This is a genomic window from Lentzea sp. NPDC054927 (assembly GCF_053610285.1).
Genome location: NZ_JBSGXZ010000025.1, coordinates 1 through 57,671 on the forward strand (window position 1 = coordinate 1; position 57,671 = coordinate 57,671).

The following is a 57,671-nucleotide window of genomic DNA, read 5'->3' on the forward strand; positions in this document are numbered from 1 at the left end:
GGTGTCAACTCGACGAAAAGCGTGTCGAGTTGACACCCCTGCCTGGTTGCAGCAAGTGCTGAGGCACGACTCGTGACGGGACCCCACCCGGAGCGCTGTTACAAGCCAAGGACACCTCGGCTTCGCCTTCGGGTCGCCTCGCCTGCGGCATCGGCGTGGTTAGAGGCGGACTGATTCGCCTGTGGTGGAGGAGTGTTTGGCTGCTTCGATTACTTCTAGGCCCGTTACTGCGTCTTGGGGGGAGACTGGGGCTGTGCCGGTGGCTACCTGGGCGTAGAAGTCCTGGTAGGCGCCTGGTTCTGTGCGGTGTGGGCGGCCGTTTAGGGTGCCCCAGGATTGTTCTGGTTCTTCGCCCCAGCCTGGGGTTGCTGGGGTTTCGCCTGCTTTTAGGCGTTCTTCTTGGGGGTCCATGCCGTATTTGACGTAGGCGGCGTCGTGGCCCAGAACGCGGAAGCGGGGGCCTTGGTCGGCGGCCAGGGCGCTCATCCAGAGGTGGGAGCGGACGCCGTTTTCGTGGGTCAGGGAGAGGAAGATGTCGTCGTCTGCCTTGGCGCCTGGGCGGACTGTGGCTATTTCGGCGTGGACTGAGAGTGGGCGGCCGAAGAGGGCTACGGACTGGTCTACCAGGTGGGTGCCCAGGTCGAAGAGGATGCTGCCCAGGTCGGCTGGGTCGCCGGATTCTTTCCAGGACGACTTGATTTCTGGGCGGTAGCGCTCGAAGCGGGATTCGAAGCGGTGGACTTGGCCCAGGGCGTTGGTGGACAAAAGGTTTTGGACGGTCAGGAAGTCGCCGTCCCAGCGGCGGTTGTGGAACGGGACGAGCATCAGGCCTTTGGAGGAGGCTATTGAGGCCAGGGCTCTGGCTTCGGCGGCTGAGGCGGCGAAAGGCTTGTCGACCACCACGTTGAGGCCGTGTTCCAGGACCTGGCGGGCGTGGGTGGCGTGGAAGCGGTTTGGGGTGGTGATTACCACCAGGTCGAAGTTGTTGGCCCAGACTTCGTCCAGAGTGGACAGGAGGCGGGCGTTGGGGTAGCGCTCGGCCACCTCGGCTTGGCGGGCTGGGTTCGAGGTTACGACTGCCGCCAGGGTTAGGCCTGGGGTTGCCTCGATGAACGGGGCGTGGAAGGCCGCCCCACCTAGTCCGTAGCCGACCAGAGCTGTGCGCATGAGATCAGACTAGGCGGTCTCACCTGATGGACGGGGTGTTGGAGCGGTCGGTGGGGCCCTACCGTTTTGGGTTATGACCATGCCGCTGGTTAGCCGACGCCACGTTGACTACGTGCGCGTCACCAGCATGGCTTGTTGTTGCTCGCGTTGATCTGACTCTCCCCCGAACGGCGAACAGACGGAGCACAGCCATGTCCTGGTCCTTTGAGACGACGCAGATTCACGCGGGCGCTGCGCCCGATCCGGCCACTGGTGCTCGTGCCACGCCGATCTACCAGACGACTTCGTACGTTTTTCGGGACACGCAGCACGGCGCGGATCTTTTTGCGTTGGCTGAGCCTGGGAACATCTACACGCGGATCAACAATCCCACGCAGGACGTGCTGGAGCAGCGGGTGGCCGCGCTCGAGGGTGGTGTGGCGGCGGTTGCGTTCGCTTCTGGGCAGGCGGCTGAGACGGCTGCGATTCTGAACCTGGCGAAGGTCGGGGATCACCTGGTTTCCAGTGCGTCGCTGTATGGCGGTACGTACAACCTGTTCCACTACACGTTGCCCAAGCTGGGCATCGAGGTGTCGTTTGTGGACGATCCCGATGACCTGGAGGCTTGGCGGGCGGCGGTGCGGCCCAACACCAAGTTGTTCTTCGGGGAGTCGCTGGCCAACCCGCGCAGCCATGTGCTGGACATCGAGGGCGTTGCGGCGGTGGCGCACGAGAACGGCGTGCCGCTGATCGTCGACAACACGGTTCCTACGCCGTACCTGCTCAAGCCGCTGGAGCACGGTGCGGACATCGTCATCCACTCGGCGACCAAGTATCTCGGAGGGCACGGGACGGCCATCGCCGGTGTGGTGGTGGACGGTGGGAAGTTCGAGTACGGGGCTGACAAGTTCCCGGACTTCCACGAGCCGGATCCCAGCTACAACGGGCTGCGGTACTGGCCGGTGCTGGGGCATGGAGCGTTCGCTGCCAAGTTGCGGGTGCAGGGGTTGCGGGACACGGGGGCGGCTATCGCGCCGTTGACGAGCTTCCTGGTGATTCAGGGGATTGAGACGTTGTCGCTGCGCATCGAGCGGCACGTGGAGAACGCGCAAGCGCTTGCGGCCTGGTTGGAGGAGCGGGACGAGGTCGAGAAGGTCCACTACGCCGGGCTGGAGTCGTCGCCGTTCCACGCTGCCGCGCGGAAGTACCTGCCGAAGGGGGCGGGTGCGGTGGTGAGCTTCGAGTTGAGGGGCGGGGTCGAGGCCGGGCGGGCGTTCGTCGACGGGACGAGTTTGTTCAGCCAGCTGGTGAACATCGGGGATGTGCGGTCGTTGATCGTGCACCCGGCTTCGACCACGCACAGCCAGTTGACGCCTGAGGAGCAGCTCGTCACGGGTGTTTCGCCTGGGCTCGTGCGGTTGTCGGTGGGGCTGGAAGGGCTGGAGGACCTCAAAGCCGACCTCGAGGCGGGCTTCACCGCGGCGAAGTCCGCGTTGTAGTGGGCGGCTGGCGGTTCGGAGATCCGAACGGGCGGCGGAGGTGGTTCAGTCACGCCGCGCCGTTCGGGGGACTGCCGGGTTTCCAGCTCGCGTATGAGACGTGGGGGACCTTGAACGCGGAGGCCTCCAACGCGGTGCTCGTGCTCCATGCCCTCACCGGGGACAGCCATGTCGCCGGGGGCGTGGAGCCGGGTCACCCCACGCCGGGCTGGTGGGATTCCCTGGTGGGGCATGGGAAGCCGCTCGACGGGTTCTTCGTGGTGGCGCCCAACGTGCTGGGTGGGTGTCAGGGGAGCACCGGGCCCTGGCAGTACCCGGCGTTTCCGGACATCACCATCAGAGATCAGGTGGCGGCCGAGGTTCACCTCGCGAACTTCCTCGGGATCGAGCGGTGGGCCGCCGTGCTGGGCGGGTCGATGGGCGGGATGCGGGCCGTCGAGTGGGCGGTGGGCCAGCCTGATCGGGTCGAGTCGTTGTTGCTGCTGGCAACGACTGCGGCGGCGTCGGCCGAGCAGATCGGGCTGGCGTCGGCTCAGGTGCATGCGATCAAGGCCAGTCCGGCGGAGGGGCTGGGGATCGCGCGGCGGATCGCGCACCTCAGTTATCGCAGTGAGCAGGAGTTGCAGGCCCGGTTCGGGAGGGACCGGCAGGAGGACGGGCGGTTCGAGGTCGAGTCCTATTTGGACCACCATGCAGCGAAGCTCACGCGGAGGTTCGACGCGGCCAGCTATGTCACGTTGACGGAGGCGATGAACTCGCACGACGTCGGGCGTGGGCGGGGTGGGGTCAAGGCGGCGCTGCGGCGGGTGCGGGCGCGGGCGTTGGTGGCCGGGGTGGACTCGGATCGGCTTTATCCGTTGGCGCAGCAGAGAGAACTGGCGGCGGGTATTCCTGGTGCTGATGACCTGCGAGTGATCGCCTCGCCGTACGGGCACGACGCGTTCCTGATCGAGAGCGACCAGGTCGGTGCGCTGGTCAGGGAGTTGGTGCCCGCGCATTCAGGTAGTCGTTGAGGCGTGCGGAGGCGGCCAGCATGGCCAGGCCTTGCCGGGTGAGGCGGCGGCGCCAGTCGGTGAGGGCCGCGCTCAGCGTGTCGGTGCCGCCGGCCGTGCGGATTTGCTGCACTACCAAGGCGATTCGGGCCAACGGGTAGCCGCCACGCCGCAGCAGGTGGGCCAGTTCGGCGTCGCGGACGTCCTCGGCGCGGAACACGCGGTAGCCGGTGGACTCGCGGTCCGGCGTGAGGATTCCGGCTTCCTCCCACGCGCGCAGCGTCGCCGGGGTGACGTCCAGGCGGCGGGCCAGCTCGCCGATCGTGCGGGGTTCCAGGACCGGTTCGAAGTCGGTCAGGTCGTGCACCGCGCGGCTGACCGAATCGAGGGTCTCGCGGTCGCGGAGGAGTTGCTCGTGGCCGCGGTCGATGGTCAGCAGGACGTCGTCGAGCGAGTCGGCGTGAATCGAGTTCATGATCTGGCCGGCGCGAGCGTGCCCGAAGGCCGGGATCAGTGCGAGGAACGCGCGCAGGGCGGCGGCGTGCACCGGGGTGTAGACGCGGTAGTCGGACGGGGTGCGGTCGGCAGGCGGGATGAACCCGGATTGCTCGTAGTTGCGCACGGCCTGGGTCGAGATACCGTGTTCACGAGCGAGGTCGGCTGGTCGCACGGTTGAGACTTTAGAGGCACTCAACGGCTGGAATCGCGCGAAAGGCTCAATAGAGGTTTCAATGTTACGGTTGAACCACATGAGCCAGGACATTCGCGAGTTCATCAGTCCCTTCACCGAGCTCTTGGCGTTCGGCGAGCCGACGCACCTCGAGCACGCTCACACCTGGGTCCGCAACGAGCTGTTCGAGCAGCTGGCCGCGCAGGGCTTCCGTTCGATCGCCCTGGAGACCTGCCGGATCAGGGGACTTCTGGTCGACGACTACGTCCAGGGCGGCCCCGGCGACCTCGACGCGGTCATGAAGGACGGCTTCTCCCACAACTTCGGGCAGTGGCCGGCCAACCGCGAGCTGGTCGCGTGGATGCGCGAGTACAACGCGGGCAAGCCGGCCGAGGAGCGTCTCTCGTTCTACGGCTTCGACTTCCAGACCGAGACGACCAGCGCGCCCAGCCCGCGGCCCTACCTCGAACACGCCCGCGACTACCTGGGCGAGGACGTGGATCTCACGATCGACGACGAGAAGTGGGGCCGGGACGAGGCCGTTCTGGACCTGACCAAGTCACCCGGTCAGTCCGAAGAGGCCGTCAGGCTGCGTGAGATCGGCACGGGGATGCTCAAGCGGCTGCACGCCCGCAAGACCACCGACGAGGCCTGGACGCGTGCGGAAACCCATCTGACGGCCGCACTGAGCCTGCTTCAGTACCACTGGGAGTGTGCCGAGCCGAACCCGTTGGGGGTGCGGCTCAACCGTCTGTGTCAGATGCGGGACGGCGTGATGGCCCGCAACCTGCTGGCGATTCGCCGGATCGAGGCGCGAAAGGGGCCGACGTTCGTGTTCGCGCACAACGCCCACCTGCAGCGCACGAACAGTTCGATGGAGATGGCCGGCGAGCGGATCGAGTGGTTCTCCGCCGGCGCGCTCGTGGCGCCGATCCTCGGTGACCAGTACACGGTCATCGGCGGCACGCTCGGCCGCAACGACTCGATCGGGCTGGGCGAACCGGACAAAGCCACCCTCGAAGGCCAGTTGCAGAGCCGGTTCACGACCTGGGGGATGACGAAGGACAAGCCGGTCGGCCCGTCCCGCACCGACACGGGTGCCGACCCGATGCTCGCGATGGCCTACTTCCCGCTCGACCAGCACCTGCTGGCCGGCGTGGACGCCCTGTTGCACGTCAGGGTTGGTCGTCCAGCGACGCGGTGATCCACGGCGCGACGGGCAGGTCGCGCGTCTCGCACTCGATCGCCAGCTTCAGGGTCCACCGCAGGGCTTGTAAAACGACCGTCGCGAGCTCCTGCGGTGCCCCGTTGGCCAGGGCGATCTCGATCTGCTCCGCCGCCGCGTCCTGATCTCCGTGCACCTCGGCCAGCAACGCCCTGATCGCGGTGCGCACGGGCGGGTCGGCGTCGTCGATCTGGACCTCGCGGCCCTCCTCGTCGAAGACCTGCATCTTCACCGGCGTGGCACCGCCGGAACCGAGCGCGCCGACCATGCTGCTGCACTCGGCGAACAGCAGGAGCACCAGCTCACGGATCTCCTCGTTGCCCTCTGGCGACCCGCTGAGGTAACCGGTCACGAGGTCCACCGCCACAGCGTCCTCACCGGCCCTGGCGGCAGCCAGCGCCTCGCCGGCCACGGCGGTCAGCCGTGCCCAGCGATCTGGATCCTGCGGTGGTTTCACAGGTACTGCCTACCGCGCGGTGTCACGCATTCGCAATGCCCCATCTTGATCAGAGTGCTACCGGGGTATGTCACTCCGCAGGTCAATGTGTGATTCAGCGAATCCACCTAGCATCGGCTGGTGTTCCAAGCGCTGTACCGCACCGTCCTCGGTCCTGATCGCACCCGAGTGCTCACGAAAGTGCTCGGCCGGTTCCGCGTTCCCGCGTTCGCCGCGTTGATCATCTACGGGCTCGTCTGGGCGATCATCGGCAGCGTGGACTACGTGGACCGCGTGCTCCCGCCCGGCGCACCAGACCGCGGTGACGGCTGGTGGGTGCTCATCTTCTTCGTCACGATCATCCCGTACGTGCTGCTGATCCGCTCGCCGCTGTACGCGTGGCGGGTGGCGGCAGCCGGGTTCTACTTCGTCGGGTTCTTCGCGGTGGGGGACGTCGTCCCGGACTTCCAGTACTGGACGACGGTGCCGCTTCTCATCGCGGTCGCCGCCTTCTACTCGCGCGGAATCGTGATCACGGCCACGTTGATCAGCATGGTGCTGGTGGCGCTGTCCGAGCCGCAGCGCGCCGACCTCGCACTCTTCGTGCCCATCATCGCGGCCGCCGTGTACATGTTCGGCTCGCGTGGACGGGCGGAACTGGACCTCGAACAAGAGCGGGCCGCCAAAGCAGCTCTCGAGGAACGTGCTCGCATCGCGCGCGAGATGCACGACGTCGTGGCGCACCACATGTCGATGGTGGTCGTGAGGTGTGAGACCGCGCCCTACCGCCTCAAAGGACTGAACGACGAGGCCGAGAAGGAGTTCGCGGAACTCGGCCAGGCCGCCAGGGAAGCCATCACCGACATGCAACGGCTGCTCGGCGTGCTCAGGACGAACGGCCACGAGCCGGAACGCGAACCGCAGCCGGGCATCAGCCGCATCCCCGAGCTCGCGCGGCCCGGTGACGAGGCCGAGGTCGACGTGGACGACGTCCCGGAGGCGGTCGGGCTCACCGCGTACCGGATCGTCCAGGAGGCGCTCACGAACGCCACCAGGCACGCGCCCGGCTCGAAGGCGTCCGTCCACGTGCACAAGAACGAGGGCCAGCTGGACGTGCTGGTGATCAACACCGCCGGGGGACCGTCCATGGGCGGGGGTAGTGGGCAGGGCCTGGTGGGCATGCGCGAACGCGTCGCTGTGCACGGTGGCACGCTGACCGTGAAGGCGACCGAGAGCGGCGGCTTCCTGGTGCGGGCGAGAATTCCGTTGGGGGACAAGTGATCAGGGTGGTCGTGGTGGACGACCAGGAGATGGTGCGCGAGGGCTTCTCCGCGCTGCTCAACGCGCAGGAGGACATCGAGGTGATCGGCGCCGCGGGCAACGGCGTCGAGGGCGTCGCACTCGCGCGCAACGTCAAACCGGACGTCGTGCTGATGGACGTGCGCATGCCGGAGATGGACGGTCTCACCGCGACCAGGCTGCTGCTGGACGGTTCGGTGGAGACCAAGGTCCTCGTGCTGACCACGTTCGACCTGGACGACTACGTCTACGAGGCGTTGCAGGCCGGTGCGAGCGGGTTCCTGCTCAAGCACGCGCCCGCCCGTGAGCTGCTCAACGCCGTGCGCGTGGTCGCAGCAGGGGAAGCGCTGCTGGCGCCGTCCATCACCAAACGCCTGATCGAGGACTTCGTGAAGTCCCGCCGCACCGAACGCATCCGGCCGGCCAGGTTGAACGTCCTGACCGAACGCGAGACCGAGATCCTCGTGCTGGTCGCGCAGGGCATGTCGAACGTCGAGATCGCCGCGCATCTGGTGCTCGCCGAGCAGACCGTCAAGACGCACGTGAGTCGGGTCCTCACGAAACTCGGGCTCCGCGACCGCGCCCAGGCCGTCATCGCGGCGTACGAGACCGGGCTCGTAGTACCGGGGTAGCAGGGTTAAAACGGCACGTCAGAGGGATGATCGCGAGAGTGTGGTCTTCCTAGTTTCGGTTCATGCGCCGAGCCGTGTTGTTCCTCCTGCTGATCGCCGTTCCGTCGGTCGCGCCGTCGATCGCCGAGTGGCGTGCCGACGTCGCCCGCCGGGTCGCGATCGTCGGTGACCTCGCCACCGCCCGTGACGTCGTGGTCGTCGTGCCGGGCTCCGACGTGGACGTCGACCGATTCGACCGGACCGTCGGGCGGATGGCGACCAACCTGTACGAGCAGGCCCACCGCGACGACCTCGCGGTGATCGCGTGGCTCGGGTACCGCACGCCGCAGGGTCTCGGCGTGGACGCGGCGACCGGTGGTCTGGCGCGCCAAGGAGCCACCGCGTTGGTGGAGTTCGTGCGTGCCTTGCACACCAACGCACGTATCCACGTCTTCGGGCACAGCTACGGCTCCATCGTGGTGTCGCTGGCGGCGCACGAGCTGGACGTGGCCGACATCGTGTTCACCGGAAGTCCTGGCGTGCGGGCGAATTCGGTGTCGGAACTGGGGACCGGCGCCAAAGTCTGGGCGATCCGGGCCGGCGGTGACTGGATGCGGTTCGTGCCCAACGTCCGGCTGTTCGACCTCGGGCACGGCACCGATCCCACGTCGGACGGCTTCGGCGCCACCGTGCTGCGGTTCGAGGGCGGCAAGCACGACACCTATTACGAGCCGGGCAGCGAGACATTGAGCGCGCTCGTCCGGATTGCTTCGGGTTCGGGGGAGACGCTGTGAGGAATCCGTTCATCGACGCCGTTCGTGCGATCGCCGTCGTCGCGGTCGTGCTCGGCCATTGGCTCGTAACCTCGTTGGTGGACACGCCGACCGGCATGTACATCGACAGTCCGCTCAAGCACTTACCTGAGCTGACACCGGTTTCCTGGGTGTTGCAGGCACTCGGCCTGTTCTTCTTCGTGGGTGGTTATGCGGCCGCTCACTCGCAGACTCCGTTCCTCGTCAGGCTGAAGCAGCTCGCCGTGCCGACGTCGCTGATGCTCGCCGCGTGGACCGCTGTCCTCTTCGGACTGTCGATGCGCGGTGTCGACCAGGGCACCGCCTACAACATCGGGTTCCTGGTCACGACGCCGTTGTGGTTCATCGTCGTCTACCTGGTGCTGCTGGCGCTGAAACCGTTGGTGCGCAAACTGGACGAGTACTCGTGGGGTGTGCTCGTCCCGATCGCGCTGGTGCTGGTGGTCCCGTACGCGGTGTGGTGGGCGGCCTGGCAGCTCGGGCACTCGTTGGCGCGCAGGAGAATTCCCGGTCCGCCGCTGCTGGTCCTCGGCGTGCTCGGGTACGCGTTGCTCACGCAGTTCGGCGGCTACCCGACGGCGGCCGTCGGCATCCCGGGCGCGGCCGTCTCGAACCTGAACCCGCCGAACTACGCGACGCTGGCGCTGGCGTTCGCCCAGATCGGCCTGGTGCTCACGATCGCGCCGCTGCTGACCAGGATCGGCACGACGAAACCCGTGCTGTGGCTGAACAAACGAGCACTCGGGATCTTCCTGACGCACCAGAGCGCGCTGATCACCGTGACGCTGGCGCTCAGCGCGTGGGGACCGTTACCGGGGCTCCAGCAGCCACCAGATCACCCTGGCTGGGTGTGGCAACGACTGCTGTGGCTGCCGGTGTGCGTGGCCGTGACCTGGGGATGGCTCCGAGCACTGCAAGGCCGATCGCCGCGAAGTGCAGCACCACCACCGCGGGAGCAGGCTCCAGCGCCAGCATCGGCGGAACGCACGCCAGCGCCGTGAGCAACCACGGCAACCGGGTGTCGCAGCTGCCGGTGCGGGCGGTGTGGATCAGGTACCAGCCGAGCAGGAGGTGGATGAGGTTCTGCAGCGGGTCGACCGGCAGCAGCACCAGCACCCCGTCGCCGAGGAACCCGCTCACCACGAACCCGAGCACGCCGAGCGTCCCGAACACCACGCCCATGCCGGTCGCGAGCCTGGTCCGGTGCGACTCGTGCGCGAGCTTGGGGGACTTGACCAGGCGCCGCTCGAACCGGTGGAACACCAGGACCAGCGGCACCAGCCCGAGCACCAACCAGATCGGCGCCTGCGTCAGCCCGAGCAACCCGACCAGCGCACCCACACCGGCCAGATACGCCAGGTACACCGTCATCGGAGCCCGGCGCGCGAAGTTCACGACGTGCCAGGAACGGCCCTCCAGCCACGCGGTGACCCGCCCGCGCGCCAGCAGGGCCAGGCACACCTGCGCCACCCCGAGCACCATCATCGAGCGGGGGTAGTCGCTGAAGAACACCAGCGCGGGCAACGTGATCGCGCCCATCGCGGCCAGCGTCCTGCGGCTCAGGCTCGTCAGCGAGCCGTCCGCGTAGAAGAACCCGATCTGCTGCATCAGCAACGCGCCGACGATCAGGTTCGCGTACCCGCCGGTCTTCCAGTCCGTCGACGTGCGCGCGACCTCGACGCCGAGCGTCACCAGCACCAGCACGAACGGCGTGGTGCGGCGGAAGTGCTCGTGCAGCCACGCGGCGGCGGGCGTGGCCGCCACCGCGAGCAGATAGACCCCGAGGAACCACAACGGATGCGTGATCAGGCGGCTGTACGCGTCGACCTTGACGTCCATCAGGTTCAACGCCGCGAACAACACCACCCACAACAGCACGAACGCCAGCACGGGCCGCAGCAGCCACGACGTCCGGCTCGACACCCAGCAGCCGAAGCCGCCCTCGTGCGCCTGCCAGCTGCGCAGGTTCGCGTGCCCGCCGGCGAAGAAGAACAACGGCACCGCCTGCAACGCCCACAACCACGACGTGCCGAAGCCGCGCAGATGAGCCAGCATCGCCACGGTCTCACCGAGCACGAGGAGGGTGAGGCTGAAGAGTCGCAGGAACGTCGCGTACCGGTCCTGCTTGGCGTGCGCCAGCTCCAGCGGCAGCGAGTTCGCACTGGCCGTACGCGGAATGTCGTCGCGCCGCCGCCCGTGCAGGCGCGCCAGCAGGAGGAACACCACGATCGCACTGCCGAACGCCCACGCCACCACGGGCTCGTGGCCCGGCGGCCCCCACCGCTGCCGCCACGAGTTGAACTTCAGCCCGAACGCGTAGGTCGCGGCGACCACGTGACAGGTCTGCTCGGCGCCCCGCGGGTTCAGCCGGCACTGCGCGTGCAGGTCGGTCGTGAGCCGATCGTCCAACGCCTTGCGCGCGTCCTGCCCGAGCGGGTCGCCCTTGTGTTCCGCATAGCGCAACAGGTCGTAGCCCAGGTCGTGCGCCCGGCACCCGGTGCTGAAGTCCCACTCGGTGTCACCGGCCGGCCCGGAGCAGCCACCGGAGGCGTCGACGACCCGCAACGTCCCGTCCGGCGCCGTCACCGTCTTGGGGTCGCGGCCCATCTCCTTCGCGAAGTCCGAAGGCAGGTTCACGTACGGATCGTGCGTCGCCGACGGCGCCGTGAACGCGTGCACGGCGTTCGCGGCGGCGATCACGTCAGTGCTCGGCGGCACCCCGTTGTCCCCGTTGGCCGGTCTCGAGGCGATCACCCCGAGCACGAACACGGCAACGGCGATCACCGTGAACCGGAACCAGGCCGGAAGCCGGAGGAGGAGTTTGCGCGCGCCCATTGTCGGGCAAGGTTACGGAAGGGTCTCGGCTGATCGCCAGTTGGCCTGGTGGGCGGCCGGTGGATGCCTGCTCGTCGCCGACAGGGGAGGAAGCTGCGGCGGGGAAAGTGCCCGAACATGTGTTCGGTACGGTCATCTGCGTGAAACTGGTGGTGCAGGTGAAGCTGCTGCCGACGCGAGAGCATGCGTCGGCGTTGGCGGCGACCCTGCATGCCTGCAACAGGGCGGCGGACTTCGTCTCGCGGGTGGCGTTCGAGCGGAACGTGAAGTCTCGCAACGAGTTGCAGAAACTCTGCTACCACGAGATCAAGGATCGGTTCGGTCTGTCGGCGCAGCCCGCGGTGCGAGTGGTGAAGAAAGTCGTCGACGCCTACACCGCTCTGGGTGCGAACATCCGCATGGGCAACCTCGGCGGCGAGAGGTCCGTGCGCCGGAGCAAAGCCTGCTCGAAGTCGATCGTGTTCCGTGACCACGCAGCGCAGCCGTTTGACGATCGGTGCTTGTCGTGGCAACTCGACGTGCGGGCCGTGAGCATCTGGACCACGGCGGGCCGGTTGAAGAACATCCCGTTCACGGGCTCGCCCGGCCAGCTCGCGACCTTGCGAGAACATCGTCAGGGCGAGTCGGACCTCGTTTTCCGGGACGGCATGTGGTTCCTGCTCGTCACCTGCGAGATCCCGGAGAAGCCGCAGTTCGAGCCGACCGATTGGATCGGTGTCGATCGCGGTATCACCAACCTGGCCACCACCAGCGATCTGGACAACTTCCAGGGCCGCCGCTTGCAGCGCAATCGCCGCTGGCACGCGCGGAAACGTGCCGAGTTGCAGGCCAAGCGAACGAAGTCCGCGACCAGACGCTTGAAGCAACGGACTCGCCGGGAGGCTCGCCATGCCGCCCACATCAACCACACGATCGCCAAGAAGATTGTGGCTGTTGCCGAACGCACCGGCCGCGGGTATCGCCCTGGAAGAACTGCGGGGCATCCGCGACCGGGTCACGGTTCGACGGCACCAGCGAGCCACCCAGTCTTCGTGGTCGTTTCACCAGCTCGAACGGCACATCACCTACAAAGCCCGCCGTGCCGGTGTGCCTGTGCTGCTGGTTGACGCGCGCTACACCTCGCAGATGTGCTCGAGGTGCAAGCACACGTCCCGTTCGAACCGACCCACCAGGGACTGGTTCTGTTGTCGTCGGTGCGGTCTCGCTGGATCCGCCGACGTCGTCGCCGCCGTGAACATCCGTGATCGGGCACGGCGTGCGTGGGTATTTGTCAACGTGCCCTTACCGACGGCTGCCTGAGTCGTTGGTAGATGCGGCCCGCACACCACAGCCGGTGGTGGACGAGGAACGCGACTTGGCTTGAAGGGGTCGAGCGCGAGCTCTGCCCTTCAGAGCCGAGAGGTTGACGAGGTCACGACGGCCGGAGTGAGCGACGCGAGCGCCATCCGGGACAGCAACGCGGCCATCTGGTCGCGGTCGAGATGTGCGCTGTGCGGGGTCGAGTTGATCAGCCCGAACACCGCGTGCGCCGCCGCCCGCGCGGTCGGCTCGTCGAAGTCCGGCACGGTCCGCCGGATCGTCTCGACCCACACCTCGACGTAGCGGCGCTGCAACGCCCGCACGCGCCGGCGGTCCGGGTCGGTGAGGTTGGCGAGGTTCCGCATCTGCACGGTGATGAGCGCCGGGTCGTCCAGCGCGAAGTCGACGTGCCAGCCGATCAGTTCCCGCAACGCCTCTTCTGGGCTCGTGGCCGCGTCGACGCGGGACTGGCCGCCGTCCAGCAGCCGTTCGGAGATCGACGTCAGCATCTCGCCGAGCATCGCGTCCTTGCTGCGGAAGTGCCGGTACAGGGCTGGGCCGGAGATGCCTACGGCCGCACCGATGTCGTCGATGCCCACGCCGTGGAAGCCGTGCCGCGCGAAGAGTTCCGCCGCGGCGTTGAGGATCTGGTCCCGACGTGAGGGTTTCTCGGCCACGTGTGGAGGTTAGCAGCCGTTCACTTAGTCGTCCGATGGGTGGAATCTGCGCAGGTACAAGCCCTGATTGTTGACTATTGACGAATACTTCACACGGGTCTTACTCGTAAGTAACCATTGGCGTGCAATGCATCACATCCCTGCGGCCCCTTCGGGAGTCTTCGATGCGTCCTGCTCACCTCATCGCCTCGGTGGTCACCGCCGCCGCGGCAGTCATCGCGCTCGCCAACCCCGCGAGCGCCGCCCCCGTCAACTACGTCGCGCTCGGCGATTCCTACGCCTCCGGGCTCGGGACCGGCAGTTATGACGGTTCCACCGGCAGCTGCAAGCGCGGTCCGCTCGCCTATCCGGCCCTGTGGGCGGCGGCGACGGCACCCGCGAGCTTCAAGTCCGTCGCCTGCTCCGGCGCCCGAACGGGTGACGTCATCAGTCAGGCGGCCGCGGTCACGACGAGCACGAACCTGGTCACCGTGCAGGTCGGCGGCAACGACGCCGGCTTCACCGATGTCATCACCACGTGCACCTTCGGCTCGGACCAGGACTGCACCAACCGGGTGAACCAGTCCAAGACCTACATCGCGAACACGCTTCCCGGACTGCTCACCAACGTCTACGGCACGATCAGGTCGAAGTCCCCGTCGGCGCGCGTGGTCGTGCTCGGCTACCCGCGCATCTACAAGGTGCCCGGCTCGTGCAACGTCGGCCTGAGCGACACCAAGCGCGCCGCGATCAACTCGGGTTCCGACGCGCTGCACAACGCCATCAGTGCACGGGCGGGTGCGGCCGGGTTCACCTACGTCGACGTGCGCGGGGCGTTCACCGGGCACGAGATCTGCTCGTCGAGCTGGTGGCTGAACAGCCTGAGCTGGCCGGTCGAGGAGTCGTACCACCCGAACCGGGGTGGTCACCAGAGCGGCTACCTGCCCGCTCTGCGGTCGGTCATCGGCTAGGTTGATTCCGGAACGTGAGAGTGTCTGAAACAGGCCCTGACCTGGCTTCTGGTCACTCTCCACCTGTTCCGGTGGACCGCTAGGTTAGCGGGCGCTAACATGAGGAAGTTAACGCCCGCTAACCTGAGGTCTGGGGAGCATGGACGCACCGGTCCTGCGCAGCGCCGCCGAGCCATCGGACCGCTACGCCAAGGAGCACACCGCGCTCGTCGACGAGCTGCGCGGCAAGCTCGCCACCGCCGCTCTGGGCGGTCCTGAGAAGGCACGTCAGCGGCACGTCGACCGCGGCAAGTTGCTGCCGCGGGAGCGCGTGGACACGCTGGTCGACCCCGGCTCGCCGTTCCTGGAGCTGTCGCCGCTGGCCGCGAACGGCATGTACGGCGACGACGCACCGGCCGCGGGCATCATCACCGGCGTTGGGCGGGTGTCCGGCCGTGAGTGCGTGATCGTCGCGAACGACGCCACGGTCAAGGGCGGCACCTACTACCCGATCACGGTCAAGAAGCACCTGCGCGCGCAGGAAGTGGCGCTGCAGAACAACTTGCCGTGCATCTACCTGGTCGACAGCGGCGGCGCGTTCCTGCCGAAGCAGGACGACGTGTTCCCGGACCGCGAGCACTTCGGCCGGATCTTCTTCAACCAGGCCACGATGTCCGCGAAGGGCATTCCGCAGATCGCTGCCGTCCTCGGGTCGTGCACCGCCGGTGGCGCGTACGTGCCGGCGATGAGCGACGAGGCGATCATCGTCAGGAACCAGGGCACGATCTTCCTCGGTGGTCCGCCGCTGGTGAAGGCCGCGACCGGTGAGGTCGTCAGCGCTGAGGACCTCGGCGGCGGCGACCTGCACTCGCGCACGTCCGGCGTCACCGACCACCTGGCGGAGAACGACGCGCACGCGTTGAGGATGGTCCGCTCGATCATCTCGACGCTCGGCCCGCGCGTGCAACGGCCGTGGGACGTCGCGCCCGTCGAGGCTCCTGCGGAACAGAGCGACCTGTACGGCGTGGTGCCGACGGATTCCCGGACGCCCTACGACGTGCGCGAGGTGATCGCGCGGGTCGTGGACGGCTCGAAGTTCCAGGAGTTCAAGAAGGAGTACGGGCAGACGCTCGTCACGGGTTTCGCGCGCATTCACGGCCACCCGGTCGGGATCGTCGCCAACAACGGCATCCTGTTCGGCGAGTCGGCGGTGAAGGGCGCGCACTTCATCCAGTTGTGCGACAAGCGATCCATCCCGCTGGTGTTCCTGCAGAACATCACCGGGTTCATGGTCGGCCGCGAGTACGAGGCGGGCGGCATCGCCAAGCACGGCGCCAAGATGGTGACCGCGGTGGCGTGTGCCCGCGTCCCGAAGTTCACCGTGATCATCGGTGGCAGCTTCGGCGCCGGCAACTACTCGATGTGCGGCCGGGCGTACTCGCCGCGGTTCCTGTGGATGTGGCCGAACGCGCGGATCTCCGTGATGGGCGGCGAGCAGGCGGCTTCGGTGCTGGCGACGGTTCGCCGCGACCAGCTCGGTGACGAGTGGTCCGCGGAGGACGAGGAGGCGTTCAAGGCGCCGATCCGCCAGCAGTACGAGGACCAGGGCAACCCGTACTACTCGACCGCGCGGCTGTGGGACGACGGCGTGATCGACCCGCGTGACACCCGCACGGTGCTGGGACTTGCCTTGTCCAGCGCGGCGAACGCCCCCATCGACGATGTTTCCTACGGCGTCTTCCGGATGTGATCATGTTCGACAGCGTTCTGGTGGCGAACCGCGGCGAGATCGCGGTCAGGGTGATCCGCGCGTTGCGGTCGCTCGGGATTCGTTCCGTCGCCGTGTACTCCGACGCGGACGCCGATGCGTTGCACGTCCGGATGGCCGACGAGGCCGTGCGGATCGGGCCCGCCGCGGCCAGGGAGAGCTACCTCTCCGTCGAGAAGATCGTGCAAGCCGCTGTTTCCACTGGTGCGCAGGCGATCCACCCCGGCTACGGCTTCCTCGCCGAGAACACGGCGTTCGCGGCTGCCTGCTCCGAGGCAGGGATCGTGTTCGTCGGACCGCCCGCGTCGGCGATCGACGCGATGGGCGACAAGATCCGCGCGAAGCTGACCGTGTCGGCGGCGGGCGTGCCGGTGGTGCCGGGCCGCACGCGCGAGAACATGTCGGACGACGAGATCGTCGACGCGGCCCTGGAGATCGGTTTTCCGGTGCTACTCAAGCCTTCCGCTGGTGGCGGCGGCAAGGGCATGCGGCTGGTGCACGAGGAATCGGCGCTGCGCGAGGCGATCGAGTCGGCACGGCGGGAGGCGCGCGGGTCGTTCGGTGACGACACGCTGCTGATCGAGCGGTTCATCACGAACCCGCGGCACATCGAGATCCAGGTGCTCGGCGACTCCCACGGCAACGTCATCCACCTCGGTGAGCGCGAGTGCAGTCTTCAGCGGCGGCATCAGAAGATCATCGAGGAAGCACCGTCGCCGTTCCTCACGCCGGAAATGCGTGAGGCGATGGGTTCCGCGGCGGTCGACGCGGCGAAGTCCGTCGGTTACGTCGGTGCGGGAACCGTCGAGTTCATCGTGGACGGTACCTCTGGCGACTACTTCTTCATGGAGATGAACACCCGGCTGCAGGTCGAGCACCCGGTGACCGAGATGGTCACGGGCGTCGACCTGGTCGAGTGGCAGCTCCGCGTGGCGTCCGGCGAGGCGCTGGACCTCGACGTCTCACTCCAGGGCCACTCGGTCGAAGCACGCGTCTACGCCGAGGACCCGGCGCGCGGCTTCCTGCCGACCGGTGGCCGGGTGCTGGCGCTCAGCGAGCCCACGTCGGTCCGCGTCGATTCCGGGCTGTACGAAGGACTTGTCGTCGGATCGGACTACGACCCGATGCTCGCCAAGGTGATCGCGCACGGCCGCACCCGCGAGGAAGCGTTGCGGCGCCTCGATCACGCGCTCGGGCAGATGGTGTTGCTCGGCGTCACGACGAACATCCCGTTCCTGCGCGCACTTCTGCGCGACGAGGACGTGCGGTCCGGCGCGCTGGACACCGGTCTGGTCGAACGGAAGCTGGACTCGCTGACCTCGGCCGAGATCCCGGACGAGGTGTACGTCGCGGCCGGTCTGGAACGGTCGCTGGACCCGCGCGGCGACGACCCGTGGGACCAGCTGTCCGGCTGGCGCGTCGGTGAGCACGCCTGGACGACCTGGCGGATCAACGACGTCGACGTGCGCGTGCGCGGGGACGAAGTCGTTGTGGGCGCTGGAGAACCGGTCAAGGCCCGCGTGCGCAGGGAAGGCAGCGACCTGCTCGTCGGCTCGCGCCGGTATGCGACCGCACGGGACGGCGACGTGCTGTGGCTGGGCCACGACGGCGCCTCCTGGGCGTTGGTCGAGGCCGAGTTCCTGGTCGGCGCCGCCGAAGGTGCCGCCGCCTCCGGTGGCCCGGTGAAGTCGCCGATGCCCGGAACAGTTCTGGTGGTCCGCGCCCAGCAGGGCGAGGAAGTGACCGCCGGTCAAGCGTTGTTCGTGGTCGAGGCCATGAAGATGGAGCACACCGTGACCGCACCGGTCGACGGCGTGCTCGCCGAAGTGAACGTTCAGGCAGGCCAGCAGGTCAGACTCGACCAGGTGCTGGCCCTCGTCGTCTCTCACGAGGAGTGACAGCAATGTTGGACTTCAGGCTCCCGAGCGAGTACGAGGACCTGCGGAAAACCGTTGAGGAGTTCGCGCGCGACGAGGTGGCGCCGGTCATCGGCGACTACTACGAGCGCTGCGAGTTCCCGTACCCGATCGTCGCGAAGATGGGGCAGATGGGCCTGCTCGGCCTGCCGTTCCCGGAGGAGCACGGCGGCATGGGCGGCGACTACTTCGCGCTGTGCATCACGCTGGAGGAGCTCGCGCGCGTCGACTCGTCCGTCGCGATCACGGTGGAGGCGGCCACGTCGCTGGGCGCCATGCCGATCTACCGGTACGGCACCGACGAGCAGAAGGCTGAGTGGCTGCCTTCGCTCACGTCCGGCGAGAAGCTCGGCGCGTTCGGTCTCACCGAGCCCGGCTCCGGCTCCGATGCGGGCGCTTTGGCGACCACCGCGCGCCTCGACGGTGACGAGTGGGTCATCAACGGCACCAAGGCGTTCATCACGAACTCCGGCACGGACATCACCGGCCTGGTGACGGTCGCCGCGGTCACCGGCACGCTGCCGGACGGCCGCAAGGAGATCTCGTCGATCATCGTCCCGTCCGGCACGCCGGGCTTCACGGTGTCGAAGAAGTACTCCAAGGTCGGCTGGTCCGCCTCGGACACCCGCGAGCTGTCGTTCCAGGACTGCCGGGTGCCCGCCGCGAACCTGCTCGGCACCCGCGGCCGCGGTTTCGCCCAGTTCCTGCGGACGCTGGACGAGGGCCGCGTCGCCATCGCCGCGTTGTCCGTCGGCCTGGCCCAGGGCTGCGTCGACGAGTCGGTCCGGTACGCGCACGAGCGGGAGACGTTCGGCGCGAAGATCGGTACGTACCAGGCGATCCAGTTCAAGATCGCCGAGATGGAGGCCCGCGTGCACACCGCGCGGCTGGCCTACTACGAGGCCGCGTCCCGGATGCTGCGCGGCGAGCCGTTCAAGAAGCAGGCGGCCATCGCGAAGCTCGTGTCGTCCGAGGCGGCGATGGACAACGCGCGCGACGCCACGCAGATCTTCGGCGGCTACGGCTTCATGAACGAGTACCCGGTCGGCCGCTTCTACCGCGACGCCAAGATCCTGGAGATCGGCGAGGGCACCTCCGAGGTCCAGAAGATGCTGATCGCCAGGGAGCTCGGTCTGTAGTCCGTTCCATCTAAATAATCCCAAACCGCCGGTCTGATTCGTCCTGTCCGACTACCGTCGTTTGCCTTCCGCACGAGTGTGAGGGTGCAGATGACAGGTAGTCGGCCAGAACCGGTCTTTCCGGGTTTACGAGTGCTCCTCGAGGTCATTCACGGTCTTTGCGACCGGCCCGGGTTCTTCTACCGGAGCAAGACCGAGGAAGTGGTCGGTGACCAGCCACTTCCGTTGCTCTACCTGGAGAGCGAAGCCAGCCCGACGCCATTCCTGCACCCGCTGGAACACAAGCTCGACGAGGGACGTCCGGCAATACCGCACGCCTATGTCGACGTGTCCGCCGTCGGTGCCGAAGTTGACAAAAGATGGCCGAAGGAAGCGCGGGAGACTCAGCCGCTGCTGCCGTTGTTGGACGTGCTGGCCTATCAGCTGGCGGAGGTCCACGTCGGCAGTGAGCGGCTGACGCGGTTCGACCACTACCGGCTCGTCGACTGGCTCACGAGCAAGCGGCTGCCGCGCAAGCCGGGGCGGGACGACCGGGCGAGCGTGATCGAGCTGCTGCGGCAGTGGACCGGCAAGACCGCGGAGAACGGCGAGGCGCTGAACCGGGCCGTCGACGCGTTCATCCCGAACCTCGTGACGAGGCTGGGGCTCGGGCTGGTCGCGTGGGTCGGCAGCAAGGCCGGCTTCCGATGGCTCGGCAAGCGGGTGCCAGGGCTGGCGCGCGAGTCGAAGTGGTTCATGCGCGGGCAGAACTTCGCGCTGCCCAACCACTCCATCGAGTTCCTCGGGTTCGCCGAGCGGCTGACGCTGGGCAGGCGCGAGTCCGAGAACGAGGAGCAGATCAAGCTGCTGCTCGTGCACGCGTTCCTGGAGGACCTGCGGATCTCCTACCGGCGCCGCCGCCGGTTCCTGCCGCGCAGGGCCGGGTTCCGCCGCACCGCCTACATCCCCGTGCTGCTCGACGGCGTGACGAAGGACAACGGCGGCTGGGAGCTGCTGGAGCTGATCAACGACGTCCGCAACGAGACGGGTGAGGCCGACCCGTTGCTGGTGATCGCGGCGAGCTCGGTGCAGCCCGCGTTGTCGGAGCGGCTCGGGACCACGCCGGTCGCGCCGGAGGAGACCGCGGAGGCGCTGGCGACGTGGCGGGAGGAGCTCCCGCGCAAGCGTCAGATGCTCGCGCCGGACGCGCGCTACCTGATGATCAGGCTGCCGTTCCCGAGTCCGGACAGGAAGAAGTGGAAGGGCACGCCCGCGTTCACGGCGGCCCCGGTGAAGTGGCTGGCGCGGCCGCGGCGACTGGAGACGATCATCGCGGCGGTGGCCGCGGTGTTGTTGTTGCCGGGGTTCGTGGCCGTGCAGAACCACATCGACGCGAACTGCTCGATAGTCGGCTCAGCGGTCTCGCCGGGGGTGTCGACGCGGCTGATGGATGTCGACGGGCACGCCGAATGCGTGGGCTACAGCGACAACGACAGCCAGGTGTTCGGTTCGAACGAACGGCTCCGGTGGACGCAGCAGGCGGTCTTCGCGCAGAACGAGGAGGCCGAACGGTTGCGCGACTCGAACGACGACCGCCCGCTCGTCTCGTTGCTCTACTTCTCGAGCCTCACCCACCGGGACAGCAACCCCGACGCCGACCACTCCAGGGCGGAGGAACTGGAGGGGATGCTGCTCAAGCAGCGGCAGCAGAACGACAGGTCGAGCTCAGGCCCGTTGCTGCGCATCGTGGTCGCGAACGGCGGCGCGAAGATGGACCGCGCGCACGACGTGCTGACGGAGATGCTGACCCCGTTGCTGGAAAAGGATCCGAGCATCATCGGGGTGATCGGGCTCGACCGCAGCGTCGAGCAGACCAGGAAGGTCATCACCTCGCTCGGTTCGCTCGGGGTGCCGACCATCGGCACCACGCTCACCGAGGCGTCGCTGCCGAAGCTCTCGACGATGTACTTCCAGCTGATCCCCGGCAACGTCCGGCAGGCGGACCTCGTCCGGCAGTACGCGCAGCACGTCCGCGCGACCAAGGTGACGATCCACCACCCGAAGCTGGGGCAGGAGGACGTCTACCTCGACAACCTGGTCGCCGTCCTGGGGCAGGAGCTGGCCAGGACGGGCGTGCCGTTCGAGGCACGCGAGTGGGCCAACGGTCCGCAGGAGGTGCCGTCGCAGTGCGTCGAGAACCACTCCAGCGAGCTCGTGTTCTTCGCCGGCCGTGAGGAGCACTTCGGCGAGTTCCTGCAGGCGGTCGGCAGGAACTGCTACGACAAGGCACGCCTGCCGCGCATCCTCGCGGACGACGCGATCATCCGGTTCATCGCGCAGGAGGCGAGCCGCAAGCGCGACTCGCTGGCCGGCATGCGCGTGTCCTACGTGAGCATGGCCGGACTCGTCGTGCTCGCGGGCAAGTCCTGCGTCGACGGCAAGCCGGACGACAAGGTGCGCGGCGGTCTGCCCCTGGACGCCTTCTGCGCCGGCTACAGCAAGCTGGCCAAGGAGGTCCAGGACTCCGCGCTGCCGCGGGAGGACAAGCCGGCCAAGCCGTGGCCAGGCGAGCACATGGCGGTCGCCTACGACGCGGCAGGGCTCTTCCTCGACGCCGTGCGCAACGCCCAGGCCCGCCTGGCCGGGTACACCCCGCACCGCGGGGCGATCGGCGGGGAGCTGCGCGAACTGGAGTTCTTCGGCGCCACCGGACGCACGAACTTCAAGGTGTCGCGGGTCGGTGAGACGAGGAACTTCACGATCCTCGAGCTCGCCGACATCTACGACTTCGAGCAGCAGCCCGAGTGCGTGTTCCTGACCGGTGACCTCTACGGGCCGGATTCACCGCGCCAAGGCAACGGTTGCCCCGCTTAGAGCTTGGGAACAGCGCGGTCGATGATCGCGCTGAAGTCGGTGGACTTGGGGAGCGTGCCGAACGCGACTCCCCAGTCCCCGCCCAGCCGTGAGCCGAGGAAAGCGTCCGCCACCGCGGGGTGCCCGTGCCTGACCAGCAGGGCACCCTGCAGGATCAGCGCCATCTTCTCGACGACCCGGCGTGCCTGCGACTCGTCCACATCGGACAGCGCGGTGCCCAGGTCCTTGAGCGCGTTGTCGATCCGCGCGTCGACACCGGTGACGGTGGCCAGGAACTCCTGCACCGACTCGGGTTCCTTCTTCATCGCGCGCAGGACGTCGAGCGCGGCGACGTTGCCGGAGCCCTCCCAGATCGACATCAGCGGCGACTCGCGGAACAGCCGCGGCATCCCGCTGTCCTCGATGTACCCGTTGCCGCCCAGGCACTCCAACGCCTCGGCGGCGTGCACCGGCCCGCGCTTGCACACCCAGTACTTGGTGACGGCGAGCCCGAGCCGGGGCCGGTGCTCCGCCAGCCACATCGCGGCGGTCGTGGCCGCCTCTGACTCGATCGCGAGGTCCGCCAGCACGTTGCGCATGGCCGGCTGGTCGATCAGGTACTTCCCGAACGCCTTGCGGTGCGCCGCGTGGTGCGCCGCCTGCCTCAGTCCGGCGCGCATGCCCGCCGCCGACCCGAGAACGCAGTCGAGCCGAGTCGTGTTGACCATCTCGATGATCGTGCGCACGCCCCGGCCCTCGTCGCCGACCCGGTGCGCGAACGCCTCGTCGTACTCGATCTCGGCGGACGCGTTGGACTTGTTGCCCAGCTTGTCCTTCAGCCGCTGCAGGAAGAACCGGTTGCGCGTGCCGTCCGGCAGCACCCGCGGCACCAGGAAGCACGTCAGCCCGCCAGGCGCCTGCGCGAGCGTGAGGAACACATCGGACATCGGCGCCGAGGTGAACCACTTGTGCCCGGTGAGGACATACCCGTCCTCGACCGGCTTGGCGACCGTCGTGTTCGCCCGGACGTCCGACCCGCCCTGCTTCTCGGTCATCGACATGCCGGCGATCAGGCCGCTCTTGGTGAGCGGCGCCCTGAGGCCGAAGTCGTAATTCCGGGCCGTCAGCAGGGGTTCGTAGAGTGCGGCCAACTCCGGCGCGACGCGCAAAGCAGGCACAGCCGCATAAGTCATCGAAATCGGACATCCGTGACCGGCCTCGACCTGCGACCACACGTAGAACTTCGCGGCACGTTCCACATGGTGGTCATCCACGTACGCGTGCAGGCCGTTCGAAATGGCGACTTCGGTCAGCTCGTGCCAGGCCGGGTGGAACTCGACCTCGTCGATCCGGTTCCCGTACCGGTCGTGCGTGCGCAGCACCGGCGGGTAGGCGTTCGCGAGCCTGCCCTGCTCCTGCCACTCCTCGCTGCCCGCGAGCCTGCCGAGTTCGTGCAGGTCGGGGGTGTCCAGCCAGCTGAGCAGCGCGGGGTCGTCGGCGACGTCGTGACCGCTCAGCGGCGGAACCTGGTTGGTCACCTCGTGCGTAGCCATGCCTCGCACGCTACTACCGAGTAGTAACTTTCGGCAGGGTTCGTCGATGATCGCTGGCCCATTCGGGCTTTTGGGCGCGACAACGGCGCTGACGCGGAATAACGTCGTTCTGGTGAGTGACCATGGGCACAGCTCGGCCGTGGCTGCGCTGACCGCGCAGTACGCCGCGATGCGCGAAGGTGCGCCGGTGCGGCTCGCGAAGAAGACGTCGAACCTCTTCCGGTTTCGCGCCGATCAGTCGGGCGGGCTGGAGGTAGGAAGGTTCGACCGGGTGCTGTCGGTGGACCCGGTCGGACGCACCGCGCAGGTGCAGGGCATGACCACCTACGAGAACCTCGTCGCCGCGACACTGCCCCACGGCCTCATGCCGTTGGTCGTGCCGCAGCTCAAGACCATCACGATCGGCGGCGCGGTAGCCGGCCTCGGCATCGAGTCGACGTCCTTCCGCAACGGACTGCCGCACGAGTCGGTGCGGGAGCTGGAGATCCTCACCGGCGACGGCGAGGTCGTGATCGCCAAGCCGGACGACGACCTGTTCCGCGCGTTCCCCAACTCCTACGGGACCCTGGGCTACGCGCTGCGGCTCGAGATCGAGCTGGAGCCGGTGCGTCAGTACGTGCGGCTGCGGCACGTGCCGTTCGGATCGTTCGCCGAGTGCGCCGCGCTCATCGAGGAGGTCTGCGCGGACGGTTCCGCGGACTTCGTCGACGGCACGGTGTTCTCCCGCGGCGAGATGTACCTGACGTTGGGGCACTATGCCGACATCGCGCCCTACACGTCGGACTACACCGGCAACCAGATCTACTACCGGTCCATCCAAAAGCGACGCACGGACCACCTGACGATCCAGGACTACCTGTGGCGTTGGGACACCGACTGGTTCTGGTGCTCGCGGGCGTTCGGTGCGCAGAACCCGGTGGTGCGCAGGTTGTGGCCCAAGCGGTATCTGCGTTCGGACGTGTACCGGAAGCTCGTCGCGAAGCACCGGCAGCTGAGGCCGCGCACGGACGTCGAGCCGGTCATCCAGGACGTGGAGATCCCGGTGTCGGCGCTGGCCGAGTTCCTCGACTTCTTCGACCGCGAGATCGGCATCACGCCGGTCTGGCTGTGTCCTGTGAGGTTGCGGGACAACACGGGATGGCCGCTCTACCCGATGGACGCGGACACGTTGTACGTCAACGTCGGGTTCTGGTCGGAGGTCCCGGTGCGGCCGGGAGAGAAGATGGGTGACCGCAACCGGCTGATCGAGCGCGAGGTGGCGCAGCTGGGCGGCCACAAGTCGCTGTACTCGGACTCCTACTACGAGGAGGAAGAGTTCTGGCGGCACTACAACGGTTCGCACTACCGGTCCGTGAAGAGCCGGTACGACCAGACGAACCGCCTGCCTGATCTGTACGCCAAGTGTGTCAGGGGACGATGAATGCGGTTGGCCTCCATTTTTCAGCGCATCACAGGTGGCAGCGACGTTCGCTTCCAGGCCTACGACGGCAGTACCGCGGGACCTTCGAGTGCCCCGGTTTCCATCGATGTCCGAACCCCGGAAGCCTTGTCCTACCTGGCTTCCGCGCCAGGTGAGCTCGGCCTCGCCCGTGCCTACGTGACAGGGCACCTGGAGATCCTCGGCGACGTGCACGCCGGCCTCTCCCAGCTCTCCGAGTTCTCGCTGCGGGAACTCCCGTGGCTGCAACGCGTGGAGCTGCTGCGCTTCCTGGGCAGAATCCGGTTGTCGCACAAGGTGGCCCCGCCGCCGCAGGAGGCCCGCCTGCGCGGCCTGCGTCACTCCAAGGCCCGCGACCAGCAGGCCATCGCGCACCACTACGACGTCTCGAACCAGTTCTACGAGTGGATCCTCGGGCCGTCGATGGCCTACACCTGCGCGGTGTATCCGTCTGTGGATTCCACTTTGGAGGAAGCCCAGTTCGCCAAGCACGATCTGGTGGCCCGCAAACTGGGCCTGAAGTCCGGCATGAAACTGCTGGACGTGGGCTGCGGCTGGGGCGGCATGGTCATGCACGCGGCCCGCGAGTACGGCGTGCGCGCGATCGGCGTCACGCTGTCCCGCAACCAGGCCGAGTGGGCGCAGAAGGCGATCGTCGAGGCCGGCCTGTCCGACCTGGCCGAGGTCCGCCACCTCGACTACCGCGACGTCCGCGAGACGGGCTTCGACGCGGTGTCGTCCATCGGCCTGACCGAGCACATCGGCAAGGCCAAGCTGCCCGGCTACTTCGCCGCGCTGTACGGCAAGCTCAAGCCCGGCGGCCGCCTGCTCAACCACTGCATCACCCGGCCGGACAACAAGCAGCGGGCGTTGTCCGGGCCGTTCATCGACCGGTACGTGTTCCCGGACGGTGAGCTGGTCGGGCCAGGACATCTCGTGTCGTTGATGCACGACACCGGGTTCGAGGTGCGGCACGAGGAGAACATCCGCGAGCACTACTCGCTGACGCTCGCCGCCTGGAGCCGCAACCTGGACGCGCACTGGGACGAGGCCGTGGAGGACGTCGGGGAGGCCAGGGCTCGGGTGTGGCGGTTGTACCTGGCGGCGTCGCGGCTCGGGTTCGACCGCAACAACATCCAGCTGCACCAGGTGCTCGGGGTGAAGCTGGACGGGACGACCTCGCACATGCCGTTGAGGCCGGACTGGCTGTCCTGAAGGGTGGCGGGCGGCTTCCTCGCCGCCCGCCTCGCACTCACGGTGCAGGTACGGGGAACGCGACCGGGCTGCGCCGCCCGTTCACCCCGACCGCCCGCACCCCGAAGAACACGTTGTCCTTGGACAGGTCCACGGTGTGCGCCCCGACCGCCCCGAGTGGAACCCGGTGCGTCCAGTCCGCCGCGTCGGTGGGCCGCCACACCACCTCGTACCCGCCCGCCGCGGGATCGACGTCCCACACCAGGTCCGTCTCGTTCGTGAGCCGATTGGTCCTGATGCGGACGTTGCGCGGGGTGCCGGGGGCGGTGGCGAGCGACCACAGGACGGCGGCGTTCACCCGCGCGACGCGGGTCATGTAGCCGAAGTCGCAGAACTCGGGCAGGTCGCCGTACTGCACACCGTTCTCCACCCGGACGTTCTGGTGCTGGTGCGCGTAGTCCTCGTGCGGCTCGGTGAACCGCGCGGCCGGGAAACCGCGCTCCAGGAACGGGATGTGGTCGCCACCGCGCAGGTACCGGTCACGCCGGTAGATCACCTCGACGGTCATGCCGGTGCCCGCGAGGTCCGTGACGAACCGGGCCAGCTGCCGTGACGGCGAGTCGTTCTCGCCGCCGACCGAGCGCCGGATCGCAGCCTGCGCCGGGGTCTCCGAGGTGGGCACGCCCTCCGCGAACAACCGGACGACCCTCGACGCCTCGGCCGGGGCAGCGCCGACGATGTCGTTGGTGAACATCCCCTGCACCCCGGTCAGCGTCGACGCCAGGTGCGCCGCGCCGAACAGGCCCTGCTCCTCACCGGCGACCGCGGCGAAGATGATCGTCGCGTCCACGTCCCGCGTGGCGATCACCCGCGCGATCTCCATGACCGCCGCGACCCCGGACGCGTCGTCGTCGGCACCCGGTGCGTCGCTGACGGCGTCGTTCGGATCGGACGCCCGCGAGTCGTAGTGCCCGGACACCACGTAGATGCGCGACGGGTCCTTCGAGCCCTTCAGGGTCGCGAGGACGTTGGTGATGGTCGTCGCCACCGGAACCCGCGGCGGGGTCGGTGGCTGCACGAACGACTGCAGCTCGACCTGCAGCTCGCCGGGGTAGGACTGCAGTTCGTGGAAGATCCAGTCCCGCGCCGCCCCGATGCCGCGTACCGGGTCGGTCTGGCTGGACAGCGTGTGGCGGGTGCCGAACGACACCAGCTTGCGCACGGTCGCTTCGATCCGGCGCTGGTCGATCTCGGTCAGGATGCGCCGGAGCTCGCGGTCGGGCTGTTGAGGAGTGGTCGGACGCCCTGGTCCGGTGGGCCAAGCAGACGGGGACGCGTTGGCAGGGGTAACGGCCGCGACCGCAGGGCTCAGAGCCGCCGCGGTCATGAACTGTCGTCGACTGGGCATCACCCCGGTCTAGACCTGATCGGCCGACCCGCACAAGACCTGGTTGTGCGAGCCGGCAACGTTCCGGGCCACACCACTAGCTCAGCTTGTCCACGATCTGCTTGGCCGTGTTGGACGGGATCGCGAACCCGATTCCCACGCTCCCGGCCTCACCGCTGCTCGACGCCGGCGAGTAGATCGCCGAGTTGATCCCGATCAGCTCACCGGCCGCGTTCACCAGCGCCCCGCCGGAGTTGCCGGGGTTGATCGACGCGTCGGTCTGGATCGCCTGGTACGAAACGGAAGAAGCGCGGCGGGTCTCGCCCGGCACGGTCACCTTGCGGTCCAGCGCGGAGACGATGCCGGTGGTCACGGTGCCCTGCAGGCCGGACGGCGAACCGATGGCCATGACGGCGTCGCCGACCTTCACCGAACCCGAGTCGGCCCACTTGATCGGCGTCAGGCCGGACGCTCCCGAGACCTGCAGCACGGCCAGGTCCGAGGCCGGGTCCGTGTTGACGACGGTGGCCGGCAGTTCGCGGCCGTCGTTGAACTTCACGGTGATCTGGCCGCCGGCGGCCGCCACGACGTGGTTGTTGGTGAGGATCTTGCCGTCCGCGGAGAGGATCACACCGGAGCCGAGGCCGTTGCCGACGTTCACCTGCACCACGGAGGGCAGCACGTCAGAAGCGACGGCGCTCCAGTCCAGAGTGGACGTGTTGGAGATCGTCTGCGCGGAGACGGACGTGGAGGTGGGGGTGGAGTCCGGCGAGGCGATCACCGCTCCGGTGACGCCGCCGAACAAGCCCGCGACGAGTGCCGCGGCCGTCAGCATCGGGGCCGTTCGGCGCCAGAACTTCGGGGCGACGACGGCGGGCTGCGGTTCCACCAGTGACCCGCTCATCGCGGGGAAGCTCTGCTCGGTCATGACTCCACGATGGACCCCCATCATGTGAGCCACCTGTGCCGAAACCCTGGAAAACCCTGATAAGAACTAGCTGAGAAGCAGCGAGGAAACCTCTGAGGCCCGCAGCGGTGGCCCGAAGTGCGGGCCCTGCCCGCCGGTGACGCCCAGCGAAGCCAGTCGCGCGGCCTCCGCGGAGGTCCGCACGTCCTCGGCGTAGAGCGGCAGTCGCAGGATCGACGCCCACTTCAGCAACGCCACCGAGGCGCTCTCCTCCACCCTGTTCGCGCCGGCGTCCAGGCCGTGCACGACGGTGCCGGTGAACTTCACGCCGCTCAACGGGAGCAGCCGCAGCCGGTCCACGCCGACGTTGCCGCCGTTCATCTGGTCCAGCACGAGGCCGATGCCACGTTCGGCGAGGATCGTCAGCTCTTCCAGCTGCTCGTCGGTCAGCAACGCCGGCAGGTGCTCGTGCAGCTCGAAGCGCAGCGAGGAAGCGGGGAGGCCGGTGCGGTCGAGCACGCGGGCGACCTCGGCGACGAGTTCGGGTTCCTGGCACAGCCGCGGCGGCAGGTCGATCGACAGCACTGGCATCCGCGAGCCCAGCGTCGCGTGCCACTCGCTCGCCTGCGCGCACGCCTCCCCGAGCGCCCAGCGCACGAGACGGACGATCATGCCGTTGTCGGAGGTCTGCCCCATGAACCTGTCCGGGCACAGCACGCCGTGCTCGGGGTGGTTCCAGACGATCTTCGCTTCGAGGGCGAGCACCGAACCGTCCGCCAGCGAGCGGACGGGCAGGTAGTCGACCCGGAACTGGCCCTCCTCCAGCGCACCGGGGATCGACGCGGCCAGCGCGTATCTCTCCTTGTCGCGGAGATCGCGCTCCCGGTCGTACAACGCCCACTGCGCCTTGCCGTCGCGCTTGGCCCAGCCGACCGTGGCGTCCGCGGCGCGCAGCAGGTCCTCGGCGTTACCGCCGCGGGCCGCCCGCGCCACGATGCCGACGCTGGTCGTCACGCCGATGCCGTGGGCGCGGATCCAGATCGGCTCCTCCAGCCGTGCGGCGAAGTCCTCGACCAGCGCGATCACGCCCCGCACGTCGCGCGGGTCCTTGATCAGGACGCCGAACTCGTCCTCGCCGATCCGCGCGACCTTGCCGACGTGCTCGGTGAACACCGCCCGCAGGTGCGTCGCGACGTGCATCAGCACCCGGTTGCCGGCCTCGTGCCCGAACGCGTCGTTCACACCGCGGAACCCGTCGATGTCGACCTGCACGAGCGCGAGCGCCTCCGGGCCCTTCGAACCGACGGCGCCTTCGAGCCAGCCGAGGAACTGCGCGCGGTTGGGCAGGCCGGTCTGCATGTCGTTGAGGCTCTGCCGCACGAGTTGCGTCTGGAGCGCGCGCATCTCGTTCATGTTCTCGATCATCGTGACGAAGTACGGCGGTGAGTCATCGTGCTCGCGCACCAACGAGATCGCCATGTGTGTCTGGAGCGTCTCGCCGTCGCTGCGGATCATCCGCTTCTCGACCCGGACGTTGTCGTGCCCGGACGCGATCAGCTGCTTGGCCAGCTCCCGCAGCCCTGCCCGGTCGTCCGGGTGCACCAGGTCGCGGCCGCTCATCGTGCGCAGGTCCTCGCGCCGGTAGTCGAGCATCGCCAGCATCGAGTCGTTGACGTCGATGATGTCGCCGGTCAGGCCGCTCACGACGATCCCGAACGCGGCGCTCTGGAAGATCGCCCGGAATTTCGCCTCGCTCGCCCTGACCGCGCTCTCGGCCCGGCGCATCGAGTTGATCGCGGCCGTGCGGCTGATCTCCTGCTGGTCGAGCGTGCGGTCGCGCAGCCCCTCGGCGTACCCGGCGGCGAGCGCGGCCAGCTGCGCCGGCGTGACCGGCGCGTGGTCACCGAGGTAGGTGAGCGTCTGCTCCAGCGTCGCCGAGGAGATGAAGTCGTGCTCGACCATGGACCGGCCGACCCGCCGAGCTTCGTCCACGCCACCGGTGAGCAACTGCTCGACGTACCCGCCCAGCAGTTGCTCGAGCTTCTCGCGCGTCAAGTTCGCGAGAAGGGTGTTGGAGATCGCCGCCGCCCAGCGAACGGCGGGCTCAAGGCTCTCGACCATGCTCATTCAGCTCAGGTGGCCATTCGTGGGGACCGGGGTGATCTGCTGATCGATCGTCGGACGCCAATCGATACGCCTGGCAACCCACTTCCGCCAGATTCGGTCGAACGGGTGACAGCCCCGCGCGATACCACCACCGGGTGTGGGTCCAACGAGCAAGCTTACTGATCACGGGGTACGTGTCCAACCGAACCCCGATTCCCGGCTGGGAATCGTCGATTCGACCACGAATTCACTCGTTTGAACTAATGAATCACCTTGTCGAACGCGAGCGGGCCAATTGTCGCAGGGTCTGCGTCAACGTCGAACAACGGCGTGTACCCGGTCGCCAGGTAGAGCGCTTTCGCCTCGGGTTGGCGCGGTCCGGTGGTCAGGTAGACGCGGCGATATCCAAACGCTTGCGCCTCCTTCTCCAGTTCCTCCACGACCCGGCGCGCCAGCCCGCGTCTGCGGTGCTGCGAATGCGTCCAGATCCGCTTCAGTTCGGCGGTCTCCTCGTCGTGGCGCATGAACGCCCCGCCCGCGATCGCCTCACCGGCCTCCATCAGCAGCAGGAACTGCCCGTGCGGCGGTTCGAAGACGTCTGCGGCCCGCTGCATCTCCTGTGCGCCAAGAGGTCCGTAGCGAGACGTGTACTCGTAGGTCAGTTCGGCCACCAACGGTGCCGCGTCCGGATCGGACTGCCGGACGCGGCGCACTTCGAGCGTGGTCATGCGGCCTTGGCCCGGTCCCGCTTCGCGACCTCCTCGCGCACCAGCGGAATCACGTACCTGCCGAAGTCGATCGCGTCGTCCAGCAGGTCGTAACCGCGTGCGGACAGGATGTCCACGCCCAGGTCGTAGTAGTCCAGCAGCGCCTGCGCGACGGTCTCCGGCGTGCCGACCAACGCGTTGGAGTTGCCTGCCCCGCCTGTTGCCCTCGCGGTCGGAGTCCACAATGCACGATCAAATCGTTCGCCGCGGTCGGCGACGGCCAGAAGTCGTTGGGAGCCGGTGTTCTCCGGATTCGTCAGCGAATGCCTGCGGCTCAGCGGCCCGTTCGCTTTCCGCGCCTCGATCCGGTCCACCGTCCGGTGTGCCTTCTCCCAGGCCAGTTCCTCGGTCGGCGCGATGATCGGCCGGAACGCGACCTGGATCCGCGGCACGTCCGTGCGGCCGGCCTCCTTCGCCGCCTGCTTGACCGACTCGATCTGCTGGGCCGTTTCCGCGAGCGGTTCGCCCCAGAGGCAGAAGATGTCCGCTTCCGCGCCCCCAGCCGCGTACGCCGCGGGGGAGGAGCCGCCGAACGACACGTTCGGGCGCGGTTGCTGCACGGGAAACACATCGCTCACGAAGTCCGCGAAGTGGTAGTGCTCGCCGTCGTGGTCGAAGGCTTCCCTGCTCAGCCAGGCCTTCTTGACGATCTGGATGTATTCGCGGGTGCGGCTGTAGCGCTGGTCCTTGGACAGGTAGTCGCCCTCGCGCTGCTGTTCGTGATCCGTGCCGCCGGTGATGAAGTGCACCGTCAGCCGGCCGTCGCTGATCTGGTCGAGCGTCGCGAACGTCTTGGCGGCGAACGTCGGGTACGAGACGTTCGGCCGGTGCGCCAACAGGATCTGCAGCTTGTCGAGCTTGCTGACGAGGTAGGCCGCGGCCGCCGACGGCTCCGGCGCGCCCGATCCGTACGCGAACAGCACGCGGTCCCACCCGTGCTCTTCGTGCGCCCGAGCGAGCCTGAGCGTGTAGTCCTTGTCGAACGCTCCGCTGGACGAGCGCGGTGTCGTCTCCGACCCGTCGTTCGTGGCGGCGATCCCGAGAAACTCAACTGGCATGACCGATTCCCCAGAGTTGGTAGTGATCGGGGCTGGTGGTGATGGGGTGCGTTGAGGGAGACGCCTTTCGAGTGCACACCTGTTGCCCGGCCGTCGCAACGACGTCCACAGAGCGGGATTTGCTTGCACACGCGGGGTACCGTGGTGGTGTTCGCGTTGAGGGGCGCGGCTCGTTTCTCGTTGCCCATCAACGGAAAGACGCGCATGCGCTCACTCGTCGTGATCGGCGGTGGCCCTCGTGCCGCCGGCCTGCTCGAACGCATCGCCGCCCAGTCACCGTCGCTGGAGCTGGCCGTGCACGTCGTCGACCCGTACCCGCCCGGCGCGGGCCGGGTGTGGCGGCACGCGCAGTCACCGTTGCTGCGCATGAACTCCATGGCCGAGGACGTGACGGTCTTCACCGACTCCTCGTTCGACGGTCTCGGCCCTGTTCGTCCTGGTCCGTCGCTCGCGGAGTGGACCGACATCGACCCGACGTCGTTCCCGGCACGTCAGGTGCAGAGCAAGTACCTCGCCTGGTTCTTCGACCACGTCAAGGAATCTCTGCCACCGAACATCTCGGTGTCCGTGCATGAAGCCCGCGCCTTGAAGGTCGTCGGCAACTGGGTGTGGCTGGACAGCGGGGAGTCGCTGCGGGCCGACGTCCTCGTGCTGACTCTCGGTCACCTCGACGCGGAACCCGAGCCCGAACACCGCAAGCTGGCCGAACACGCCGTGGAGCACGGCCTGGTCTACGTGCCGCCGCTGTACTCGGCCGACGCGGACCTGTCGGACGTCGCGGGGGACGTGGTGCTGCGCGGGTTCGGGCTCGCGTTCATCGACCTGATGGTGCTGCTGACCGAGGGCCGTGGCGGGCGGTACGTGCGCTCGGACGGCGAGTTGCGTTATGTGCCTTCAGGTTTGGAACCACGACTGTTCGTGGGCTCGCGACGCGGTGTGCCGTACCACTCGAAGACCGGCTACCGGCTGCAGGGAACACGTCCGTCGTTGCCGCACTTCTTCACCGCGGATGCGTTGAAGGGCCGCTCTTTGGAGTTTCGTGCCGATGTGTGGCCGTTGATGGCCAAGGAGATCGCGTGGGGCTACTACCACGAGCTCTTCACCGGGCATCCCGGCCTGGTGCGGATGCTGTTCGTGGAGTTCGCGACCGCTTTCACCGCACTGCCCTGGTACAGCTCCGAGATGCGTGCGCTGGAGGCTCTCGCGATTCCTGACCCGGCCGACCACATCGACTTCGAACTGCTGGACCGCCCGCTGACCGGCCTGACCTTCGCGTCGGCCGAGGAGTTCCAGGAGCACCTGCGGGCCTACGTCGAGGCCGACGTGGCCCGGCGCTCGGATCCACGCCACAGCGCCGATCTGGGGGCGTTCCTGGCCTTGCTGTCGGTCTACGGCCAGATGGCACAGGTGATGCCGCACGACGGCTGGTGGCACGGCTACTTCAGCTACCTGGCCTCCGGGCCGCCGCCGGACCGGCTGGAGGAGCTGCTGGCGTTGTCCCGCGCGGGAATCGTGCGGTTCGTCGGCGCCGACATGTGGGTGGAGGCAGTCGACGGCGCGTTCCTGGCCGGCAGCCCGACGACGCCGGACGTGGTGCGCGCCAACGGCCTGATCGAGGCTCGCCTGCCCTCGCACTCGCTGTCCCGCACGGCGGACCCGGTGTTGCAGTCGCTGCGCGCGGTCGGCGACGTCTCCGAGGACGACGCGGGGCTGGTGCGGGTGACTCCGGAGGGCCGCCTCGTCAACGAACGCGGAGAGGCCGACCCGGTTCGGTTCGCCGTGGGGCCTTACACGACCGGCAAGGCGTTTGCGGCGTTCGCGCGACCGAACACGAACGCCCCGGCGTTCCGGCAGAACGACGTCATCGCCCGGGAGTTGCTGAAAGCCCTAGGCGACTGAGGTGTAGCGCCCCTGGTGCCGCACCAGGGGCGCGGCGATGTCGGTGTGCGTGATGTCCAGCGGTTCGCCGACCAGCGCCACGTGATCGCCGACCACGATTCGCCGGGAAGTCCTGCACCGCAACCGAACCGGCGCGTCCAGCAGCCACGGCACGCCGTCGTCGTCCGCCTGCCACCGTGTGCCGGGGCCGAACCGGTCGACGCCCTTCGTCGCGAACAGGTCCGCGAGCGCGGTCTGCCCGGCGTCCAGCAGGTGCACGGCGAACAGCGGCGCCTTTCGCAGCACCGGCCACACCGAGGCGCCCTCTCCGATCCACACGACGACGAGCGGTGGTTCGAAGGACGCCGAGGTGAACGAGCTGACCGTAGTGCCGACCGGTCCGTCCGCGCCGTGCGCCGTCACGATCGTGACGGCCTGGGCGTGGTGCCTCAACGCGTTCCGCAGCTGCTCCTTCATCGCTGCACCAACGCCTTCAGCACGTCCGAATCGAGCGCGAAGTCCGTGACGTGCGCGGGCAGCGAAGCCTCGTTCAGGAACAACGCCTGCGGCACCAGCGCACCCAGTTCGGTCAGGACGGGCCGTAGATGCACCTCGACGGCCAGCGCGTGCCGGTCCGACGCGGCGATCTGGAGCGGGACGACGATCTTGCCCCGCAGCCACGCCGGCGGCGCCTGGTCCAGCACGGCCTTCAGCAGCCCGGTGTACGCGGCCTTGTACGTCGGAGTGGCCACCACCAGCACGTCGGCCTGCCCGAGCGCGGTCAGCGCGGCCTTGATCGTGTCCGGCTCCGTGAACACGGCGGGGGCGAGCGTGGCCGCGTCGACCACCGGCCCGTCGACGGGCACGCCCAGCGTCGAGGCGAGCGCCTCGCGCAGTGCCAGGGCCGCCTGCAGAGTGCGCGAGGCGGGCCGCGGATTGCCGACCAGAACACCGATCTGCGTCATGCCTCCAGCACAGCCGCAAGCCGCAGGACCGTCAACCCGCGTCCACCACGCGAGATCAGAGCAAAATCTCTTTCGCGACCCACGAGTTGATGGCATCGACCCGCGCGTAGATCGCCGGGTGGTTCGGCCGTGCGCAACCGTCGCCCTTCGACACCAGACCGATCAGCTTGCCGCCCGCGACGAACGGGCCGCCCGAGTCACCGTTGCACGCGTCGATGCCGCCCTTCATCACCGCCGCGCACATCATCGATTTGTTCTCGTAGAAGTCGTTGCCGGCACCGTCGTCGCCCCAGAACACGCGACACGTCTCGTCCTCCAGGATCGGGATCGAGGCCTTCATCAGGTAACCGTTGGTGCTGCCGCCCTCCTTCACCGCGCCCCAGCCCATCACGGTGGCGGACTTGCCCGGCGCGTACAGGTGGCGGTCCGCCGCACCGGCCATCTTGATCGGCTTCTGCTTCAGCGCGCGGTCGAGCGTCAGCACCGCGGAGTCGAAGGAGATGCCGTCGTACTGCGGGTTGATGACGATCTTCGTGAGCTTCGCGACGACACCTTCACCGGTGCTGTGCACGTTCTCCCTGCCCGCCACGACCACGCGCTTGTCCAGCGGGATCGGCTTCGGGCCGGTCACACCCTCGTCCACGCAGTGCGCGGCGGTGAGGATCTTGTTCGGTGCCACGACGACCCCGGTGCACCGGGGATCGCGGGTGTCGGCCGTGGGCGCCAGATACACCGCGAACGGATTGTCCTTGATGGACGCTCGGGTGCCGCCGACCACCTGGGCGGACGGATCCGCGACCGCCGTGCCCGCCATCGTGAGCGCGATCAGCGCGGCCGCGACTCCACCTCGTAACAGCATTCGCCGTTCCTTCCGCAGGGAACTTGCTTACGCGGCAAGGAACGGCGAACGTGTCGTCTCAGTTCGTCCACGTAACTTAGGAGACCATGAACAACCCGCCGAACGACGAGACCTGAATCAAGTTCACTTTCTGGGGAGAGATCGCCGATGACCTTCCGACCGGCTTCCGAAGTGGGTTTCAGCACCAAGACCACCCGGTTCGTGGCACCGGGCTCCGCCACGAACGGCGAGTTCGGCCTGTTCGAGTGGCGGATGGAGGCCCGCCAGCCGGGAGCGCGCCCGCACTTCCACAAGACGTTCTCCGAGTCGTTCTACGTGCTCGAAGGCGAGATCACGCTGTTCGACGGCGACGAGTGGATCAAGGGTGGCGAGGGCGACTTCCTCTACGTGCCGCCGAACCGCCCGCACGCGTTCCGAAACGACAGCGACGCTCCCGTGCGGATGCTGATCCTCTTCGCACCGGGGATCGCCCGCGAGAACTTCTTCCTGGAGGTCGGCGCCGCGAAGGGCCTGCCGCCGGAGGAGCTGGCGGCCTTCTACGCGCGCCACGACCAGTACAACCTGTAGTGCGGTGCCCTCTGGGGGGATGGGCACCGCACTATCCAGGTGCCGCCGACCGCCACTGCCCGGTGAGGGGGGTTCTCCGGTGGTGTCGGTCGACGGCGGGTTGACCGCGGCGCGAGCACGCCGCGCCTGCGGAAGGGCTGTTCCAACCTGGGGGTGTCGGATCGCCCTGGCGCGCAGCTCGAGCGCCCGCGGCCAACCACATTGTTGAACGTACAACCGGACCGCCGTGTTCCACTCGGCTTTGAGTGTGACCAGGCTCAATTCCTTCAGGTCGTCTTCAGGTTCTTACCCCTTCAGACGCGCGCGGTGATCAAGTGCTCACGACAGGTCGTTGAGCTTGCGTTCCGCGGCCTTGCGAGCCTTCTCCGCCGCCGCCGTGACCCGCTTGGCGTCCTCCAGCCGTTCCGCCGCCCGGTCGAACGCCCGCTGAGCCGCCAGCTGATCGGCCTGAGCCTCCCCGAGCCCCTGCTCCGCCTCGTCCAACGCCTGCTGAGCCTCTGCCCGCTTGCGCTCCTGCCGCTCCCGGCGCTTGCGGGCCAGCGCGTCCTCACCGTCCGGCGTCGGCTCCGGTGCCGGCAGCGCGAACCCGAACCCGGAGTACTCCAGCCCCTTGGTGAGGTGGCCCCTGCGCACCTGCTCGGCCGAATCGGGGTCCGCCATCGCCGCCGTGAGCGTGTTGCGCACCTGCGTGACGGCGTCGTCCGCGAGCGGCCCGGTCAGCTCCAGCGTGCGGTAGACCAGCGCCTCCATCAGCTCCTTGCGCTTGCGGCCGAGCTCCCGCATGGTCAGCTGCGCGGTGGAGAGGCCCAGCGCCTCCTCCAGGCCTTCCGGGGCGTCCCGGACCAGCCTGTTGACCGCCCACGCGCCCACGGTGGGCCTGCGCAGGTCGGCGATGGCCTTGGCGAGGTCCTTGTCGTCGGCCTGCTTGGCGGCGGCGTTGCGGGCGGCGGTGAACTCCTTCGGAGGCAGCCCGTAGAGCTCGTCGGCGACCGGCTTCAGGTCCATGCGCGCAAGGTAGCGCCTGAACAGCTGTTAGTCGTGCGGAACGTCCAGCACCGCGAGCGATCTAGCGGCGGTCTCGGTGTACTCGTGATCTTTGCCGAGGATGCGCAGGGCCAGCTTGTGCGCGTCTTCGAGCACAACCCTGGCTTCGGTTACTTGTCCGGCCAGGATGAGCGTGAGCCCGAGATCGCAAGCCGCCGTGACGCACTCAGGATGGTCGGGGCCGAGTTCGCTGCGCTTTTCCTCCAACACCTTGGTCAGCAGCTGAAGCCCCTCTTCGTGGCGCCTCATATTGGAGTAAGTACTGCCGAGCAACGACATTGTGATACGTATCGAGTTGGCCCTGCACGTGTGCAGTGACCTCTTTTCCTGAAGATTCTCCTCAAGTAGTTCGATTGCTTTTTCTGGCCGCCCGATCTCTAGGTACGCGCGGGCGAGATCATCGGTCGCGGAGAGCATGTCGTGCCGTGGTGCGTCGTCCGGCCACGTCTGAATGACTCGCTCGTACAACGCAATCGCTTCCTCCCTGCGATCGACCGCCCGGTACCACCTGGCCAGTGCAATCGTGAGGATGAGCGTACGAGGATCGCGTTCGCCGAACTCTCTCACTGCCGTCGCGAGGCCATCTTCCAGATCGGACGTCGGATCCTCGGCATCCTTTCTCCGGGCGTGGGTGGCAATGTTTCGCAATGCGGTTTGGGTCAACGGATGGTTGTGGCCGAGGAGTTTGACGCAGTCGCGATAGTTTTGCATGGGCAGCGTCGGGCGGGAGTAGTCCAGGGTCAACCCGAGAAAGTTCTTCGTCCACAGGCGCAGCCAGACCAGTTTTTCATTCAGATCGCGCTTCTCGGATCCGGCGGCGTTGTTCCACAACGCGTCGATCTGCCGGACCAGATCGTGGCCGGAGTAGCGCCTCGTCCACAGATCACCGTCCATCAGATCGTTGGCGTGAGCCCCCATCGCGTGTGCTGCCCGCAACAACACGACTTCGTAGGCGTCAGCGGCTTGGCAGCGATCCCTGATCACCCGCTGCACCAGCCGGTGCATGATCACGGACGAGCCGCCGGCGAACTCGACCAGGGACGCCTCGTGCAGCAGTGCCAGCTCGTCGTCGGCAGATTCTCCGAACAGCTCGCGCGCCACCCCGTCGGGTGACAACACGGACAGCATCTCCGTGGTCTCGCTGCCGAAGAACGGCTCCAGCGCGATCAGGATGGCCGTCGCTGCCCCCAACGGATACGGGTCGCCGTCCCGCCGGTTCAGGTACTTCTCCGCTGGGAACTTCCGGAAGTGGTCCAGGTAGGTCGCGTAGTCCCAGCCAGCACGGATCCTCGCTGCGGCCTGACCGAGTGCGAGCGGCAGATACCCGACCTCGCGTGCGAGCTCACCGGCAGACGCGTCATCGACGATCCCGGTCGCCTCGCGGAGGAAGCGCAACGCCGTCTCCTCGTCGAACACGTCGACCGGCACCTCACGCCCCAAATGCGACCCGCGCACCGTGCTGGTGACCACGACCTGCGTGCTCCCGGCCCCTGGCAAATACGGCCGGATCGAGTCGAGCGACACCAAGTTGTCGAACACGATCAGGGCGTTCCCCTGCCGGATCTGCAGGTGGTTGCGGACACGGGTGGCGGTCACATCAGCGGTGTCCTCCGGCTGGCGCAGCCCGAGCTGTTCGGCCAGCTCGGCCATGCCGGCCGTGATCTGGTCGTCGGTCTCCGCGCCCACCCACGCGACGAGCCATCCGTCCCGCACCCGACGGCGGGCGTAGGCGGCCGCGACCTGGGTCTTGCCGACGCCGCGTTGGCCGGTCACCGCGCACACCACACAGACCTCGCCGGTCATGCCGGCCAGAGCGGCGACCTGTCGTGGCGTCTGGAAGTTCGGTGGCTCGTGCGGGATCAGGCCGGTGACGACCTGGCCGGCCGTGGTCGGGGTCACCGGGGCGGCGGGCGCGGCGTGGAAGTGGATGTCGCCGTGCACCTGGTCTGCCTGGACGGCCTGACGCATCTCGCTGGACGCGATCGTGTTGGACGCGTGCGTTGTCGGGCCGGCGTCGGCGACAGTGGCCACTGCGGGCTTGTCGCGGCCTGCCCACCAGGCCAGCACTGACACGAGCAGTGCGCTCGGGATGGCCGCGATCCCGATCGCGTCGCCGGAGGAGCGGTTCAGCCAGGCCTCGCACAGCCACCACACGCCGGCGAACACCGCGGCGCCGGACGCCACGGTGATGATCCACTTCCACGTGCGCGGCATCACGCCACCTTAGGGCCGATCGTTCCGTCCCTCACGGAATCGGAGCTGAGCTGTCGAGTGCTACAGCGCCCCGTCACTCAACAACGCGAGCTTCCACGGCGTTTGTAGGTCGAGTACCCGAATCGGGTAAACAGGATGGGGAGATGCACACCAGGTGGAGATGGGTCCTGTTCGGGCTCGGCGGAGCAGTGGCCGTCAGCGGGCCGATCGCGATGGCGGGCGGCCCCTGGTTCGGCTACGTCTTCGGCGGCCTGTGGTCCCTCATGGGCGGCACGGTCGCGTGGCGCAGCTTCGGCATGGGCACGAAGCTCACCGCCGAGGGCATCACGTCGAGAAGCCTCGACCGGCAGAGCGTCATCGAGTGGTGTGACGTCCACACGATCGAACCGGCGCGCCGGCGGAACCTGATCTTCTTCCACACGATCGCGCCCGTGGTCAGGTTGCGCAGCCGCAAGGAGACGCTGACCGAGCTGAGTCTGCTCTCGATCAAAAAGGACTCCGTGCCCGCGCGGACGGCGGATCACGTCGCCCAACTCCAGCGGGCGCTAAAAGCGCATCGGGGTAACTGTCCGTCGTGCGGAGCGCAGCCGAAAGTGGTCGCGACCGGCCAGAGCATCGTTGCCCGCGTGCGGTCGAGATTGCGTTCGCTATTGGGCGGAAATAGCGATCAGTCCATCGTCCGCTGACGGGATCCTGTTACACGGCAACGACGTTCACCGTTGACGCAGCCTTGACATTCCCCTCCATCAGCTCTTGACTGGAAGGCATCTGCTCGTTCCACGGCTAAAGAGAAACGCGCAGCACTATTAGTGTGCGCGGACAAGACTCTGAACAGTCCAATGTGGATCTCGAGAATGCTCCGAGGAGACGATTGCCTCTCGCGAGGCGAAGAGATGTGCTTCGGAGCACTCTTTACCCCACGAAGGGCACATGCGCCGTGAAGAACTGGAGACGCCGCACCGGAACGGTCTTGTTGACCGCGGTGCTGGGCACTGCCGGGCTCGGCTTCGCCGCCACCCCTGCAATCGCGCAGAACGCTCCGCAGCAACCCGCCGCGGACAAACAGCTCGACAAGCTGGACCGCGAGCTCGTCGACGAGGCCGCCCGCCAGGGCAAGGCGACCGTCGACCTGCTGGTCGCCGCCGAGGACGGCAAGACCGATGCCGCGGTCAACGACCTCAAGGCTCTCGGCGCCACGGTCCAGAAGACCGAGAAGGACGTCGACTACGTCAAGGTCACCATCCCGCGCGACAACGCGGCGAAGGCCGCCAAGCTGGCCTCGGTCAGCACGGTGGACGTCGACGGCCTGATCGCCGTCGACGACCCGCGCCCGCAGGGCATGGAGCAGCCGGCCCCGCAGAAGGCTCCTGACTCGAAGACCCCGCGCACCAACCCGTACATGCCGACGCAGGACACGCAGGCGGCGCAGTTCGCCACCGCGCACCCGAAGTGGGACGGCCGCGGCACCACGATCGCCGTGATCGACTCCGGCATCGACCTGGACACCCCTGCCCTGCAGACGACCAGCACCGGTGAGCGCAAGATCATCGACTGGTACAACGCGAACGCCACGAACTCCGGCGACGGCACCTGGGTCACCATGACCAAGACCGGTCGCGTCGGCAAGTTCGTCGAGGGCGGCAAGGAGTACACGGCGCCGGCGACCGGTGGCCCCTACTCGTTCGGCCTCTTCCGCGAGATCGCGGGCGACCTCGGCGGTGCCGGCAGCGAGATCGGCGGTGACATCAACCGCGACGGCGATCGCCTCGACTCGTGGGGCGTCATCCAGGACATCACGACGAAGGAAGTTTTCGTCGACACCGATGGTGACGGCAACTTCACCAACAACCCGCGGATGATCGACTACAAGGTCAAGAAGGACTCCGGTTTCTTCGGCACCGACAACCCCGCGACCCCGGTGACCGACCGCGTCGCGTTCGTCGTGCAGACCGACCGCTCGATCTACGACAACGCGGGCACGCCGTTCGTCAACCTGGGCATTTCGGCCGGCGCGCACGGCACCCACGTCGCCGGCATCACCGCGGCGCACAAGCTGCTCGACGGCAAGATGGCCGGTGCCGCGCCGGGCGCGAAGCTGATGGCCATCAAGGCCTGCCTCTCCACGCCGGCCTGCACCAGCTCCGGCCTCGTCGACGGTGTCCTCTACGCCGCGCGCAACGGCGCCGACGTCGTGAACATCTCCATCGGTGGCCTCCCGGCGCTCAACGACGGCAACAACGCCCGTGCGGAGCTCTACAACCGCACGATCAACGAGTACAACGTCCAGATCTTCATCTCGGCGGGCAACTCGGGTGCGGGCGCGAACACCGTCGGTGACCCGTCGGTCGCCACGGACGCGGTGAGCGTCGGCTCGTACATCACCAAGGAGACCTGGCTCTCCAACTACGGCTCGACGACCGCGCAGAAGCAGAACCTGCACGGCTTCTCGTCGCGCGGCCCGCGTGAGGACGGCGGCTTCAAGCCGAACATCGTCGCGCCGGGTTCGGCGATCTCCACCACGCCGCGCTGGCAGCCGGGTGGCCCGGTGGCGGGCACCTACGCCCTCCCGGCCGGGTACTCGCAGTTCAACGGCACCTCGATGGCCGCCCCGCAGGCGACCGGTGCCGCCGCGCTGCTCGTGAGCGCGTACAAGGCCGAGCACAACGGCGAGCGGCCGACGAGCGCCGAGCTGCGCTATGCGATCCAGCGCAGCGCGAACTTCGTGAGCACCCTCGGTGCCTACGAGCAGGGCGCTGGTCTGTTCAACACCAACGCTGCCTGGTCGCTGCTGGACAGGCACGGCGTGCCGAACCAGGTCACCACCTCGGTGCCGGTCAACACCGTCCTCAGCGGACTGCTGGCCACCCCGAACGTCGGTGTCGGCATCCACGACCGTGAAGGCGTCACGGCGGGCCAGGAGTACACCCGCACCTACACGCTGACCCGCACCACGGGACACGATCACCTGGAGACCTGGAAGGTTTCCTGGAAGGGCAACGACGGCACGTTCAAGGCCGCGAAGACCGTGGACCTGCCGTTCAACACGCCGGTGCAGTTCCCCGTCAAGATCAAGGCCGGTACCGCGGGCGTGCACAGCGCCGTCCTGCAGCTGGACGACGTGGAAACCCCGGGCGTCGACGTGCAGACCCTGAACACCGTGTTCGCGGCGGAGAACTTCAACGCCGCCAACAAGTTCTCGGTCACCAAGTCCGGCACGATCGCGCGCAACCAGTCGACCAGTCTCTTCGTGAACGTGCCCCAGGGCACGACCGCGCTGAAGATCGACATGGCCGCCGGTGGCGCTGAGGCCGGCAAGGGTCAGGTCCGCTTCCTGCGCTTCACCCCGCAGGGCGTGCCGCTCGACGTGACCAGCTCGACCAACTGCTACAACCCCGACGCGGGTGCCGGTTGTGCTGGTGGCACGCCGACCAGCCGCACCATCACCAGCCCGATGTCCGGTGTCTGGGAGATCGTGGTCGAGGCCCGTCGCACCTCCGACGTCGCTGAGGCGCCGTACTCGGTGACCGCGTCGGTGCTCGGCACGACGATCAGCCCGAACCCGGACGTCATCGCGTCCGCCACGCTGGGCACGCCGCTCAACCGCAGCTACACCGTCACGAACACGCAGGCCGCGTTCAACGGCCGGCTCGTGGCCGGTGCGGTCGGCAGCGCCAAGACGGGCCGCCTGACGATCGGGAACCTGGAGACCCAGGAGTACGCCATCCAGGTCCCGGCTGGTGCGTCGCGGCTGACCGTGACGATCGGCAACCCGTCCGACCAGGGCGCCGACCTCGACCTGATCGTGCAGAACTGCACGTCGGGCACGTGTCTGACCGCTGGTCAGTCCGCGGACGGTGACTCCGAGGAGTCGGTGACGCTGGCCAACCCGGCCGCCGGTGCGTGGAAGGTCATCGTGGACGGCTTCGCGGTGCCGCAGGGCACCACGCAGTACGACTACTTCGACGTCTACACAGCCGCCGGTCTCGGCACGCTGTCCGTGACCGACGCCAACGCCGACCGCGCCGCCGGTGCGTCGTGGACGGTGCCGGGCGTCATCACGGCGCAGGGCCAGCCGGGTGCCGGCCGCGTGCTGCGCGGTGAGCTCGAGGTGCGCACGGCGGACGAGAACGTCGTCGGCCGCGGTGCCGTGATCATCGAGTCCGTCAGCTGAAGCTCGACTGAATGACGCGGAAAGCCCCAGGATTCACGAGATCCTGGGGCTTTCTACGGTTCGGGGAGCCTGTTGCCGAGCGGCTCGTCCACGTCCACTTTGGACACACCGCTGATGAGGTACGCGTCTTCCACTTTGTCCACCGGCATCTCGGCCCGCAGGTAACCGATTCTGGGATCCCGCGACTCGACGGTCGCGCCCAGCTTCGTCAGTGCCTGCTCGACCTCCTCGTCGCGTCCCGGCTGCACGGAGATCATCAGTGGCACGGTGAGGTGGCCGTCGCGCTTCGCCTGCTCGATCCGGTTCTTGTCCGGTTTCGCTGAAGACACGACGGGGACCTCCGCGTACGGCACGGTTGGGACCCCGTTCGTACCACAGCTTCCGAGAGCCAGCGCGCAAAACGCGACGGCGAGCGGTCTTCTCATGTGGCAAGGACGGAACGGGCTGCGCGGCCGGTTGCATCCCGATCGGCAGATCACGCAGAAATGGCGGCTACCAGGAGTTCCGGGTTCGTGACGTGTGCGACGTGACCCTGCCCGGCGAGCGTGACCAGCCGGCCGCCGGTGTCCCGCACGACGTCGCGCGCGGCCGGTCCGAAGAGGTGGTCGGTGTGCTCGCCGACGATGACCGTCACCGGGACCTCCAGCTTCGGTGGTTCGTAGCGATAGTCGTCGACCAGCGTCAGCTCGCGCCACGTCGTGTCGAGCATGTCCTGCGCCTCGAGCCAGCGTTCCGGATCGGTCTCGCGGAACGCCTGCTCACCCGCAAGGTCCGTGACCATGATCTCCAGTGCGCGGTCGCGATCGCCCCTGCTCAGCGCCTGTCCGAAGCGCTTCACCGTCGCGCTGTCGAGGTGGATCGCCGGCTCGTACAGCACGAGTGCGGTGAGGTCGTCGCGTTCCTGCGCGGTCAGCAACGCGATGAGCCCGCCGTAGCTGTGCCCGATCAGGGTAGGCCGCTCGTGCCGGTCGAGCACCGCGTGCAGGTCGTCGATCTCGGTGCGCAGGCTGTAGTCGTCCGGCAGCGGCACCCCGTTGCGCCCGCGCCGTTCCGGTACCTCCGCAGGTTCCAGCAGGGCTTTCACCAGGTCCCAGTGGGTTGCCACGCTCTGTGCGCCATGAATGATCACGTTCATGTTCGCGACCGTAAGGCTTGACATCAGTGTCAAGGTCAAGACGTGTTGATCGGTGAACTGGCCGCCTCGTGCGGCGTCTCCACACGCTCTGTCCGCTACTACGAGCAGTGCGGGCTCTTGCAGTCCACGCGCTCGTCCAACGGCTACCGCACGTACTCCTCGGGCGACGTCGAAACCGTTCGCCGCATCAAGGCGTTGCTCAACGTCGGCCTGTCCGTGCAGACCATCGCTTTGCTGCTTCCGTGCGTCGTGGACGCCTCACCACGCCTCGACCCGTGTGCTGACCTCATAGCCACCCTGCACGCCGAGGTGGCCCGCCTGGACACCCAGGCCGCCGAGATAGCCCGCTGCCGAGGCCTGATCACCGGCATCCTGGACCGCTCTACGGCTTAGGCCCCGCAAACGCTTGCTCCCGCTGCGCCCCGTCCAGGCTCTCGCCGAACACCCGCGCGTCGGTGTGCTGGTCGCTGGCCGGCTGCTGCCGCGACGTGCTGGTCACCGCACGCGTCCTGACCTGCGGCAACGACCCGCCGTGCTGCCTGCGCACCCAGTCCACCAGGTGTTCCCTGGTGAGGCAGCGGAGATCCCACAGCTTGCCCGCGTCGGCCGCACTCACCAACGCCCGCAGCCGCACGAAACCCTGCGTCGCACCGGTCACCTGCAACACGGACACGCGCCCGTCCCACAGATCGCTGCCCTCCAGCATGGACCGCATCTCCTGCCGCATCGCCTCGACCGGCACCGTCCAGTCCAGATCCAGCTCGACGGTCCCGAGCAACGCCGACTGCGTGCGCGTCCAGTTCTCGAAGGGATTCTTCAAGAAGTACGAGGTGGGCAGCACCAGCCGCCGGTCGTCCCACAGGTGCAGCACCACGTACGTCAGCGTGATGTCCTCGACCCGCCCCCACTCACCTTCAACCACGACAACGTCGTCCAGCCGCACCGCGTCGCTGAACGCGATCTGCATCCCCGAAATCACGTTGCCCAGCAACGACTGCGCCGCCAACGCCGCCACCGCACCGATCACCGCCGCACTGGCCAGCACCGTCGACCCGACCGCCCGCGCACCGGGGAACGTCATGAGGATCGCGCCCACCGCCAGCACACCGATGACCACCAACGTCAACCGCCGCACCAACGTGACCTGCGTGTGCACCCGTCGCGCGTGCCGGTTGTCCGTGACGTCCGTGCGGATCCGCGACAGCGAGATGTCCACGAGCGTGCTGACCAGAGCCGAGAGAAGCCACGCGCCGGCCAGGATCAGCGCGATCCCCAGCGCGTGCAACGTGATCGGAGCGTCCATCGGGTACACGCTCAGGCTTATCTGGGTGGCCAGCAAGGCCCCGAACACCTGGCCCGGGCGGTACATCTTGCCGCTGTGGGTGAAGCGGCGCACCAGCCGATGGATCACCTCCACCACCAGCAACGCGAACGCGATCGAACAGCCGAGCACCACGAACAGCACGTCGTTCCTCCTCCCGTATCGGGGCGGGGTACCCGGTGTCTGGGGAGGGGAACACCATGAATCAGCTCACGAAAGGTGAGAGGCTCACGACATGAGAGCGGTCGTGCGGCACTTCATCAGCCCGGACGTGGACATGGAGGACTTCCGTCCAGACGATCCGGACGACTTCTCCTTCCTGCTGCAGGCACTCGTCGGTCCGGCGGACAGCGAAGGCGAGGAGTCGGTCGAGTTCAACGTGTGCACCCTCGCGAGTCTCACCTCCACCGTGTCGACGCAGCGAGTCCTCTTCGGCAGGTCACTCGTCATCGTCGGAACGTCGAAGATCAGCGAGATCCTCGAGGCGGTTCGAGCGGCGATCGAACGGGTGGAGGGCACGTCCTGGGCCGAGGTCGCCGAGCGCCTGACCCGACTCGGGTACTACGAGTTCGAGGATTGCTCGGAGGCCTAGACGGGCAGTGCGGCCTTGAACAGCCACCGCGTGAGCAGCTCCCGATGCCCCGCCAGCGCCAGGAAGTCCTCCGTGGTCACCACCCCGTGCCGATTCCGCGCACACCACTCCCGCAGCAGCGCGAAGAACGAGTCGTCGCCCATCTCGCGGCGCAACGCGTGCAGCGTCAAAGCCCCGCGCTTGTAGACCCGGTCGTCGAACCAGTCAGCGCGCGGCGGCTGGCCGATCACCAGGTCCTGCGGCAACCGCCGCAACAGATCCCGCGCTCCGGCGGCACAGGCGTCCGCGGACCGGCCACCGGAAGCCTCCGACCACAGCCACTCCGAGTAGCAGGCGAAGCCCTCGTTGAGCCAGATGTGCTCCCACGCGGCAATTCCGACGGAGTTCCCGAACCACTGGTGCGCCAACTCGTGCGCCACCAGCCGTTCGGAGCCGCGCCGCCCGTCGACGTGGTTCGCACCGAACGTCGACAAGCCTTGTGCCTCAACGGGAACGTCCAGCGCGTCATCGGTGACCACGACCGAATAGGTGGCGAAGGGGTAGGGCCCGAACAGCGACGAGAACAACGTGATCATCTGGTTCTGCCGGGCGAAGTCGTGCGCCACGAGCCGACGCAGCCGGGGCGGCGACCACACGCCGGGCAGTGCCTCGACGTACTGCCCGATCTGGACGGTCGCCAGGTACGAAGCCATCGGCGCGGCCATCGAGTACGTCCAGCGGGTGGTGCTGCCGGACACCTTGCCGTCCACCAGAACTCCGTTGCCCACGACCATGTAGGACGACGGCGCGGTCACGTCGAGCAGGTACGAGGCCTTCGAGGCCGGCACGTCCAGGCACGGGAACCACGACGGCGCGCCGAAGGGCTGGGAGGCCACGATGGAGCCGTCGGTGAGCTGGTCCCAGCCGAGGTCGCCCCACTCCGGAGTGGACACCGGCACGGGCATTCCCGAGTAGCGGACCTCGACGGAGAAGGCTCCGCGGACGGCGGCGCGGATGTTCAGGACGCCGCCCGCGTGTGCATAGCGTGCCGGTTTGCCGTTCACCAGCACCTTGGAGACCCGCAACGAGCCGAACGACAAGGAGAACGACGACAGCGACGTGCAGGAAGCCTGCAAAACCGCACGCCCCGAGAGGCGTGCGGAGTGCGGCTTGTAGTCAAGCTCTAGTGCGTAATGGTGTACGGAGAAGCTCATGTCCACGCGGAGATCGGGTTGCCCAGCCAACGGGTTCCCGACGGTACATCCTCTCCGCGCATGACCAGCGAGGCGGGTCCGATGGTCGTGTGCGCGCCGACGGACGCTCCCGGCAGGACGATGCCGTGCGGGCCCAAAGTGGCGCCGGAGCCCAGCGTCACCCGGTCCATCCGCAGGATCCGGTCGTGGAACAGGTGCGTCTGCACGACGCAGCCGCGGTTGACCGACGCACCGGCGCCCAGCGTGACCAGGTCGGCTTCGGGCAGCCAGTACGAGTCGCACCACACGCCACGGCCCACGGACGCGCCCAGCGAGCGCAGCCACAGGTTCATCAGCGGCGTACCACCGGAGAACCCGACCAGCCACGGCACCGCGAGCACCTCGACGAACGTGTCCGCCAGCTCGTTGCGCCACACGAACGCCGACCACAGCGGGTACTCACGCACCTTGAAGCGGCCCACGAGCACCCACTTGGCGATGACCGCCACCAGGCACGCGGCGACACCGGCGCCCAGCAGGATCACGCCGGACCACCAGAGGCCGAACTCCTTCAGCGCGAACAGGACGAGCACGACCAGAGCGACGTTCAGCATCACCGGGACGAACCGGCACAGCTCCACCAGCGCCCGCGCCCACATCAGGTGCTTGGGCGGGTTGTAGGTGCGCGACTGGTCGGACACCTCGGCCGCACGCGGCAGCTTCATCGGCGGCATGCCCAGGTAGGACGAACCGGCTTTGGCCCGCTTCGGCGCCGCCGACAGCACGCCGACGAGCCCGCCCTTCGGGACGTTGCGGCCGGGTGCGGTCATGCCCGAGTTGCCCAGGAACGCGCGCTTGCCCACGCGGGCGGTCGCGATGCGCAACCAGCCGCCGCCGAGCTCGTAGGTCGCGACCATCGTGTCGTCGGCCAGGAACGCGCCGTCGCCCACGCGGGTCATCTTCGGCAGCGCCACCACGGTGGACGCTTCGACGTGACGGCCGACCTTCATGCCGAGCAGGCGCAGCCACACCGGCGTGAACAGCGAGGCGTACAGCGGGAACAGGGCCGTGCGGGCGTTGTTCATCAACCGCTCGGTCGTCCACGCGGCCCACGCGACACGGCTGTGCACGGGGTAGTAGCCCTCGCGCATGCCGATGCCCAGCAGGCGCACGGAAACCAGCACCAGCAGCGCGTAGGTGCCGAACCAGATCGCCGAAGCGACCGGCACGTCCCACAACGCCGACGTCAGCGACACCGGCTGGCGCAGCACGTAGAGCAGGGCAGGAGCCGCCGCCAGCAGCGGCAGCGCGCCCAGCAGGCCGGAAGACACGCCGTACATCAGGTTCCAGAAGTACGAGCGCGTAGGACGACGCGACGGGAACGAGCGCGACGCCTTGCCCTCGCGGGTGGCGGGCACACCGGCCCAGCGCTGGCCCGTCGGCACGGACCTGACGACGCCCGAACCAGGTGCCACCTCTGCCCGCTTGCCGATCCGCGCGCCGGGGAAGAGCGTGCTGCGCGCACCGATCGTCGCGCCGGCGCCGATCCGGATGCGGCCCAGCACCAGCCGGTCGCCGTCCAGCCACCAGCCGGACAGGTCGACCTCGGGCTCGACGGCCGCGCCACGGCCGACCTTCAGCATGCCGGTGACCGGCGGCAGCGAGTGCAGATCGACGCCGGGGCCGATCTTCGCGCCCAACGCCCGTGCGTAGTGCGTGACCCACGAGCCGGAAAGCTCGGTGGCGCGCGACATCTGCGCCAGCATCTCGGCGGTCCACAGTCGCAAGTGGACGGAACCGCCGCGCGGGTACTCGCCGGGCTTCACGCCGCGCAGCAACAGCCGTGCGCCGCCCGCGGAGATCGCGAGACGCCCGGCGGGGCTGATGAACACCGCCCACCCGGCGACGACCCACCACCAGGAAACTGAAGTCCAGCCCAGCACGTTCGAAAGAGCGGTCAGCGCGACGACCCAGCGCGCACCGGAAATGGTGAGCAGCGGGATCATCAGCAGCGTCTGAATCACACCTGCCAGCCGCGGCGTCGGCGCGACCTCGCGCACCTCCGCCGTCTCACCGTACGACTCGAGGCGCCGCGCCAGCTTGTACAGCGTCGGGTTCTGGTAGATGTCCGACACGGAGGTGCTCGGGTACCGCGTGCGGATCATCGAGACCAGCTGTGCGGCGCCCAGCGAGCTACCGCCGGACGAGAAGAAGTTCGCGCCCTCGGACGCAGGCCCGGAACCGAGCACCGCGGTCCACTGCTCCGCGAGCCAGCCCTCGAGCCCGGAGAACACCACGCCCGCGGTGTCCATCGACTCCAGCGGCCACGGCAGCGCGGCGCGGTCGACCTTGCCGGACGTGCGCGTCGGCAGCGTGTCGACGACCGCGATCAACGGCACCAGTGCGGCGGGCAGTTCGGCGCGCAGCTGCTCGACAGCCGCGTCCTGGTCGAACTCACCGTCGACGACCACGTAGCCGACGAGGATCTGGTTGCCGCCACGCGTCGTGCGCACGGCAGCGGCGGCACCCGCGATACCGGGCAACGCCCCCAGCGCGGCGTCGACCTCGCCCAGCTCGATGCGCCGGCCGCCGAGCTTGATCTGCTCGTCCGCGCGGCCGAGGAACAGCAGGCCCTCGGGCTCGGCGCGGACCATGTCACCGCTGCGGTACGCGCGGTCCCAGCCCATGGACGGAAGTGGCGCGTACTTCTCGGCGTCCTTCGCCTCGTCCAGGTAGCGGGCCAGGCCGACGCCGCCGATCACCAGCTCGCCGGACTCACCCATCGGCACGACCTCGCCCTGGGCGTCGACGACGACGAGTTCCCAGCCGTCCAACGGCAAACCGATGCGCACGGGACCGGTACCGGTCATCTGCGCGGCACAGGCGACAACCGTTGCTTCCGTTGGCCCGTAAGTGTTCCAGACCTCGCGGCCCTCGACCGCGAGACGCTCGGCCAGCTCCGGCGGGCAGGCTTCGCCGCCGAAGATGAGCAGCCGCACGTCGTCCAGCGCCTCGACCGGCCACAGCGCGGCCAGCGTCGGAACCGTGGAGACGACGGTGATCTCCTGCTCGACCAGCCACGGCCCGAGGTCCATGCCGGTGCGCACCAGCGAACGCGGCGCGGGCACCAGGCAGGCGCCGTACCGCCACGCGAGCCACATCTCCTCGCAGGAGGCGTCGAACGCGACGGAAAGCCCGGCCAGCACCCGGTCTTCCGGGCCGATCGGCTCGTCCTGCAGGAAGAGCCGGGCCTCGGCGTCCACGAACGCGGCGGCGTTGCGGTGCGTCACGGCGACGCCCTTGGGCTTGCCGGTCGAACCGGACGTGAAAATGATCCACGCGTCGTTGTCCAGCGACGGTTCGCCCGGAAGGCCGAGCGACGGGCCTTGCAGCACAACGGATCGGCCTTCGCCGAGCACCGCGGACACGCCCGCTTCGCCGAACACGAGCTCTGCCCGCTCGTCCGGGTCCTCGAAGTCGACGGGCACGTAGGCCGCGCCCGCCGCGAGGGTCGCCAGGATCGAGACGTAGAGGTCGACGGTCCCGGACGGCACGCGAATGCCGACCCGGTCGCCGACCCCGATCCCGTCGGCCGCCAGCTTTTCCTTGAGTTCCAGTACTTCTGTGATCAATGCGCGGTACGTCAGCGCGGTGGTGCCGTCGTCGACGGCCAGCGCGTTCGGGTGCTGTTCGGCACTCGCGCGCAAGATGTCCAGGAGTGTGCGCGGTGAGGGCGCATCCCCTGCCGTGAACATCGATCGAAAGACAACGGGTTCAGCCGCAATGGTCACGACAGCGTCACTTCTCACCCTCTCGGCAACTGGCAGACCTGCGACTTTACCGCCAGTTAACGGACTACCGCCCTTCGGGGTAGGCACCCTCACAGGTGACTTGAGTCACCGCAACACTTTCGAGTGACTTCTGGCCGGTGTAGCGCGCGAGGTTGAACTCCCGCCAGTCCGGCTCGACGCTGCGTTCTTTCAACCACCGCAAGGCACATGTGCGTTCGTGCTGCGGCAGCCGGAGCAACGCGGGCACCGCGTCCTCGGACAGCTGCGACAAGTACCAGGTGTCGATCTTCTGCGTGGCCTCGAACCGCGACACGTTGTAGTCGGCGACCACCCGTTCGGGGTTCATCACCATGACCGCCAGCAGGAACGCCGTCCCGGTCCCGACGATCGCCTTGGGCAACCAGTTGGCACGCAACGTGATGCCGCCCGCGATCACCAGCACGTAGACAAGAGCCAGCCAAAGCTCGCACGACGCAACGAGCAGCCGCAGCACAGTCCACCCGTAAGCCTGCTGGTAGAACCACATGCGGCTCAACGCACTGGCCACGATCACCAGCGTCAGCACCGCCAGTGAACCGAGCAGAACCCGCAGCCACAACTGTTCCCGCGCCGTCTTCTTCACGGCGAACCGCGCGACACCGGCGATCACCCCGAGCGTGAGAATGGTGACCCACAGCAGCTGCCAGAAGCCGGACCTCGCATACTCCGCGAACGTGACGCCGGCCGTCTTCATCACATAAGCCTCACCACCGAACAAAACCGCGAGCTGAGTCCCCACGAACCCGGTGAACAGCAACACGAGCACGCCGACCGGCAACCCGTAGTCCTTGAGCCGCAACGAGCCCGGCTTGGCCTCCGCGTCCTCGTTGATCTGAGGCGGCGCCGCCACGAGGTAACACGCACCCAGCGCCCCAGCCGCCGCGACCACGCCGTAGAACGTCATCTGCACGTAGACGCCGACGTCGAGGTCCGGCACCAGGCTTTCCAGGAAGTCGTTGAACCCCTTGTCCGCCCCGGCCAGCAACGACCCGAAGACCATCAACAACACCAGCGCCACACCGACCGAGACGAACGGCCTGATGCCGATCGGCCCCCGCTTGCTGAACCCCTTCGCGACCCACGGAATCGACCGCAACCCGCCCAGCCCGACGCCCACCGCACCGAACACGAGCCCCCGCACCGTCTTCCCGCCCGCCATCGCGATCGAACCGCACAGCATCGACGCCAGCAGGCTCAACGGGAAAATCCACTCGGCCGCCCGCAGAAAGCCCATCGCCAGGAACGCGAGCGCGCCCGCCAGCCAGAGCGCCCGCTCGACCGACGGCTTGCCCGCGTAGAACAACACCGCCCCGACCCCGCACAGCCCCGCCAGGAACCAGCCGATGCCGTTGCCGGGCACGGCGAGGAACGCACCGGCCAGGCCCGCGATGAGCCCGATGACCATCACCTGGGCGGGGGCGCCGGTCGCCGGCGGACGCCACCAGGGCATGAACGGAACGCCTGGCGCGGACATGACCACTGCCGCGTTGGGGTAGCGGGGTGGTGGTGCCTGCCACGGCGAGGGTGGGGGGAGGGTGGCGGTGGCGACCTGCGCGGGCTTGGGCGCTTCGGTCGCCTTGACGGGCTTCTCGGCCGCCTTCGCAGGCTTGGGCTCTGCACTCGCCTCGGCCGGGCTCTCGCTCGCCGGCCGATCTTGTCGGACCTCCTGAGTAGGTTGAGTTGTAGGGGTTCCCAGCTCGGGGGTACCCCTGCGAGAGCCTGCCTCGGCGCCTTCCGCAGCCTTTCCCGCCTCACTCTTGGCCTGCTCAGCGCCTTCAGAGGCCTTCGATGCCGCCGCGTCTTCAGCTGCCGCCGCGCCCTCAACCTCCTCGGCAGCCGGCGAACCCCCAGGCTCCGCGGGCTCCCCACCCCCGGAGACAGGCCGGTACCCCACCTTCCGGAAGTGCCGATACCGCCGCCGCGCGGCATCCCCCGATGACGACTCCGAGGAGTCAGGCGATTGCGTCGAGTCAGTCATGTCTCTCTCCCAAGCCCGGAAACGGGCGCGCTTCACCGTCGCACCAACAGCCAGCGGGTGCGAACAAAGAACCAAGTCACAAAACCGGAGTCAAAAAACCGAAGTCGAAGAACCGAAGTCAAAAACCGAAGTCAGCGAGGCAAAGTCACCCGGATGCACGACCCGGGATCCACCACGGCGATCGTCCCGCCGTGCAGGTCCACCACCCACCGGGCGATGGCCAGACCGAGCCCGGTCCCGCCACCCCCCGCCCTCTCCCCGCGGGTGAACCTCTCGAAGATCCGGGACCTGTCGGCCAGCGCGATCCCCGGCCCCTCGTCCCGCACCTCCAGCACCACAGAAGAACCGGCCAACGAACCCGACACGGACACCAACCCCCCGGTGGGTCCGTGTCGGGCAGCGTTGTCCACCAGGTTCACCAACACCTGGTGCAGCCGTTCCCCATCAGCCAAAACCTCGAGATCGCCCGGCACGTCGATCGAGAACGACGCCGCCGGGGCAGCCACCGCCGCCTCGGCCACCACATCGGCCACCAGCGAGGACACCGACAGCACTTCCCGGTTCAGCGACAGCACCCCAGCGTCGATCTTCGACAGGTCCAGCAGTTCGGTGACCAGCCGCCCCAGCCGTTCGGTCTGCGCGAGGGCGGTCTTCATGGTCGCCGCATCAGCTACCGCGACCCCGTCGACCACGTTCTCCAGCACGGCCTGCAACGCCGAGATCGGTGTCCGCAGTTCGTGCGACACGTTCGCGATCAGCTCCCGCCGCTGCTGATCAGCGGCGGCAAGGTCGGCAGCCATCACCGTGAACGCCTCCGCCAGCTGCCCGACCTCGTCCGAAGACGTCGCCCGGACAGACCGCGAGTAGTCCCCGGAAGCCATCGAACGGGCCGCGGACGTCATCTCCCGCAAGGGAGAAGTCATGCCGTGCGCCAGCAACTGTGAGGTCAGCAACCCCAGAACCAACGCGATCAACGTCGTCCGCGGCGGCAACCACCCCGTCACGTAACGGAAGTAGGCGAACGACACGCACCCCGACACCACGATGACGATCCCGAGCTTGAGCTTGATCGACCGCACCGAGTCCAACGGCCGCGGCAGCATGTCGAGCCAGCCCAGAACCGTCTTCACGAAGACACCTTCTTCTGGGGAACCTCCAGCGCGTACCCGACCCCGTGCACGGTCCGGATCAGGTCGGCTCCGAGCTTGCGCCGCAACGCCTTCACGTGACTGTCGACGGTCCGCGACGACGCCCCCTCGTGCCACCCGCACGCCTCCGCCAGCAACCGTTCCCGCGCCTGCACGGCGGAAGGCCGCTCGGCCAGGAACACCAGCAGGTCGTACTCGGTGGGCGTCAGATGTGCCTCGACACCCGCCCGGCGCACGCGGCGCCCGGCCAGGTCGATCACCAGATCCCCGAGCTCCATGGACGTGGACGAAACAGCCCGGGAGACCCTCCGCAGCAGCACGTGCACCCGCGCCGCCAGCTCACGCATCGAGAACGGCTTGGTCAGGTAGTCGTCGGCCCCCACGGCGAGCCCGACCAGCAGATCGGTCTCGTCGCCCCGCGCGGTCAGCATCAGCACCGGCACCGACCGCGACGCCTGGATCCGCCGGCACACCTCGAGCCCGTCGAACCCCGGCAGCATCACGTCCAGAACCACCAGGTCAGGCACGAACGAGGCCGCCATCGCGACTCCGGAAGGCCCGTCATGAGCCACCGACACCACGAACCCCTCGGCCCGCAGCCGGGCGGCCACGGACTCGGCGATCGTGATGTCGTCCTCCACGACGAGCACCCGGCGCTGACCTGTCATGGCGGCGACTTTATGGGCATGTCGTGGAGGACGCCGGGACAAGTTGTGAAGATCGTGTGCAGAAGCCGGACAGTTACCCGGCGGTTACCGGAAGCGGGAACCTCAGCACTGTTAACAACGCGAACCATCTCCTTAGGCTCCGAACATGGCCGGGCTCACCTCGCTCTTCGATCCCGACTCCGCGACCTGGTTCGGAACGGCGTACGCCCGCGGTGACGTGCAGGGCGCCCACGCGTACGCCTACAACGGACTGGAGGGCGTGGTCGCGGCGGTTGACCAGGCAGTGCGTGACGGATGCCCCGTCGTCGGCTGCTGGCGTCCCACCTCCCGCACCGACATCGAGGACACCGGCCGGGCGTTCGCGGCCATGACCCGCGCGTCCGGCTGGATTCCCCAGATCGCGATCGTCTTGGAGCGCCTCCAAGGCACCGACGCCTACGGCCCGGCCCTCAGCGACGTCGTCATCTCGAACGACCCGGAGATCGCCGACGTCCTCGTCGCCGCCGAGCCCGAGGCCGTCCGCACCGCCCGTCAGGTCGTCGACCTGCTCGGCCGGCAGGGCACCTTCAACCCCGTTCTGAACGGGGGCCCGTCGCTGTTCGACGCCGGACCACTGCACCTCGGCGCCAGCCACGCTCTCCGCACCAGCCTCGGCAGGCTCGGCGGCCGCACGGTAGGCGTCGCCGAGCAGTCCGGCCCGCTCGACGCCACAGCCGTGGAGAAGGGCGCACGGTTCGTCCGCATGTGCGACGCGTTCGGCATCCCGCTGATCGCCGTCGCCGGCGCCCAGGACACCGGCGACGAGGTCCGCGACGGCGCCAAGCTGCTGCACGCGTTCGCGGAGAGCGTCGTCCCGAGGATCACCCTGGTCACGGGCACCGCGAACGTCACCATGAACGCCCGCTCGCTCGGCGCCACCAGGGTCTTCGCCTGGCCGGACGCGCGGCACGACGGCGTCGACGCGGTCGTCGAACCGCACGACACCCGCCGCGTCCTCGTCGACGCCTTCGCCCAGGCACCGGTCCGCAGAGGACACCACCGCAACATCCCGTTGTAGGTTCGCAGCATGAACGTCCTCGAAGCGGTCCTGGAAAGGATCACCTACGCCAACGAGGACAACGGCTACACCGTCGCGAAGGTCGACACCGGCCGCGGCGACCTGGTCACGGTCGTCGGCGCGTTGCTCGGCGCGCAGCCGGGCGAGTCGATCCGCATGCGCGGCACCTGGGGCTCGCATCCGCAGTACGGCAAGCAGTTCCACGTCGACGACTACACGACGATCCTGCCCGCGACGATCCAGGGCATCCGCCGCTACCTCGGTTCCGGCCTGATCAAGGGCATCGGCCCGGTGCTCGCGGACAAGATCGTCACGCACTTCGGCGTCGACGCGCTGGACGTCATCGAGCACGCGCCCGAGCGCCTCGTCGAGGTTCCGAAGCTCGGTCCCAAGCGCACCAAGCTGATCGCGGACGCCTGGGAGGAGCAGAAGGCCATCAAGGAGGTCATGGTCTTCCTGCAGGGTGTCGGTGTGTCCACGTCGCTGGCCGTCCGGGTCTACAAGCAGTACGCGGACAAGGCCATCGAGGTCGTGAAGGAAGAGCCGTACCGGCTGGCCAGCGACGTGTGGGGCATCG

Annotated in this window: 47 protein-coding genes and 2 pseudogenes (1 of these 49 running past the window's edge); 25 read left to right on the forward strand and 24 right to left on the reverse strand. The window is 68.1% G+C overall.

Annotation, left to right across the window (positions count from 1 at the left end; genetic code table 11):
- Nucleotides 1-159: 159 nt before the first annotated feature.
- Nucleotides 160-1,167, reverse strand: coding sequence for a Gfo/Idh/MocA family protein (locus ACWGE0_RS27860; protein ID WP_452263846.1), 1,008 nt, complete (start codon nt 1,165-1,167; stop codon nt 160-162).
- 191 nt (nt 1,168-1,358) lie between these two features.
- On the opposite strand from ACWGE0_RS27860, the gene ACWGE0_RS27865 reads away from it, so the two are divergent.
- Nucleotides 1,359-2,645 carry a bifunctional o-acetylhomoserine/o-acetylserine sulfhydrylase gene (locus ACWGE0_RS27865; protein WP_452263847.1) on the forward strand — a complete coding sequence of 429 codons (1,287 nt, stop codon included), beginning with the start codon at nt 1,359-1,361 and terminating at the stop codon, nt 2,643-2,645.
- Entirely contained in the window at nt 2,645-3,658 is a 1,014-nt protein-coding gene (gene metX / locus ACWGE0_RS27870; protein WP_452263848.1) for a homoserine O-acetyltransferase MetX, read from the forward strand. Before ACWGE0_RS27865 ends, metX begins: the two co-directional genes overlap by 1 nt.
- Here metX and ACWGE0_RS27875 read toward each other — a convergent pair.
- Nucleotides 3,621-4,307: a TioE family transcriptional regulator gene (locus tag ACWGE0_RS27875; protein WP_452263849.1), complete on the reverse strand. Its 687-nt coding sequence runs from the start codon at nt 4,305-4,307 to the stop codon at nt 3,621-3,623. The genes metX and ACWGE0_RS27875 overlap by 38 nt on opposite strands.
- A 79-nt stretch (nt 4,308-4,386) precedes the next feature.
- On the opposite strand from ACWGE0_RS27875, the gene ACWGE0_RS27880 reads away from it, so the two are divergent.
- Nucleotides 4,387-5,511: an erythromycin esterase family protein gene (locus tag ACWGE0_RS27880; RefSeq protein WP_452263850.1), complete on the forward strand. Its 1,125-nt coding sequence runs from the start codon at nt 4,387-4,389 to the stop codon at nt 5,509-5,511.
- Here the strand turns inward: ACWGE0_RS27880 and ACWGE0_RS27885 are convergent.
- A complete protein-coding gene (locus tag ACWGE0_RS27885; protein ID WP_319966271.1) occupies nt 5,483-5,989 on the reverse strand; it encodes a hypothetical protein in 507 nt (168 codons plus the stop codon). The two genes, ACWGE0_RS27880 and ACWGE0_RS27885, sit on opposite strands and share 29 nt — an antisense overlap.
- A gap of 120 nt (nt 5,990-6,109) precedes the next feature.
- Here ACWGE0_RS27885 and ACWGE0_RS27890 point away from each other — a divergent pair, with 120 nt between their 5' ends.
- The 4 genes and pseudogenes from ACWGE0_RS27890 to ACWGE0_RS27905 form a co-directional block, all read left to right on the forward strand.
- Complete coding sequence (locus tag ACWGE0_RS27890; protein ID WP_452263851.1) at nt 6,110-7,249, forward strand: sensor histidine kinase; 1,140 nt, start codon at nt 6,110-6,112, stop codon at nt 7,247-7,249.
- Entirely contained in the window at nt 7,246-7,899 is a 654-nt protein-coding gene (locus ACWGE0_RS27895; protein WP_452263852.1) for a response regulator, read from the forward strand. The genes ACWGE0_RS27890 and ACWGE0_RS27895 overlap by 4 nt, the downstream gene beginning before the upstream one ends.
- A 62-nt stretch (nt 7,900-7,961) precedes the next feature.
- Nucleotides 7,962-8,672: an alpha/beta hydrolase gene (locus ACWGE0_RS27900; protein ID WP_452263853.1), complete on the forward strand. Its 711-nt coding sequence runs from the start codon at nt 7,962-7,964 to the stop codon at nt 8,670-8,672.
- 47 nt (nt 8,673-8,719) lie between these two features.
- Nucleotides 8,720-9,523: pseudogene (locus ACWGE0_RS27905) on the forward strand (acyltransferase family protein); the annotation flags it as partial.
- Here the strand turns inward: ACWGE0_RS27905 and ACWGE0_RS27910 are convergent.
- Entirely contained in the window at nt 9,483-11,525 is a 2,043-nt protein-coding gene (locus tag ACWGE0_RS27910; protein ID WP_452263854.1) for a phospholipase A2, read from the reverse strand. The pseudogene ACWGE0_RS27905 and the gene ACWGE0_RS27910 overlap by 41 nt on opposite strands.
- Before the next feature lie 647 nt (nt 11,526-12,172).
- On the opposite strand from ACWGE0_RS27910, the pseudogene ACWGE0_RS27915 reads away from it, so the two are divergent.
- Together ACWGE0_RS27915 and ACWGE0_RS27920 are read left to right on the forward strand one after the other, a co-directional pair.
- Nucleotides 12,173-12,445: pseudogene (locus ACWGE0_RS27915) on the forward strand (transposase); the annotation flags it as partial.
- A complete protein-coding gene (locus ACWGE0_RS27920) occupies nt 12,414-12,824 on the forward strand; it encodes a zinc ribbon domain-containing protein (protein WP_452263855.1) in 411 nt (136 codons plus the stop codon). The pseudogene ACWGE0_RS27915 and the gene ACWGE0_RS27920, both read left to right, overlap by 32 nt.
- An 89-nt stretch (nt 12,825-12,913) precedes the next feature.
- On the opposite strand, the gene ACWGE0_RS27925 is transcribed toward ACWGE0_RS27920, so the two are convergent.
- Entirely contained in the window at nt 12,914-13,501 is a 588-nt protein-coding gene (locus ACWGE0_RS27925; protein ID WP_452263856.1) for an SACE_7040 family transcriptional regulator, read from the reverse strand.
- 164 nt (nt 13,502-13,665) lie between these two features.
- Between ACWGE0_RS27925 and ACWGE0_RS27930 the strand changes: the two genes are divergently transcribed.
- The 5 genes from ACWGE0_RS27930 (at nt 13,666) to ACWGE0_RS27950 (ending at nt 22,106) form a co-directional block, all read left to right on the forward strand.
- The gene (locus ACWGE0_RS27930; RefSeq protein WP_452263857.1) at nt 13,666-14,451 is read left to right on the forward strand and encodes an SGNH/GDSL hydrolase family protein; all 786 of its coding nucleotides are present in this window, start codon (nt 13,666-13,668) and stop codon (nt 14,449-14,451) included.
- Nucleotides 14,452-14,590: 139 nt separating this feature from the next.
- Entirely contained in the window at nt 14,591-16,180 is a 1,590-nt protein-coding gene (locus ACWGE0_RS27935; RefSeq protein WP_452263858.1) for a carboxyl transferase domain-containing protein, read from the forward strand.
- Nucleotides 16,181-16,182: 2 nt separating this feature from the next.
- Nucleotides 16,183-18,096: an acetyl/propionyl/methylcrotonyl-CoA carboxylase subunit alpha gene (locus tag ACWGE0_RS27940; RefSeq protein WP_452263859.1), complete on the forward strand. Its 1,914-nt coding sequence runs from the start codon at nt 16,183-16,185 to the stop codon at nt 18,094-18,096.
- Between the two features lie 5 nt (nt 18,097-18,101).
- Nucleotides 18,102-19,253, forward strand: coding sequence for an acyl-CoA dehydrogenase family protein (locus tag ACWGE0_RS27945; RefSeq protein WP_319966262.1), 1,152 nt, complete (start codon nt 18,102-18,104; stop codon nt 19,251-19,253).
- Between the two features lie 132 nt (nt 19,254-19,385).
- Nucleotides 19,386-22,106, forward strand: coding sequence for a hypothetical protein (locus tag ACWGE0_RS27950; RefSeq protein ID WP_452263860.1), 2,721 nt, complete (start codon nt 19,386-19,388; stop codon nt 22,104-22,106).
- Here the strand turns inward: ACWGE0_RS27950 and ACWGE0_RS27955 are convergent.
- On the reverse strand, nt 22,103-23,638 hold the full coding sequence (locus tag ACWGE0_RS27955; protein ID WP_452263861.1) for an acyl-CoA dehydrogenase family protein: 1,536 nt from the start codon (nt 23,636-23,638) through the stop codon (nt 22,103-22,105). The genes ACWGE0_RS27950 and ACWGE0_RS27955 overlap by 4 nt on opposite strands.
- A 70-nt stretch (nt 23,639-23,708) precedes the next feature.
- Between ACWGE0_RS27955 and ACWGE0_RS27960 the strand changes: the two genes are divergently transcribed.
- Together ACWGE0_RS27960 and ACWGE0_RS27965 are read left to right on the forward strand one after the other, a co-directional pair.
- The gene (locus tag ACWGE0_RS27960; protein ID WP_452263943.1) at nt 23,709-25,058 is read left to right on the forward strand and encodes an FAD-binding oxidoreductase; all 1,350 of its coding nucleotides are present in this window, start codon (nt 23,709-23,711) and stop codon (nt 25,056-25,058) included.
- Complete coding sequence (locus ACWGE0_RS27965) at nt 25,059-26,291, forward strand: class I SAM-dependent methyltransferase (RefSeq protein ID WP_452263862.1); 1,233 nt, start codon at nt 25,059-25,061, stop codon at nt 26,289-26,291.
- A 37-nt stretch (nt 26,292-26,328) separates the two neighbouring features.
- Here the strand turns inward: ACWGE0_RS27965 and ACWGE0_RS27970 are convergent, their stop codons facing one another.
- The 5 genes from ACWGE0_RS27970 to ACWGE0_RS27990 form a co-directional block, all read right to left on the reverse strand.
- Complete coding sequence (locus ACWGE0_RS27970; RefSeq protein ID WP_452263863.1) at nt 26,329-27,657, reverse strand: M20/M25/M40 family metallo-hydrolase; 1,329 nt, start codon at nt 27,655-27,657, stop codon at nt 26,329-26,331.
- A 97-nt stretch (nt 27,658-27,754) separates the two neighbouring features.
- A complete protein-coding gene (locus ACWGE0_RS27975) occupies nt 27,755-28,585 on the reverse strand; it encodes a S1C family serine protease (RefSeq protein WP_452263864.1) in 831 nt (276 codons plus the stop codon).
- A gap of 66 nt (nt 28,586-28,651) precedes the next feature.
- Nucleotides 28,652-30,685, reverse strand: a complete 2,034-nt coding sequence (locus ACWGE0_RS27980) for a putative bifunctional diguanylate cyclase/phosphodiesterase (RefSeq protein WP_452263865.1) — start codon at nt 30,683-30,685, stop codon at nt 28,652-28,654.
- Nucleotides 30,686-30,930: 245 nt separating this feature from the next.
- Entirely contained in the window at nt 30,931-31,398 is a 468-nt protein-coding gene (locus tag ACWGE0_RS27985) for a GNAT family N-acetyltransferase (protein ID WP_452263866.1), read from the reverse strand.
- A complete protein-coding gene (locus ACWGE0_RS27990) occupies nt 31,395-32,495 on the reverse strand; it encodes an LLM class flavin-dependent oxidoreductase (protein WP_452263867.1) in 1,101 nt (366 codons plus the stop codon). The genes ACWGE0_RS27985 and ACWGE0_RS27990 overlap by 4 nt, the downstream gene beginning before the upstream one ends.
- A gap of 204 nt (nt 32,496-32,699) precedes the next feature.
- Between ACWGE0_RS27990 and ACWGE0_RS27995 the strand changes: the two genes are divergently transcribed.
- Nucleotides 32,700-34,394, forward strand: coding sequence for an FAD/NAD(P)-binding protein (locus ACWGE0_RS27995; RefSeq protein WP_452263868.1), 1,695 nt, complete (start codon nt 32,700-32,702; stop codon nt 34,392-34,394).
- Here the strand turns inward: ACWGE0_RS27995 and ACWGE0_RS28000 are convergent.
- From ACWGE0_RS28000 to ACWGE0_RS28010, 3 genes are read right to left on the reverse strand one after another with little or no spacing between them, the layout of a single operon-like run.
- Entirely contained in the window at nt 34,383-34,850 is a 468-nt protein-coding gene (locus tag ACWGE0_RS28000; protein WP_452263869.1) for a flavin reductase family protein, read from the reverse strand. The two genes, ACWGE0_RS27995 and ACWGE0_RS28000, sit on opposite strands and share 12 nt — an antisense overlap.
- On the reverse strand, nt 34,847-35,338 hold the full coding sequence (locus ACWGE0_RS28005; RefSeq protein ID WP_452263870.1) for an NADPH-dependent FMN reductase: 492 nt from the start codon (nt 35,336-35,338) through the stop codon (nt 34,847-34,849). The genes ACWGE0_RS28000 and ACWGE0_RS28005 overlap by 4 nt, the downstream gene beginning before the upstream one ends.
- A 55-nt stretch (nt 35,339-35,393) precedes the next feature.
- Nucleotides 35,394-36,197 (reverse strand): S1 family peptidase, encoded by an 804-nt coding sequence (locus ACWGE0_RS28010; protein WP_452263871.1) that lies wholly within the window; start codon nt 36,195-36,197, stop codon nt 35,394-35,396.
- A gap of 147 nt (nt 36,198-36,344) precedes the next feature.
- Here ACWGE0_RS28010 and ACWGE0_RS28015 point away from each other — a divergent pair, with 147 nt between their 5' ends.
- Nucleotides 36,345-36,764 carry a cupin domain-containing protein gene (locus ACWGE0_RS28015; RefSeq protein ID WP_452263872.1) on the forward strand — a complete coding sequence of 140 codons (420 nt, stop codon included), beginning with the start codon at nt 36,345-36,347 and terminating at the stop codon, nt 36,762-36,764.
- 318 nt (nt 36,765-37,082) lie between these two features.
- On the opposite strand, the gene ACWGE0_RS28020 is transcribed toward ACWGE0_RS28015, so the two are convergent.
- Together ACWGE0_RS28020 and ACWGE0_RS28025 are read right to left on the reverse strand one after the other, a co-directional pair.
- Nucleotides 37,083-37,769 carry a hypothetical protein gene (locus ACWGE0_RS28020; protein WP_452263873.1) on the reverse strand — a complete coding sequence of 229 codons (687 nt, stop codon included), beginning with the start codon at nt 37,767-37,769 and terminating at the stop codon, nt 37,083-37,085.
- 27 nt (nt 37,770-37,796) lie between these two features.
- Entirely contained in the window at nt 37,797-39,749 is a 1,953-nt protein-coding gene (locus tag ACWGE0_RS28025; protein WP_452263874.1) for a tetratricopeptide repeat protein, read from the reverse strand.
- Between the two features lie 148 nt (nt 39,750-39,897).
- Between ACWGE0_RS28025 and ACWGE0_RS28030 the strand changes: the two genes are divergently transcribed.
- The 3 genes from ACWGE0_RS28030 (at nt 39,898) to ACWGE0_RS28040 (ending at nt 44,193) form a co-directional block, all read left to right on the forward strand.
- Nucleotides 39,898-40,035, forward strand: coding sequence for a hypothetical protein (locus ACWGE0_RS28030; RefSeq protein ID WP_452263875.1), 138 nt, complete (start codon nt 39,898-39,900; stop codon nt 40,033-40,035).
- 175 nt (nt 40,036-40,210) lie between these two features.
- A complete protein-coding gene (locus ACWGE0_RS28035) occupies nt 40,211-40,708 on the forward strand; it encodes a hypothetical protein (protein WP_452263876.1) in 498 nt (165 codons plus the stop codon).
- 251 nt (nt 40,709-40,959) lie between these two features.
- On the forward strand, nt 40,960-44,193 hold the full coding sequence (locus ACWGE0_RS28040; protein ID WP_452263877.1) for a S8 family serine peptidase: 3,234 nt from the start codon (nt 40,960-40,962) through the stop codon (nt 44,191-44,193).
- 53 nt (nt 44,194-44,246) lie between these two features.
- Here ACWGE0_RS28040 and ACWGE0_RS28045 read toward each other — a convergent pair whose 3' ends face one another.
- Nucleotides 44,247-44,522 (reverse strand): hypothetical protein, encoded by a 276-nt coding sequence (locus tag ACWGE0_RS28045; protein WP_452263878.1) that lies wholly within the window; start codon nt 44,520-44,522, stop codon nt 44,247-44,249.
- A 146-nt stretch (nt 44,523-44,668) separates the two neighbouring features.
- A complete protein-coding gene (locus ACWGE0_RS28050; protein WP_452263879.1) occupies nt 44,669-45,328 on the reverse strand; it encodes an alpha/beta fold hydrolase in 660 nt (219 codons plus the stop codon).
- 42 nt (nt 45,329-45,370) lie between these two features.
- Here ACWGE0_RS28050 and ACWGE0_RS28055 point away from each other — a divergent pair, with 42 nt between their 5' ends.
- Nucleotides 45,371-45,721, forward strand: coding sequence for a MerR family transcriptional regulator (locus ACWGE0_RS28055; RefSeq protein WP_452263880.1), 351 nt, complete (start codon nt 45,371-45,373; stop codon nt 45,719-45,721).
- Here the strand turns inward: ACWGE0_RS28055 and ACWGE0_RS28060 are convergent.
- The gene (locus tag ACWGE0_RS28060; RefSeq protein WP_452263881.1) at nt 45,711-46,793 is read right to left on the reverse strand and encodes a mechanosensitive ion channel family protein; all 1,083 of its coding nucleotides are present in this window, start codon (nt 46,791-46,793) and stop codon (nt 45,711-45,713) included. The two genes, ACWGE0_RS28055 and ACWGE0_RS28060, sit on opposite strands and share 11 nt — an antisense overlap.
- Nucleotides 46,794-46,884: 91 nt before the next feature.
- Here ACWGE0_RS28060 and ACWGE0_RS28065 point away from each other — a divergent pair, with 91 nt between their 5' ends.
- Nucleotides 46,885-47,241 carry an Imm8 family immunity protein gene (locus ACWGE0_RS28065; protein ID WP_452263882.1) on the forward strand — a complete coding sequence of 119 codons (357 nt, stop codon included), beginning with the start codon at nt 46,885-46,887 and terminating at the stop codon, nt 47,239-47,241.
- On the opposite strand, the gene ACWGE0_RS28070 is transcribed toward ACWGE0_RS28065, so the two are convergent.
- The 5 genes from ACWGE0_RS28070 to ACWGE0_RS28090 form a co-directional block, all read right to left on the reverse strand.
- Entirely contained in the window at nt 47,238-48,434 is a 1,197-nt protein-coding gene (locus tag ACWGE0_RS28070; RefSeq protein WP_452263883.1) for a M1 family metallopeptidase, read from the reverse strand. The two genes, ACWGE0_RS28065 and ACWGE0_RS28070, sit on opposite strands and share 4 nt — an antisense overlap.
- Nucleotides 48,431-52,168 carry a Pls/PosA family non-ribosomal peptide synthetase gene (locus tag ACWGE0_RS28075; protein WP_452263884.1) on the reverse strand — a complete coding sequence of 1,246 codons (3,738 nt, stop codon included), beginning with the start codon at nt 52,166-52,168 and terminating at the stop codon, nt 48,431-48,433. Before ACWGE0_RS28075 ends, ACWGE0_RS28070 begins: the two co-directional genes overlap by 4 nt.
- 100 nt (nt 52,169-52,268) lie before the next feature.
- The gene (locus tag ACWGE0_RS28080; protein WP_452263885.1) at nt 52,269-53,717 is read right to left on the reverse strand and encodes a DUF4153 domain-containing protein; all 1,449 of its coding nucleotides are present in this window, start codon (nt 53,715-53,717) and stop codon (nt 52,269-52,271) included.
- Nucleotides 53,718-54,352: 635 nt separating this feature from the next.
- Nucleotides 54,353-55,324: a HAMP domain-containing sensor histidine kinase gene (locus ACWGE0_RS28085; RefSeq protein WP_452263944.1), complete on the reverse strand. Its 972-nt coding sequence runs from the start codon at nt 55,322-55,324 to the stop codon at nt 54,353-54,355.
- Between the two features lie 23 nt (nt 55,325-55,347).
- Nucleotides 55,348-56,037: a response regulator transcription factor gene (locus tag ACWGE0_RS28090; RefSeq protein ID WP_452263886.1), complete on the reverse strand. Its 690-nt coding sequence runs from the start codon at nt 56,035-56,037 to the stop codon at nt 55,348-55,350.
- 145 nt (nt 56,038-56,182) lie between these two features.
- On the opposite strand from ACWGE0_RS28090, the gene ACWGE0_RS28095 reads away from it, so the two are divergent.
- Together ACWGE0_RS28095 and recD2 are read left to right on the forward strand one after the other, a co-directional pair.
- Complete coding sequence (locus ACWGE0_RS28095) at nt 56,183-57,094, forward strand: carboxyl transferase domain-containing protein (RefSeq protein ID WP_452263887.1); 912 nt, start codon at nt 56,183-56,185, stop codon at nt 57,092-57,094.
- 9 nt (nt 57,095-57,103) lie between these two features.
- Nucleotides 57,104-57,671 carry the start of an SF1B family DNA helicase RecD2 gene (gene recD2 / locus ACWGE0_RS28100; protein ID WP_452263888.1) on the forward strand. 1,631 nt of this gene lie beyond the right edge of the window, so the window shows 568 of its 2,199 coding nt (coding positions 1-568); the start codon lies at nt 57,104-57,106; its stop codon lies off the right edge, out of view.

Bases quoted from the DNA above. Each gene is read 5' to 3' on its own strand.
- ACWGE0_RS27860 (WP_452263846.1), bottom strand. From the start codon at position 1,167: ATGCGCACAGCTCTGGTCGGCTACGGACTAGGTGGGGCGGCCTTCCAC.
- ACWGE0_RS27865 (WP_452263847.1), top strand. From the start codon at position 1,359: ATGTCCTGGTCCTTTGAGACGACGCAGATTCACGCGGGCGCTGCGCCC.
- ACWGE0_RS27880 (WP_452263850.1), top strand. From the start codon at position 4,387: ATGAGCCAGGACATTCGCGAGTTCATCAGTCCCTTCACCGAGCTCTTG.
- ACWGE0_RS27900 (WP_452263853.1), top strand. From the start codon at position 7,962: ATGCGCCGAGCCGTGTTGTTCCTCCTGCTGATCGCCGTTCCGTCGGTC.
- ACWGE0_RS27910 (WP_452263854.1), bottom strand. From the start codon at position 11,525: ATGGGCGCGCGCAAACTCCTCCTCCGGCTTCCGGCCTGGTTCCGGTTC.
- ACWGE0_RS27920 (WP_452263855.1), top strand. From the start codon at position 12,414: ATGCCGCCCACATCAACCACACGATCGCCAAGAAGATTGTGGCTGTTG.
- ACWGE0_RS27930 (WP_452263857.1), top strand. From the start codon at position 13,666: ATGCGTCCTGCTCACCTCATCGCCTCGGTGGTCACCGCCGCCGCGGCA.
- ACWGE0_RS27935 (WP_452263858.1), top strand. From the start codon at position 14,591: ATGGACGCACCGGTCCTGCGCAGCGCCGCCGAGCCATCGGACCGCTAC.
- ACWGE0_RS27940 (WP_452263859.1), top strand. From the start codon at position 16,183: ATGTTCGACAGCGTTCTGGTGGCGAACCGCGGCGAGATCGCGGTCAGG.
- ACWGE0_RS27945 (WP_319966262.1), top strand. From the start codon at position 18,102: ATGTTGGACTTCAGGCTCCCGAGCGAGTACGAGGACCTGCGGAAAACC.
- ACWGE0_RS27955 (WP_452263861.1), bottom strand. From the start codon at position 23,638: ATGGCTACGCACGAGGTGACCAACCAGGTTCCGCCGCTGAGCGGTCAC.
- ACWGE0_RS27965 (WP_452263862.1), top strand. From the start codon at position 25,059: ATGCGGTTGGCCTCCATTTTTCAGCGCATCACAGGTGGCAGCGACGTT.
- ACWGE0_RS27970 (WP_452263863.1), bottom strand. From the start codon at position 27,657: ATGACCGCGGCGGCTCTGAGCCCTGCGGTCGCGGCCGTTACCCCTGCC.
- ACWGE0_RS27975 (WP_452263864.1), bottom strand. From the start codon at position 28,585: ATGACCGAGCAGAGCTTCCCCGCGATGAGCGGGTCACTGGTGGAACCG.
- ACWGE0_RS27980 (WP_452263865.1), bottom strand. From the start codon at position 30,685: ATGGTCGAGAGCCTTGAGCCCGCCGTTCGCTGGGCGGCGGCGATCTCC.
- ACWGE0_RS27985 (WP_452263866.1), bottom strand. From the start codon at position 31,398: ATGACCACGCTCGAAGTGCGCCGCGTCCGGCAGTCCGATCCGGACGCG.
- ACWGE0_RS27990 (WP_452263867.1), bottom strand. From the start codon at position 32,495: ATGCCAGTTGAGTTTCTCGGGATCGCCGCCACGAACGACGGGTCGGAG.
- ACWGE0_RS27995 (WP_452263868.1), top strand. From the start codon at position 32,700: ATGCGCTCACTCGTCGTGATCGGCGGTGGCCCTCGTGCCGCCGGCCTG.
- ACWGE0_RS28000 (WP_452263869.1), bottom strand. From the start codon at position 34,850: ATGAAGGAGCAGCTGCGGAACGCGTTGAGGCACCACGCCCAGGCCGTC.
- ACWGE0_RS28005 (WP_452263870.1), bottom strand. From the start codon at position 35,338: ATGACGCAGATCGGTGTTCTGGTCGGCAATCCGCGGCCCGCCTCGCGC.
- ACWGE0_RS28010 (WP_452263871.1), bottom strand. From the start codon at position 36,197: ATGCTGTTACGAGGTGGAGTCGCGGCCGCGCTGATCGCGCTCACGATG.
- ACWGE0_RS28015 (WP_452263872.1), top strand. From the start codon at position 36,345: ATGACCTTCCGACCGGCTTCCGAAGTGGGTTTCAGCACCAAGACCACC.
- ACWGE0_RS28020 (WP_452263873.1), bottom strand. From the start codon at position 37,769: ATGGACCTGAAGCCGGTCGCCGACGAGCTCTACGGGCTGCCTCCGAAG.
- ACWGE0_RS28030 (WP_452263875.1), top strand. From the start codon at position 39,898: ATGGCCGCGATCCCGATCGCGTCGCCGGAGGAGCGGTTCAGCCAGGCC.
- ACWGE0_RS28050 (WP_452263879.1), bottom strand. From the start codon at position 45,328: ATGAACGTGATCATTCATGGCGCACAGAGCGTGGCAACCCACTGGGAC.
- ACWGE0_RS28065 (WP_452263882.1), top strand. From the start codon at position 46,885: ATGAGAGCGGTCGTGCGGCACTTCATCAGCCCGGACGTGGACATGGAG.
- ACWGE0_RS28070 (WP_452263883.1), bottom strand. From the start codon at position 48,434: ATGAGCTTCTCCGTACACCATTACGCACTAGAGCTTGACTACAAGCCG.
- ACWGE0_RS28075 (WP_452263884.1), bottom strand. From the start codon at position 52,168: ATGTTCACGGCAGGGGATGCGCCCTCACCGCGCACACTCCTGGACATC.
- ACWGE0_RS28080 (WP_452263885.1), bottom strand. From the start codon at position 53,717: ATGTCCGCGCCAGGCGTTCCGTTCATGCCCTGGTGGCGTCCGCCGGCG.
- ACWGE0_RS28085 (WP_452263944.1), bottom strand. From the start codon at position 55,324: ATGCTGCCGCGGCCGTTGGACTCGGTGCGGTCGATCAAGCTCAAGCTC.
- ACWGE0_RS28090 (WP_452263886.1), bottom strand. From the start codon at position 56,037: ATGACAGGTCAGCGCCGGGTGCTCGTCGTGGAGGACGACATCACGATC.
- ACWGE0_RS28095 (WP_452263887.1), top strand. From the start codon at position 56,183: ATGGCCGGGCTCACCTCGCTCTTCGATCCCGACTCCGCGACCTGGTTC.